This is a genomic window from Arthrobacter sp. zg-Y1110, assembly GCF_025244865.1.
Taxonomy (GTDB): domain Bacteria; phylum Actinomycetota; class Actinomycetes; order Actinomycetales; family Micrococcaceae; genus Arthrobacter_B.
This window is the reverse complement of the sequence record NZ_CP104272.1, coordinates 339,549-394,844: the sequence shown is the minus strand read 5'-3', so window position 1 is coordinate 394,844 and position 55,296 is coordinate 339,549. Positions and strand designations below refer to the sequence as shown.

52 protein-coding genes and 3 tRNA genes (2 of these 55 running past the window's edge) are annotated in these 55,296 nt (G+C 66.2%); 34 read left to right on the top strand and 21 right to left on the bottom strand.

The features are described from left to right. Positions 1-1,749 carry the 5' portion of a RecQ family ATP-dependent DNA helicase gene (locus N2K99_RS01945; protein ID WP_374200070.1) on the bottom strand. The gene continues 420 nt to the left of window position 1, outside the view, so the window shows 1,749 of its 2,169 coding nt (coding positions 1-1,749); its start codon is at positions 1,747-1,749; the stop codon falls past the left edge of the window. A gap of 97 nt (positions 1,750-1,846) precedes the next feature. Between N2K99_RS01945 and N2K99_RS01940 the strand changes: the two genes are divergently transcribed. Continuing rightward, the gene (locus N2K99_RS01940) at positions 1,847-3,253 is read left to right on the top strand and encodes a phosphomannomutase/phosphoglucomutase (RefSeq protein ID WP_227923956.1); all 1,407 of its coding nucleotides are present in this window, start codon (positions 1,847-1,849) and stop codon (positions 3,251-3,253) included. Positions 3,254-3,255: 2 nt separating this feature from the next. Beyond that, complete coding sequence (locus N2K99_RS01935) at positions 3,256-3,708, top strand: hypothetical protein (RefSeq protein ID WP_227934192.1); 453 nt, start codon at positions 3,256-3,258, stop codon at positions 3,706-3,708. A gap of 66 nt (positions 3,709-3,774) precedes the next feature. Here N2K99_RS01935 and N2K99_RS01930 read toward each other — a convergent pair whose 3' ends face one another. After that, positions 3,775-5,661 carry a phosphoenolpyruvate carboxykinase (GTP) gene (locus N2K99_RS01930; RefSeq protein ID WP_227934191.1) on the bottom strand — a complete coding sequence of 629 codons (1,887 nt, stop codon included), beginning with the start codon at positions 5,659-5,661 and terminating at the stop codon, positions 3,775-3,777. 303 nt (positions 5,662-5,964) lie between these two features. Here N2K99_RS01930 and N2K99_RS01925 point away from each other — a divergent pair. The 9 genes from N2K99_RS01925 (at position 5,965) to N2K99_RS01885 (ending at position 13,809) form a co-directional block, all read left to right on the top strand. After that, positions 5,965-6,040: transfer RNA gene (locus tag N2K99_RS01925), tRNA-Arg, on the top strand. A 1,006-nt stretch (positions 6,041-7,046) separates the two neighbouring features. Further along, complete coding sequence (locus tag N2K99_RS01920; protein ID WP_227934190.1) at positions 7,047-7,448, top strand: hypothetical protein; 402 nt, start codon at positions 7,047-7,049, stop codon at positions 7,446-7,448. Between the two features lie 26 nt (positions 7,449-7,474). After that, positions 7,475-7,939, top strand: a complete 465-nt coding sequence (locus N2K99_RS01915) for a helix-turn-helix domain-containing protein (protein WP_227934189.1) — start codon at positions 7,475-7,477, stop codon at positions 7,937-7,939. Further along, positions 7,936-8,391 (top strand): hypothetical protein, encoded by a 456-nt coding sequence (locus N2K99_RS01910; RefSeq protein ID WP_260554707.1) that lies wholly within the window; start codon positions 7,936-7,938, stop codon positions 8,389-8,391. The genes N2K99_RS01915 and N2K99_RS01910 overlap by 4 nt, the downstream gene beginning before the upstream one ends. Positions 8,392-8,480: 89 nt before the next feature. Then, a tRNA-Arg gene (locus tag N2K99_RS01905) sits at positions 8,481-8,571 on the top strand. A 158-nt stretch (positions 8,572-8,729) separates the two neighbouring features. After that, a complete protein-coding gene (locus tag N2K99_RS01900; RefSeq protein ID WP_227923963.1) occupies positions 8,730-9,461 on the top strand; it encodes a GAF and ANTAR domain-containing protein in 732 nt (243 codons plus the stop codon). 43 nt (positions 9,462-9,504) lie between these two features. Next, positions 9,505-10,938: an NAD(P)/FAD-dependent oxidoreductase gene (locus N2K99_RS01895; RefSeq protein ID WP_374200069.1), complete on the top strand. Its 1,434-nt coding sequence runs from the start codon at positions 9,505-9,507 to the stop codon at positions 10,936-10,938. A gap of 136 nt (positions 10,939-11,074) precedes the next feature. Then, positions 11,075-11,746, top strand: a complete 672-nt coding sequence (locus N2K99_RS01890; RefSeq protein ID WP_227934186.1) for an ABC transporter ATP-binding protein — start codon at positions 11,075-11,077, stop codon at positions 11,744-11,746. Continuing rightward, positions 11,743-13,809 (top strand): YhgE/Pip domain-containing protein, encoded by a 2,067-nt coding sequence (locus tag N2K99_RS01885; protein ID WP_227934185.1) that lies wholly within the window; start codon positions 11,743-11,745, stop codon positions 13,807-13,809. Before N2K99_RS01890 ends, N2K99_RS01885 begins: the two co-directional genes overlap by 4 nt. Here N2K99_RS01885 and N2K99_RS01880 read toward each other — a convergent pair. From N2K99_RS01880 to upp, 3 genes are all read right to left on the bottom strand, one after another. Beyond that, positions 13,806-14,330 (bottom strand): histidine phosphatase family protein, encoded by a 525-nt coding sequence (locus N2K99_RS01880; RefSeq protein ID WP_227923974.1) that lies wholly within the window; start codon positions 14,328-14,330, stop codon positions 13,806-13,808. The genes N2K99_RS01885 and N2K99_RS01880 overlap by 4 nt on opposite strands. 71 nt (positions 14,331-14,401) lie before the next feature. Further along, positions 14,402-15,271, bottom strand: a complete 870-nt coding sequence (locus N2K99_RS01875) for a winged helix-turn-helix domain-containing protein (protein WP_227923977.1) — start codon at positions 15,269-15,271, stop codon at positions 14,402-14,404. Positions 15,272-15,823: 552 nt separating this feature from the next. Then, positions 15,824-16,456: a uracil phosphoribosyltransferase gene (upp, locus tag N2K99_RS01870; protein WP_227923979.1), complete on the bottom strand. Its 633-nt coding sequence runs from the start codon at positions 16,454-16,456 to the stop codon at positions 15,824-15,826. Between the two features lie 75 nt (positions 16,457-16,531). Between upp and tadA the strand changes: the two genes are divergently transcribed. From tadA to N2K99_RS01855, 3 genes are all read left to right on the top strand, one after another. Further along, a complete protein-coding gene (gene tadA / locus N2K99_RS01865) occupies positions 16,532-17,002 on the top strand; it encodes a tRNA adenosine(34) deaminase TadA (protein WP_227934184.1) in 471 nt (156 codons plus the stop codon). Between the two features lie 70 nt (positions 17,003-17,072). Continuing rightward, positions 17,073-17,558: a pyridoxamine 5'-phosphate oxidase family protein gene (locus tag N2K99_RS01860; protein WP_227923985.1), complete on the top strand. Its 486-nt coding sequence runs from the start codon at positions 17,073-17,075 to the stop codon at positions 17,556-17,558. A 75-nt stretch (positions 17,559-17,633) separates the two neighbouring features. After that, positions 17,634-17,723: transfer RNA gene (locus tag N2K99_RS01855), tRNA-Ser, on the top strand. Positions 17,724-17,783: 60 nt separating this feature from the next. On the opposite strand, the gene N2K99_RS01850 is transcribed toward N2K99_RS01855, so the two are convergent. From N2K99_RS01850 to N2K99_RS01840, 3 genes are read right to left on the bottom strand one after another with little or no spacing between them, the layout of a single operon-like run. Further along, positions 17,784-18,776 (bottom strand): phosphatidate cytidylyltransferase, encoded by a 993-nt coding sequence (locus N2K99_RS01850; RefSeq protein ID WP_227923987.1) that lies wholly within the window; start codon positions 18,774-18,776, stop codon positions 17,784-17,786. Beyond that, the gene (locus N2K99_RS01845; RefSeq protein ID WP_227934183.1) at positions 18,773-19,507 is read right to left on the bottom strand and encodes a 1-acyl-sn-glycerol-3-phosphate acyltransferase; all 735 of its coding nucleotides are present in this window, start codon (positions 19,505-19,507) and stop codon (positions 18,773-18,775) included. Before N2K99_RS01845 ends, N2K99_RS01850 begins: the two co-directional genes overlap by 4 nt. After that, a complete protein-coding gene (locus N2K99_RS01840; protein ID WP_227924002.1) occupies positions 19,504-20,199 on the bottom strand; it encodes a CDP-alcohol phosphatidyltransferase family protein in 696 nt (231 codons plus the stop codon). Before N2K99_RS01840 ends, N2K99_RS01845 begins: the two co-directional genes overlap by 4 nt. 124 nt (positions 20,200-20,323) lie before the next feature. Between N2K99_RS01840 and N2K99_RS01835 the strand changes: the two genes are divergently transcribed. The 3 genes from N2K99_RS01835 to N2K99_RS01825 all read left to right on the top strand — a co-directional run bounded on the left by N2K99_RS01835 (position 20,324) and on the right by N2K99_RS01825 (position 22,178). Further along, positions 20,324-20,941, top strand: coding sequence for a hypothetical protein (locus N2K99_RS01835; protein ID WP_227934182.1), 618 nt, complete (start codon positions 20,324-20,326; stop codon positions 20,939-20,941). Positions 20,942-21,468: 527 nt separating this feature from the next. After that, complete coding sequence (locus N2K99_RS01830; protein WP_227934181.1) at positions 21,469-21,744, top strand: hypothetical protein; 276 nt, start codon at positions 21,469-21,471, stop codon at positions 21,742-21,744. Between the two features lie 119 nt (positions 21,745-21,863). Next, the gene (locus N2K99_RS01825) at positions 21,864-22,178 is read left to right on the top strand and encodes a hypothetical protein (protein ID WP_227934180.1); all 315 of its coding nucleotides are present in this window, start codon (positions 21,864-21,866) and stop codon (positions 22,176-22,178) included. An 18-nt stretch (positions 22,179-22,196) separates the two neighbouring features. On the opposite strand, the gene N2K99_RS01820 is transcribed toward N2K99_RS01825, so the two are convergent. Beyond that, the gene (locus N2K99_RS01820) at positions 22,197-23,063 is read right to left on the bottom strand and encodes a patatin-like phospholipase family protein (RefSeq protein ID WP_227934179.1); all 867 of its coding nucleotides are present in this window, start codon (positions 23,061-23,063) and stop codon (positions 22,197-22,199) included. Between the two features lie 110 nt (positions 23,064-23,173). On the opposite strand from N2K99_RS01820, the gene N2K99_RS01815 reads away from it, so the two are divergent. From N2K99_RS01815 to N2K99_RS01790, 6 genes are all read left to right on the top strand, one after another. Next, entirely contained in the window at positions 23,174-23,629 is a 456-nt protein-coding gene (locus tag N2K99_RS01815; RefSeq protein WP_227934178.1) for a 23S rRNA (pseudouridine(1915)-N(3))-methyltransferase RlmH, read from the top strand. Between the two features lie 129 nt (positions 23,630-23,758). Further along, positions 23,759-24,379, top strand: coding sequence for a hypothetical protein (locus tag N2K99_RS01810; RefSeq protein WP_227934177.1), 621 nt, complete (start codon positions 23,759-23,761; stop codon positions 24,377-24,379). A 68-nt stretch (positions 24,380-24,447) separates the two neighbouring features. Next, positions 24,448-25,170 (top strand): YcnI family protein, encoded by a 723-nt coding sequence (locus N2K99_RS01805; protein ID WP_227934176.1) that lies wholly within the window; start codon positions 24,448-24,450, stop codon positions 25,168-25,170. A 120-nt stretch (positions 25,171-25,290) separates the two neighbouring features. Continuing rightward, positions 25,291-25,962, top strand: coding sequence for a DUF4232 domain-containing protein (locus N2K99_RS01800; RefSeq protein ID WP_227934175.1), 672 nt, complete (start codon positions 25,291-25,293; stop codon positions 25,960-25,962). 69 nt (positions 25,963-26,031) lie between these two features. Then, on the top strand, positions 26,032-30,921 hold the full coding sequence (locus N2K99_RS01795; protein ID WP_227934174.1) for an ATP-dependent helicase: 4,890 nt from the start codon (positions 26,032-26,034) through the stop codon (positions 30,919-30,921). 38 nt (positions 30,922-30,959) lie between these two features. Continuing rightward, positions 30,960-31,754 (top strand): Fpg/Nei family DNA glycosylase, encoded by a 795-nt coding sequence (locus N2K99_RS01790; protein WP_227934173.1) that lies wholly within the window; start codon positions 30,960-30,962, stop codon positions 31,752-31,754. Positions 31,755-31,828: 74 nt separating this feature from the next. Here the strand turns inward: N2K99_RS01790 and N2K99_RS01785 are convergent, their stop codons facing one another. After that, a complete protein-coding gene (locus N2K99_RS01785; RefSeq protein WP_227934172.1) occupies positions 31,829-32,695 on the bottom strand; it encodes a LysR family transcriptional regulator ArgP in 867 nt (288 codons plus the stop codon). A gap of 93 nt (positions 32,696-32,788) precedes the next feature. Between N2K99_RS01785 and N2K99_RS01780 the strand changes: the two genes are divergently transcribed. Then, entirely contained in the window at positions 32,789-33,361 is a 573-nt protein-coding gene (locus tag N2K99_RS01780; RefSeq protein WP_374200072.1) for a LysE/ArgO family amino acid transporter, read from the top strand. Between the two features lie 75 nt (positions 33,362-33,436). Further along, positions 33,437-33,862, top strand: coding sequence for a GNAT family N-acetyltransferase (locus N2K99_RS01775; RefSeq protein ID WP_227934170.1), 426 nt, complete (start codon positions 33,437-33,439; stop codon positions 33,860-33,862). A 195-nt stretch (positions 33,863-34,057) separates the two neighbouring features. Here the strand turns inward: N2K99_RS01775 and N2K99_RS01770 are convergent, their stop codons facing one another. Genes N2K99_RS01770 through N2K99_RS01755 form a run of 4 tightly spaced genes read right to left on the bottom strand, consistent with a single transcriptional unit; the run spans position 34,058 to position 38,598 of the window. Then, positions 34,058-35,416 carry a hypothetical protein gene (locus tag N2K99_RS01770; protein ID WP_227934169.1) on the bottom strand — a complete coding sequence of 453 codons (1,359 nt, stop codon included), beginning with the start codon at positions 35,414-35,416 and terminating at the stop codon, positions 34,058-34,060. After that, entirely contained in the window at positions 35,413-36,324 is a 912-nt protein-coding gene (locus N2K99_RS01765; RefSeq protein WP_227934168.1) for an ABC transporter ATP-binding protein, read from the bottom strand. Before N2K99_RS01765 ends, N2K99_RS01770 begins: the two co-directional genes overlap by 4 nt. Beyond that, on the bottom strand, positions 36,321-37,475 hold the full coding sequence (locus N2K99_RS01760; RefSeq protein ID WP_227934167.1) for an iron ABC transporter permease: 1,155 nt from the start codon (positions 37,473-37,475) through the stop codon (positions 36,321-36,323). Before N2K99_RS01760 ends, N2K99_RS01765 begins: the two co-directional genes overlap by 4 nt. Continuing rightward, entirely contained in the window at positions 37,450-38,598 is a 1,149-nt protein-coding gene (locus tag N2K99_RS01755) for an ABC transporter substrate-binding protein (RefSeq protein ID WP_227934166.1), read from the bottom strand. The genes N2K99_RS01760 and N2K99_RS01755 overlap by 26 nt, the downstream gene beginning before the upstream one ends. A 165-nt stretch (positions 38,599-38,763) precedes the next feature. On the opposite strand from N2K99_RS01755, the gene N2K99_RS01750 reads away from it, so the two are divergent. After that, a complete protein-coding gene (locus tag N2K99_RS01750; RefSeq protein ID WP_227924037.1) occupies positions 38,764-39,288 on the top strand; it encodes a MarR family winged helix-turn-helix transcriptional regulator in 525 nt (174 codons plus the stop codon). Positions 39,289-39,481: 193 nt separating this feature from the next. Then, complete coding sequence (locus tag N2K99_RS01745) at positions 39,482-40,300, top strand: serine/threonine-protein kinase (RefSeq protein ID WP_227934165.1); 819 nt, start codon at positions 39,482-39,484, stop codon at positions 40,298-40,300. Positions 40,301-40,334: 34 nt separating this feature from the next. Here the strand turns inward: N2K99_RS01745 and N2K99_RS01740 are convergent, their stop codons facing one another. Beyond that, complete coding sequence (locus tag N2K99_RS01740) at positions 40,335-41,789, bottom strand: SulP family inorganic anion transporter (protein WP_227934206.1); 1,455 nt, start codon at positions 41,787-41,789, stop codon at positions 40,335-40,337. A gap of 233 nt (positions 41,790-42,022) precedes the next feature. Here N2K99_RS01740 and N2K99_RS01735 point away from each other — a divergent pair, with 233 nt between their 5' ends. Next, the gene (locus N2K99_RS01735; protein WP_227934205.1) at positions 42,023-42,928 is read left to right on the top strand and encodes an RluA family pseudouridine synthase; all 906 of its coding nucleotides are present in this window, start codon (positions 42,023-42,025) and stop codon (positions 42,926-42,928) included. A 20-nt stretch (positions 42,929-42,948) separates the two neighbouring features. Here the strand turns inward: N2K99_RS01735 and N2K99_RS01730 are convergent, their stop codons facing one another. Beyond that, a complete protein-coding gene (locus N2K99_RS01730; RefSeq protein ID WP_227924039.1) occupies positions 42,949-43,254 on the bottom strand; it encodes a hypothetical protein in 306 nt (101 codons plus the stop codon). A 128-nt stretch (positions 43,255-43,382) separates the two neighbouring features. Continuing rightward, on the bottom strand, positions 43,383-43,832 hold the full coding sequence (locus tag N2K99_RS01725) for a hypothetical protein (RefSeq protein ID WP_227924040.1): 450 nt from the start codon (positions 43,830-43,832) through the stop codon (positions 43,383-43,385). A 332-nt stretch (positions 43,833-44,164) separates the two neighbouring features. Here N2K99_RS01725 and N2K99_RS01720 point away from each other — a divergent pair, with 332 nt between their 5' ends. From N2K99_RS01720 to N2K99_RS01705, 4 genes are read left to right on the top strand one after another with little or no spacing between them, the layout of a single operon-like run. Next, positions 44,165-45,694, top strand: a complete 1,530-nt coding sequence (locus tag N2K99_RS01720; protein WP_374200071.1) for an aspartate aminotransferase family protein — start codon at positions 44,165-44,167, stop codon at positions 45,692-45,694. Continuing rightward, positions 45,691-47,037 carry a lysine N(6)-hydroxylase/L-ornithine N(5)-oxygenase family protein gene (locus N2K99_RS01715; protein WP_227934164.1) on the top strand — a complete coding sequence of 449 codons (1,347 nt, stop codon included), beginning with the start codon at positions 45,691-45,693 and terminating at the stop codon, positions 47,035-47,037. The genes N2K99_RS01720 and N2K99_RS01715 overlap by 4 nt, the downstream gene beginning before the upstream one ends. Next, positions 47,034-47,573 (top strand): GNAT family N-acetyltransferase, encoded by a 540-nt coding sequence (locus N2K99_RS01710; protein ID WP_227924045.1) that lies wholly within the window; start codon positions 47,034-47,036, stop codon positions 47,571-47,573. Before N2K99_RS01715 ends, N2K99_RS01710 begins: the two co-directional genes overlap by 4 nt. After that, positions 47,570-49,441, top strand: a complete 1,872-nt coding sequence (locus N2K99_RS01705; RefSeq protein WP_374200068.1) for an IucA/IucC family siderophore biosynthesis protein — start codon at positions 47,570-47,572, stop codon at positions 49,439-49,441. The genes N2K99_RS01710 and N2K99_RS01705 overlap by 4 nt, the downstream gene beginning before the upstream one ends. A gap of 625 nt (positions 49,442-50,066) precedes the next feature. On the opposite strand, the gene N2K99_RS01700 is transcribed toward N2K99_RS01705, so the two are convergent. After that, complete coding sequence (locus N2K99_RS01700) at positions 50,067-51,287, bottom strand: acyl-CoA dehydrogenase family protein (protein WP_227924046.1); 1,221 nt, start codon at positions 51,285-51,287, stop codon at positions 50,067-50,069. A 5-nt stretch (positions 51,288-51,292) separates the two neighbouring features. Further along, a complete protein-coding gene (locus N2K99_RS01695; protein ID WP_227924047.1) occupies positions 51,293-52,066 on the bottom strand; it encodes an SDR family NAD(P)-dependent oxidoreductase in 774 nt (257 codons plus the stop codon). A 117-nt stretch (positions 52,067-52,183) separates the two neighbouring features. Between N2K99_RS01695 and N2K99_RS01690 the strand changes: the two genes are divergently transcribed. Beyond that, positions 52,184-53,302, top strand: coding sequence for a glycoside hydrolase family 76 protein (locus N2K99_RS01690; RefSeq protein WP_227934163.1), 1,119 nt, complete (start codon positions 52,184-52,186; stop codon positions 53,300-53,302). Between the two features lie 9 nt (positions 53,303-53,311). Here N2K99_RS01690 and N2K99_RS01685 read toward each other — a convergent pair whose 3' ends face one another. Continuing rightward, positions 53,312-54,184: a class II glutamine amidotransferase gene (locus N2K99_RS01685; RefSeq protein ID WP_227924049.1), complete on the bottom strand. Its 873-nt coding sequence runs from the start codon at positions 54,182-54,184 to the stop codon at positions 53,312-53,314. 73 nt (positions 54,185-54,257) lie between these two features. Next, the gene (locus tag N2K99_RS01680) at positions 54,258-54,884 is read right to left on the bottom strand and encodes a YdeI family protein (RefSeq protein ID WP_227934162.1); all 627 of its coding nucleotides are present in this window, start codon (positions 54,882-54,884) and stop codon (positions 54,258-54,260) included. 115 nt (positions 54,885-54,999) lie between these two features. On the opposite strand from N2K99_RS01680, the gene N2K99_RS01675 reads away from it, so the two are divergent. Beyond that, positions 55,000-55,296, top strand: partial view of an NUDIX hydrolase family protein gene (locus N2K99_RS01675; RefSeq protein ID WP_227924051.1) — the 5' portion only. Its footprint extends 243 nt past the window's final position; only the first 297 of its 540 coding nucleotides appear in the window; it begins with the start codon at positions 55,000-55,002; its stop codon lies beyond the right edge, outside the window.

The window sequence follows — 55,296 nt, the reverse complement described above, 5'->3', positions numbered from 1 at the left end:
TTCGGCGCCCGGGGCGAAGATTTCCCGCAGCCGTCCGCCCCACCCCAGGTCGGTCAGCCGGGCCAGGGCACGCCCGCTGGAAACGGTCCGGTCCGGCTTGATCTTGCCCTTGACCGGCACACCCAGCCGGTCCATGCCCGAGGGGTACATTCCACGCGGATCCACCTCCACGCCAACCTTGTCCAGCGCCTGGGCCGCGTTGTCGGTGGCCTCCGCCGCGACGTCGTCGCCGAACCAGCGGCCGGCGCAGTTGTCGCAGCGTCCGCAGGGTGCGGCGGCCGGATCGTCGAGCTGCTGGGAGAGGAACTGCATGCGGCAGCCGGTGGTGCTCTCGTAATCGAGCATCGCCTGCTGTTCCTTCACCCGGGCCGCGGCAATGCGTTCATAGCGTTCCCGGTCGTAATGCCACGGCTGCCCGGTGCCCCGCCAGCCGCCGGCCACCTTTTCGACGGCGCCGTCCACGGACAGGACCTTCAGCAGCAGTTCCAGCGGCGAGCGCTTCAGGTTGACCCGGGTCTCCAGGACACCGACGGACAGCACTTCGCCGGACGCCAGCTCGGAGAGCACCGCGGTGGCAGGCCCTTCCTCCGGCATGGAGGACGTGGCGAAGTACTGCCAGATGTCACGGTCCTCCGCGCCCGGCAACAGCAGCACATCGGCGTTCGGCGTGCCGCGGCCGGCACGTCCCACCTGCTGGTAGTACGCCACCGGGGAGGACGGCGCACCCAGGTGGATCACGAAGCCCAGATCGGGTTTGTCGAAGCCCATGCCCAGCGCGCTGGTGGCCACCAGCGCCTTGACCCGGTTCTCCTTCAGGGCGGCTTCGGCCTCTTCCCGGTCCGCGGGATCGGTGCGCCCGGTGTAGGCAAGGACCGGATGTCCGGCCTTCTGCAGCAGCCGGGCGGTGTCTTCGGCGCCGGAGACGGTCAGGGCGTAGATGATGCCGCTGCCGGGCAGCTCGTCCAGGTGCGTCAGCAGCCAGGCCAGGCGCGCCTTGGGGTTGGGCAGCCGCAGGACACCGAGCCGCAGGGATTTGCGGGCCAGCGGGCCGCGGATGGTGAAGACGTCTTCGCCGCCGGCGGCGAGCTGTTCCTCAATGTCCTTCACCACGCGGATGTTGGCCGTGGCAGTGGTCGCCAGCACCGGAACCGTGGAGGGCAGCCGCTCGATCAGGTGGCGGATGCGGCGGTAGTCCGGGCGGAAGTCGTGGCCCCAGTCGGAGATGCAGTGCGCTTCGTCGATCACCAGCAGCCCGGAGCGCCGGATCAGCTCGGGCAGGTGCTGTTCGCGGAACCCGGGATTGTTCAGCCGTTCCGGGGAAACCAGCAGGACATCCACCTGGTCGGCCTCGAGCTTCGCGGAAATGTCCTGCCACTCCAGCTGGTTGGCGGAGTTAATGGCCACGGCGCGGACCCCGGCCCGCGCGGCGGCAGCCACCTGGTCCCGCATCAGCGCCAGCAGCGGGGAAACAATCAATGTGGGACCTGCCCCCCGTGCCCGCAGCAGCAGGCTGGCGACGAAGTACACCGCGGATTTGCCCCAGCCGGTGCGCTGGACCACCAGGGCACGCCGTCCGCCGGCCACGAGGGCCTCAATGGCTTCGAACTGGTCCTGGTGGAACTCTGCGGAGTCATTGCCCACCAGGGCCCGCAGCAGCTCCACCGCCTCGCTGTGCAGCAAACGCGTGCTCTCGGAAACAGAGTCAGAAGCGGTCCCAGAAACAGTGCCTTGCGTATCAGTGCTTTCCATACCATCCACTATCCCAGCCCCTTGGAACTGTTCCCTGCACCGGATTTGAACTGTGGACAAGACCGCCGCGGCGGGCGCCCCCTATAGACTGGCCAACGTGAACAATGCATTCGACCTCTCCGCGTCCTTCAAGGCCTACGACGTCCGCGGCGTCGTGGGCGAGACCATCACCCCGCAGATCGTCGAGGCCGTAGGGGCCGCGTTTGTAGACGTTCAGGGCCTGTCCGGGCAGACAGTACTGGTTGGCGGTGACATGCGTCCGTCCTCGCCTGAGTTCATCCGCGACTTCGCGCGCGGCGCCACCGCCCGCGGCGCCGATGTGCTCCTGCTGGACCTGATTTCCACCGACGAGCTCTACTACGCCTGCGGAGTGATGAATGCGGCCGGTGTGACCTTCACCGCAAGCCACAACCCGGCGCAGTACAACGGGATCAAGATGGCCAAGGCCGGCGCCGTGCCCATCTCCTCGGAGACCGGCCTCAAGGAGATCCAGGCCCTCGCCGAGCAGTACCTGAACGAGGGCGTCATTCCGGCGGCGGCAGCCAAGGGTTCCATCTCCGTCCGGGATGTCCTGTCCGACTACGCCAAGTACCTGCGCAACCTGGTGGACCTGTCCGGGATCCGGCCGCTGAAGGTAGTGGTGGATGCGGGCAACGGCATGGCCGGCATGACCACCCCCGCAGTGCTCGGCGACAGCATCCTGCCCGGGCTGCCCCTGGACATTGTTCCCCTCTACTTTGAACTGGACGGGTCCTTCCCGAACCACCCGGCCAACCCGCTGGAGCCGGAGAACCTGCGGGACCTGCAGGCCGCCGTCGTCGAACACGGCGCCGACATCGGTCTCGCCTTCGACGGCGACGCCGACCGCTGCTTCGTGATCGACGAAAAGGGCGAGCCGGTCAGCCCCTCCGCCGTCACCGCCCTGGTCGCCCGCCGCGAGATCGCCCGGGCCAAGGCCGCCGGCGAAGAGACGCCCGTGATCATCCACAACCTGATCACCTCCCGCGCGGTGCCCGAACTGGTGGCGCACGACGGCGGCCGTGCCGTCCGCACGCGGGTGGGCCACTCCTTCATCAAGGCAGTGATGGCCAGCGAAGGTGCCGTCTTCGGCGGCGAGCACTCCGCGCACTACTACTTCCGCGACTTCTACAACGCCGACACCGGCATGCTTGCGGCGATGCACGTACTCGCGGCCCTGGGCGAGCAGTCCCGCAGCCTCTCGGATCTGGCCCGCGAATATGAGCCGTACATCTCCTCCGGCGAAGTGAATTCCCGGGTCGAGGACGTCCCGGCCGCCGTTGCCCGCGTCCGCGCCGAATTCGAGCGCGACGGCGTCACGGTGGACACCCTCGACGGCGTGACGTTCACCGCCGACGACGGCGCGTGGTGGTTCAACCTCCGCGCGTCCAACACCGAACCCTTCCTGCGTCTGAACGCTGAAGCAGAGGACCTGCCCACCATGGAGCGGGTCCGCGACCACGTATTGAAACTAGTAAGGAAATAACAATGGCAGATGTAGAACTGAACGGATCAGAGCCCTCCGCCGAGGTCCAGGAGGACCTGAACTCCCTGCTGGGTACCGCCCTCGGTGTGACGCAGGAGCAGCTTGAGGCGCAGGGCGCTTTCCTGCCGGCCGCGCTCGTGGTGCAGAAGGACGGCGAACTGCGGATGATCGCCGTCGCCCCCGAGGACAGCGACGAGGACCTGGATGCGGACTCGATGATCGAGGACCTTTACACGGTGCTGACCGAGCAGAAGGGCGAAAACCGCGCCGTTGCCGTGTTCTCCGACATCCACCTGCCGGAGGAAAACACCGACGCCATCCACATCGTCACCGAACACTCCGAAGGCGTCTGCATCTCCGCCATCCAGACCTACTCGGAGCAGGACGGCGAGTGGACGTTCAACGAACCCATCTGGGAGGGCGGCGATCCCATCGTCTGGGCCGACGCTGAGTAACCAGCCCTAGTACTGCAAAAGGGAAGCCCCGCCGGAGTTCGGCGGGGCTTCCCTTTTGTCTGCCGGTTAGGCTGTGGCGAAGCGGTCCTTCAGCTCGGCCAGCCGGTCCTTCAGTTCCTGCGGCAGGGTGGGACCGAAGCGGTGGTACCACTCGTCGATGCCCTCCAGCTCGGTGGCCCATTCCTGCGGATCCACGCGGACGGCCTGCTCCACGTCCTCGGGGGTCATGTCCAGGCCGGTGAGGTCAATGGAATCGCCCGTGGGCACAAACCCGATGGGCGTTTCCACCGCGTCCGCCTTGCCCTCGAGGCGTTCGATGACCCACTTGAGCACCCGGGCGTTGTCGCCGAAGCCCGGCCAGGCGAATCCGCCGTCGGCCGTGCGGCGGAACCAGTTGACCAGGAAGATCTTCGGCAGCTTCTCCTGGTTGGCCTTGCCGCTGAGTTCGATCCAGTGCCGCAGGTAGTCGCCGGCGTCGTAACCCATGAACGGAAGCATGGCCATCGGATCGCGTCGAACCACGCCCACCTGCCCGGCAGCGGCGGCGGTGGTTTCGGAGGACAGCGTGGAGCCCATGAAGATGCCGCTGGCCCAGTCACGGGCCTCCGTCACCAGGGGAACGGTGGTCTTGCGGCGCCCGCCGAACAGGATGGCCGAGACCGGGACCCCGTTCGGAGAGTGGTATTCGTCTGCCAGCATGTCGATCTGGTCGATCGGCGTGCAGAAGCGCGAGTTCGGATGCGCGGCCGGGCGGCCGGCGTCGGGCGTCCATTCCTGCCCGAGCCAGTCGGTGAGGTGCGCGGGCGCCTCATCCGTCATGCCCTCCCACCAGACACCGCCGTCGTCGGTCAGCGCCACGTTGGTGAAGATGGAGTTGCCCTTGGCGATGGCACGCATGGCATTGGGGTTGGTGCTCCATCCGGTGCCGGGAGCGACGCCGAAGAGGCCCGCCTCCGGGTTCACCGCACGCAGTTCGCCTTCCTTGCCGAACCGCATCCAGGTGATGTCATCGCCCAGGGTTTCGACCTTCCAGCCCTCGATGGTCGGATCCAGGAGCGCCAGGTTGGTCTTGCCGCAGGCCGAGGGGAAGGCGGCGGAGACGTAGTAGTCCTTCTGTTCCGGGCTGGTGAGCTTGAGGATGAGCATGTGCTCGGCCAGCCAGCCTTCGTCCCGGGCCATGATGGAGGCAATGCGCAGGGCGTAGCATTTCTTGCCCAGCAGGGCGTTGCCGCCGTAGCCCGAACCGTAGGACCAGATGGAGCGGTCCTCGGGGAAATGCACGATCCACTTCTCGTCGCTGCAGGGCCAGGTTACGTCCTCTTCGCCCTCGGCCAGCGGGAAGCCTACGGAGTGGAGTGCCGGCACGAAGAAGGCGTCCAGCTCTTCCATCTTGCGCAGCACTTCGGTGCCGATGTTGGCCATGATGCGCATGGAGGCGACCACGTAGGCGCTGTCGGTGATTTCAACGCCGAACTTCGGGTCCTCCGCGGCCAGGTGGCCCATAACGAAGGGCACTACGTACATGGTGCGCCCGCGCATGGAACCGGCGAAGAGGCCGTTGAGCTTGGCGCGCATCTCGCCCGGGTCCATCCAGTTATTGGTGAAGCCGGCGTCTTCGCGCTTTTCGGAGCAGATGAAGGTCTGCTCTTCGACCCGGGCCACGTCCTTGGGGTCGGAGAAGGCAGCAAAGGAATTCGGGAAGGTCTCGGGGTTCAGCCGCACCAGGGTGCCGGCATCCACAAGTTCGTTCGTGAGGGACCGGTTTTCCTCTTCGGAACCGTCGACCCAGTACACGCGGTCAGGCTGCGTCAGCTCGGCTACTTCTTTTACCCACGCAAGGAGGGCCTGGTGGGTGGTGGGTGCAGCGGCCTCTCCCGTGGTGCTGTCCAGCGGCTGGCTTGCAGCATTCTCGCCGTTCTCATCAAGAACTAGCTGACGCGCGTCATGGCCCATGACTCTTCCCTTCGTTGGGTCAGTGGTGTGTTTTGATGCTAGTTGTGCCTTTCGGGACGCTGTGCCGGTAAAGATCGCACCTTTACTGCTGCATTCGTGATCGGTCCCACAAATCCAAGAGAATCAGGGCCTCCAACCTGCTCTAATGTGACTAAGGTCACGTAGACCGGTCTAGTGACACAGCCGACATACATCTCGATTGGTGTTGCCCCCAAAAGCCCGCTATAGTTATCTACGGCCAAACAGCCACGGAAGAACTTGAAAGAAACCGATGAGAATCGGTTTTGATACAATAGTTCTTATGCGTGCGTAGCTCAACGGATAGAGCATCTGACTACGGATCAGAAGGTTGGGGGTTCGAATCCCTTCGCGCGCACCACTTGGACCCGGTCCGATCAGGAGAACTGATCGGGCCGGGTTTTTTCTTCGCCCGGGATGAGCCTAGTCGTAGTTTATTCAATGATTACGGGTTCGTTCCGGGGATCAGAAGAACCCTGGGCGGTCCACACAGGCCCTGGAGAAGGTTGTGGCCGGAGCATTCCCGAATGCGTGGGAGTACGAGGTCAAACGCCAGTCCAAGGGCCGCGAGTGGCAGCAGCGCATGCCCCAGGTCATCTGATTGAGGGACCACACAAGCACCTGCGCGCCGCTATCAAGGGCGCCACCGAGGGCCACGGCAAACTGCTCTCGTGGAACTGATCATGCACCGTGTCCCGTACGTCAGCCTGCACGCCGGCGCCCGCGCTACTGAACTCCCGTTTCAGCCCGGAGAGGGCGACGAGGAGGACGGCCGTCAATGCGCTGGACCTGTACCTCGACATCGAGCGAACAACACACACCTTCTACTGGCTGCACTGCTCCCCCGGAGGTGACAGGCGATCCCTAGAGGCCATGATCCAGTTCTGGGCCGCGACGGCGCCAGCGAAGGAAGCACTGAAGCTGATCAGCGGTTGGGGCCCCCGCATAACTGGCCCTGTTTGATCCGCACAAAAAGCATCGCGATCCAGGGGACATGCCCGGAGAAACACTGCGGCGCGAAATACTTCTACGAGGATCTGGATGGTGAAAGGATTCCTAACCGAGCACTGACGGCTCACCCCTCAGCGGATACTCTATTTGTAGAGTGCAACGCATGCGGGCAGCGCTGGGTCGGAGAGGAAGCTGTCCGGCTCCTGTCTCGGTCTATGACCGGCGCAGGTAGGTTCTTGTTGTGTGTATTATTCCCATAAGCTGCGTCAAGTCTGCTGATTGGGGGAACAGGTGGAACCAAAGTGACGGGTGGCCCGTCTCACGACTACTACCGTGGCTGCAGAGCAACGCGAGACGGTGGCAGGTGGGAACCATATAGAGACGAGCTTCACAGGCCCGTCTGCTATGACGAGCTTATGGTTCTGACGGAGCATTCCAAAGATGAGCGGATCATGCTGAGGCAAGAACTCGGTAACATGATGAATGCCGCCGCCGCTGGAAATCTCCGTTTTGGAGCGGGCGAGGACGTTGATTACATGCGTCGGGACCCCGACATGCTAGAACTACGATTGACAGCTCATACTTTTGATCCGGTGGAGGATCACGTTCCACCTGATACCGAGGGGTATAAGTTCCGTTTGTATTTCGCGGAACCACCCATCGAACAGACGATGCTTTTAGCGCTGAAGTTCGGAAGAGCCAGAAGGAACGGCACCATTGGCCTAGACGAACAAGACGTGCACGTAGATGAAGCCAGCACGCGATATGTCAGCTGGACCCGGGCCCGTGCCATGAAGGCACAGTCTCTGCCTAAGTAGGGGTAGGCCAACGTAGGAGGAAAATAATGGACGTTAATGAGTTATTAGGGATCGACCCTAATGATCCGGTTGAAAAGCTGGCTCAGGAACTCGTTGAACAGGACCAGGAAATGCTCTCTGGGTTAGTCAGTCTCCGTCAGAAGACTATGACTCAGGACGAATTGGCTGAAAGGCTCGGTGTAGACAAGTCCGCTGTCGTTGCTTTTGAACGCTACGACGCTGATCCCCGGCTATCAACGGTCCGGCGGTATGCCTTTGCTCTCCGGGCGCGTATCCGCCATACGGTTACGAAGCCTATGTCTGCTGATGAGTCACGGGTTGCTCAGTTCGTCCAGGCTTCCATGTGGGAGGCTTCCCAGGAGCATTTTTCGGCGGGCGCTGCTTCGGCGATTCACGTGCACCTCATTAGGGCGACGGCCTCCGAAGAGTCGCAGAATGCCTTGCACGTAGACCTACTTAGGAACCGGAAGCGGGAGTGGAGCAAATTATGACCAAAGGCTTGGGCTTTAGCTTTGTTGATCCGCGCGTGTTCGACGCCCATGTGTCCAAGCACACCACAACCGATGAGTACCATGATTTTTGGCGCGTCACTGTGGGTCCCAAGGAAGAAGACGGAGAGCGTATCGTCATAGCCACGTTCCATGCGGGCAATGAGGAAGTCGAAGTCACGCTAACGGTAGGTGCAGCTTTCTTTTCCTTGAATGACGAAGGCCTTGAAGGTGATGAGCTTTCGGCCACTATCGGAGATTCAATGGCCTTAGAAACACTCTATGATGTGGTTCGATTTCAGGCCCGGACGTTGCTTGGAATGGTCGATGAAGTACTTGAGATCCCGGCAGCCGCCCCAGACCCTGTGGTCAAAGTTATGTCCTTGGAAGACGCCTCTGACGATGAGTCGCTGGTAACCGGGGTGGCAGATACACCCGTACAAGAATTATCCTAATCCGGCTTAGGACAAGTGCATCCAAATACTTTCCAGAAGCCCCGCGAACTCCGGTTCCGGGGCTTCTGTTGAACCCGAGGTGATCATGTGCACGCGAACTAGCGTATGAAATATCAAACCGTCATTCTGCTCTGACTACGGATCAGAAGGTTGGGGGTTCGAATCCCTTCGCGCGCACCACTTGGACCCGGTCCGATCAGGAGAACTGATCGGGCCGGGTTTTTTGCTGTCTCTGGCTACCCGCTCCTGCCCTACGTAGGGTGGTCGGTAAGCAACCGGGCCGGCAGTCTGCGCCGGAAGGCCTTTCCCGCAGCGGCCGGACCCCTAAGGACGCCGGCATGCCCAGTCCGAATAGCACGCAGTTACCCTCGGTACTCATAGATCTGGTGCTGGAGAGCCCGGACGTACAGGATTTCCTCAACCGGTCAGCAGTCCTGGCCTCCCGCGAATTCTCCGGCCCGGACGGCCCCGTCTCCTGCGCCGTGACGCTTCTGCATAAATCCCGGCCCCGTGTCGTGGCCAGCAGCAGCGAGGAGGCCAGGCACCTGGATGAGATCCAGTATTCCTACGGCGACGGCCCCTGCCTCACCGCAGCACGCAGCGGCACAACCGTCCTGGTGAAGGATCTGGCCGCCGAGCAGCGCTGGCCGGACTACACCAGCGAGGTAACACGTCACGGCCTGCGCTCCGTCCTCGCCGTGCCCATTGCCCTGTCCGGCGACTACCTCAGCGCCCTGAACCTGTACGCAGACCGCGAAAACGCCTTCCCCGACGCCACGGTGCAGGCGGCTGAGAGTTTTGCCCGGCATGCTGCGGCAGCCGTACGGCTGGCTATCCGCATTACCGACACAGCCGCAAGGGCAGAGGACCTTGTGGCCGCCATGCGTTCCCGCACCAGCATCGATATTGCCATCGGCATCATCATGGGACAGAGCCGCTGCTCCCAGCAGCAGGCCTTCGATGTACTGCGTGCGGCCTCCAGCCACCGCAACATGAAACTGCGCGAGGTCGCCGAATCCGTGGTGGCCTCGGTGAACGGTCGGCCCGCGGAAACGTATTTCGACGGGTAGGACAAGCTACCCGTTGCCCCGCTCCCGCCGCGGTGCAAGGCTCATGTCCATGACTGAGACTCTGCAGACCGACGTAGTGGTGATTGGCGCAGGTGCCGTGGGAGAGAATGCAGCAGACCGCATTGTCCGCGGCGGGTTGGCCGCCGTCCTGGTGGAAGCGGCCCTGGTGGGCGGCGAATGCTCCTACTGGGCCTGCATGCCCTCCAAGGCGCTCCTGCGGCCCGGCACGGCGTTGAAGGAGGCACAGTCGCTGGCGGGTTCCCGTGAGGCGGTCACCGGCACGCTGGACGCCGCCGCCGTCCTGGAGCGCCGGAACTCGTTCACCTCCAACTGGGATGATGCCGGGCAGGCCGAGTGGGTCGCCGGCGCCGGCATCGAACTGGTCCGCGGCCGGGCACGGCTTACGGGAGAACGCGACGTGGAAGTGGCCGCCAACGACGGCCGGACCCTGCGCATTTCCGCGCGGCACGCCGTCGTCCTCGCCACCGGCTCCACCCCGTCCGTTCCGCCGATCGAGGGCCTGGACACCACTGAGTACTGGGGCACCCGGGATGCCACCTCCGCCACCGGGATTCCCGGCCGCCTCGTCGTCATCGGCGGCGGGGTGTCCGGCGTCGAACTGGCGCAGGCCTACGCGCGCCTGGGCTCGAAGGTAACCCTGCTGGCCCGGCACGACATCCTGGGTTCCTTCCCCGAACCGGTACGTGCGCTGGTGCGGGAAGGACTCGAGGCCGACGGCGTCGACGTACGCACCTCCGCCTCCCCCACGTCCGTGCGGAAGTCCGACGACGGCGGCGTGGAAGTATCGCTCGAGGGCGGCGACACCGTGAGCGGAGATCGGCTGCTGGTTTCCACCGGGCGCCGTCCTGCCTTGGACGGGCTGGGCCTTGAGGAAATCGGCCTGGCCCCGAAGGCACTGGACACCGATGACTCCGGCCGGGTGGCGGGCGTCGACGGCGGGTGGCTGTACGCCGTGGGGGACGCCGCGGGGAAAGTGCTGCTCACCCATCAGGGCAAATACGAGGCTCGGGCAACCGGCGACGTGATTGCCGCGCGGGCAAAGCAGGAACCAGGCAGCGCGGAACCTGCTGCCTGGAGCCGGTACACGGCAACTGCGGACCATTACGCCGTGCCGCAGGTGGTGTTTACCGACCCGGAAGCAGCGATGGTCGGGCGGACGCTCGAGCAGGCCCGGGCGGACGGCGTGAACGCCTCGGAAACATCGCTGGAAATCGCCGTCGCCGGCTCCTCGCTGTATGCGGACAACTACCGCGGCTGGGCTCAGATGGTGGTGGACGAGGACCGGCGAGTGCTGGTCGGGGTGACCTTCGTCGGACCGGGCGTCTCGGAACTGCTGCAGGCGGCAACGATTGCCATCACCGGCGAGGTGCCGCTGGACCGGCTCTGGCATGCCGTGCCCGCCTACCCCACCATCAGCGAGGTATGGCTCAGGCTGTTGGAAAAGTACGGGCTCTGACTTCATGCCGGTTCTGCTGTGGCAGACCTCTCCGCGCTCTCATTTGAACTGACTAGTCAGTTTCCCGTAGGTTTGCAGATGCGCCTCTGTAGCGTGCCAAGGCGCACAGCGACCCTAAGGACCCAAGGCGAAGACCATGCTCAGTGCGGAATCCCTCTTTATGAAGGGGCGCCACAGTGCCCTCCTCCCTCCAACAACCCTCGAGGCGGATACCGGCGGGCTGCTCCTGGTCTCCGGCGATGACCAGTCCACCCGTACTGCCCTCGCCCTGGTGCTTGCGGGCAGGATGCGCCCCACCGCCGGCAACCTCGCATGGGGGCACAATGCGCGGTTGGAGCATCTGCGCCGACACGCGGCACTGATCGATTCGCCGGAGGTCAACGAACCCGAACGGCATTTCCGCGTGCGGGACCTGGTCGCCGAAGACCTGGCGCTGATCCCCCGCCGGAACCGGCCGCGGGAAAAAGCCGCCGACTGGCTGTCCGACGAAGGCCTCTCGGATCTGTCTCCCCGGTGGGTCGAGGAGCTGGCGCCGGACATCCGGCTGGATCTGCTGACCCGGCTGGCGCTGGCGGATGTCGACGTGGAACTGCTGGTCTTTGACTCTCCTGACCGCCACGGCGCCGATCCGGAGGCCTGGCTGCCCGTGCTCACCGGCAGCGTGTCCTCACCCACACGCCTGGTGACCGCCGTTGCGGTGGTGGCGCAGATCCCGCCGGACTGGACCGGTCCCACTGCTGCTGCGGGGGCCTCCGCGGACACCAACGCAGCCTCGAGCACCGCCACCGCCGAGGAGGTCTCCGCATGACCGCCTTCCGCCTGGCACTCAGCGAGCTTCGCCGCATGACCAGCGGCACCCTGCCGAAGCTGGCCATCCTTGCCCTCTCGCTGGTCCCCCTGCTCTACGGCGCCGTCTACCTGTATGCCAACTGGGATCCCTACGGAAACCTCGACGGCGTCAAGGCCGCCCTAGTGGTCGACGACGACGGGGCCGACACCGCTGACGGCCGGCTCGACGTCGGCGCCACGGTCCGCGAAAACCTGGTGGAGGACGGGACCTTCGACTGGAAGATGGTGGACAGTGCCGCTGCCGCGGAGCGCGGGGTGAAGGACGGCACCTATGAATTTGCCCTGACCATTCCCGGGGACTTTTCCGCGAACCTGGCCTCGGCGTCTGATCCGGCGACCGCCCGGAAGGCGACCCTGCATGTCACCACCAATGAAGCGAACAACTACCTGCTCAGCAGCATCGTGGACAAGCTGACCTCTTCCGTCCATGACACCGTGGCGGCGGAAGTCGGCGAGGAAACCGCCAACCAGCTGCTGACCGGCTTCAGCACAGTGCACGGCGAGCTGGAACGGGCCGCCGACGGCGCCGGGCAGCTCGCCGATGGTGCAGCGTCCGCGGATTCCGGGGCCGCCGAGCTCGCCACCGGGCTGGGGACCCTGTCCGACGGAGCGCAGGCATTGGTCTCCGGGCAGGAACAGCTGGCTGCCGGAGCCAACCAGCTGTCGACGGGCGCCGGGGAGCTGTCCGCGGGAGCGAACCAGTTGTCCTCAGGTGCGGCCGAGCTTTCCTCGGGCCTGGGACAGCTCTCCTCCGCCACGGCACAGCTGCCGCAGCAGACACAGCAGCTGGCAGACGGCGCCCGGCAGGTGGCCGCCGGAACGGCCGGAGTGGAATCGGCTGTAACAGCTTCGGCCGATGCAGCCCGGCAGGGTGTCACCGATGCCGTGACGCGGCTGGTGCAGCGGGGTGTGCTGACGCAGGAGCAGGCCGCAGCCCTGCAGCAGGAGCTTGCCGGAACCCCCGCCGGAACCGGCGGGCTCGAGCAATTGAAGGCGCTCTCCGACGGGGCTGCAGCGGTCTCGGCAGGTGCGGACCAACTGGCAGGCAGCGCCCCGCAGCTCACCTCGGGCATCAGCGCTGCGAACGACGGCGCTTCCCGGCTTTCCGCCGGCGCAGCGGACCTGTCCACCGGTGCCGCCGAGCTCTCCTCGGGGGCCGGCGGGCTGGCGGGCGGTGAGCAACAGGCCCTGGACGGCACCCGGGAGCTGGCGGCAGGAGTCGACGCCGCCGCCGCCGGTGCGGGCAGCCTCCAGGACGGGGTGGGGCAGCTTCGCGACGGGTCTGCCGAACTGGCCCTGCAGCTGAATGACGGTGCGGGTGAAATCCCCAACCCGAACGACGAGGAACGGGCCAACGGCTCCGCGGTAATTGCCGATCCGCTGACCGTCAGCACGGTGGACCAGGCCGAGGCAGGCAGCTACGGTGCGGGACTGGCTCCCTATTTCCTGACGCTGGCCATGTGGGTGGGTATCTTCATGCTGGCGCAGGCTATGCGCCCCATCAGCCGTCGGGCGCTGGCCTCCAATGCCCCGGGCTGGAAGATTGCCCTGGGCGGCTGGCTGCCGTTCCTCGGTGTCTCGCTGGTCCAGGCGACCCTGCTGTATGCAGTGGTGCGGTTCGGGCTTGGTCTGGACCCCGTCCACCCGGTGCTGGCCTGGGGGTTGCTGCTGATGGCTTCCATGGCGTTCTCGGCGTTGATCCAGGGCATCGTGGCGCTGCTGGGTTCGGTCGGCAAGTTCGTGGTGCTGGTGCTGCTGGTGCTGCAGCTGGTCTCCTCGGGCGGCACTTTCCCGTGGCAGACCATCCCGGCGCCCCTGCATCTGGCCCACGACGTGCTGCCGATGGGCTACACGGTGACCGGGCTGCGGCAGCTGCTGTACGGAGGGGACCTAACGCAGGTCACTGCCGTCGCCGTCGGGCTGCTGGCCTACACCGCCGTCGGACTGCTGCTCTCCCTGCTGGCTGCCCGGCGGCACCGGCTGTGGACCCTGAAGACGCTGCAGCCGGAAATCAGCATTTAGGCCCGGCGCACCACGAAGTCGGTGATGCGGGCGTCGCGTCCGTCCAGCTCGGCCCACGGCAGCGCGTGTTCCATGACGGTGAGGCCCGACGTCGGATAGCGGGTGGCCATTTCCATGACGGCTTCTTCATCCGAGTCCGCCGAGGCCAGGCGCATGGCCAGGTCCTGGACGCCGGGGAGGTGGGCGATTACCAGCAGGCTGGTGACCGTTTCCGGCACGTGGTTGATGAGGCTGAGGATCCGCTCCGGCGTCGCCATGTAGAGACCGTCTTCGAGCTTGGCAGTGGGCGCCTTATCCCCTAGTTCCTTGCAGACCCAGGTGCATGTCTGCCGCGCGCGCAGGGCTGACGAGCAGAGGATGAAGTCGGGAATGCTGCCGTGCTCGCGCATCCACTGCCCGGCCAGGGGTGCGTCCCGGTGTCCGCGCCCGGAGAGCGGGCGCTCGTGGTCTGCAACGTCGCGGGGCCAGTCCGCCTTGGCGTGGCGAAGGAGCTGGAGTTTCTTGAGGTGGTGGCCGGTCATTTGCCAAGTTTAGCCGCGGACGGAGCCCCCGCTCCGTCCGCGGCTGCGGTCCTAAGGACCGCGGCTGGCAGCTAGATGCTGTATTCCGGTGCGGCCCAGACAACAACCTCGGGGTGCTCGTAGAAGCGGTACCCCTGCCCGCGGACCGTGCGGACGGTGTTGGCCAGCCGGCCCAGCTTGGACCGCAGACGCCGGATATGGACGTCGATGGTGCGTTCGTTCGGCACCTCTTCGGCATTGCGCCACAGGCCAGCCAACAGCTCTTCACGCCCAACGGTCCTGCTGGCGTTCTCCACCAGGTAGTTCAGGAGCTCGAATTCCTTGAAGGTCAGGTTCAGCGTGTCCCCGTCGAGGTGCACCTCGCGTCGGGACAGGTCAATCAGGACTCCGGAGGGCCGGATAGCTGCCGGAACCGGGGGTGCCGGAACCTGCTGCGGGGCCGGCTGCCGCCGGACCGTGGGGTCCCCGAGCGCCTGCCGGACGACGTCGATATCCGAACCGGTGGCTCCGGCAGGGGCAAGCGCCACGGCTGCGTGGCTTTGGGCGCCGGGCACCAGGGTCTGCACGTAGGCCCGGATTTCCTGCGCCAGCTTGCTCAGCGACGTGCCGTTGGCCGCGGCGGCTTCTTCATCGAGGCCGACATAAATAACGAATCCACGGGCAGCCGTGTCATTGCTGACCGGCTGCGGCCCGGGAATACCGTTCGGAGTGACCACCGACATGGGGGCGGTCATGGGGCTGGCATCCTGGCCCGGAACTGCGCGGAGCGGACGGACTCCGGCGCCGCCGGGGGCCGGGACGCCATAGGACTGGTTCCCAAACGGCTGCGCGCCGTATGAGCCGGGGAAACCGCCGACGGCGGCCTGGCGCTGGGAACCTGATCCGGCGCGGTTCTGCGCATTGCGCAGGGAGATGTGGACGTAACCGGATGCTACTGACATGTGGGACCTCATCGTGACTTGACGTCATCACGGCTCGATTGCTGGGGGTGTGCCCGGTCGAGACGGCGCCTATTATGCCCATAGTTGGGCCTGAGTCTTACCTCGGGATGGGGGTGGTTCCAGAGGTATGCATTCGACAACAACCAGTTTCCTTCGCGGCCCGGAGGCCGCTCGGGAAGCCTGTGACTGCTGCTGCCGTGTTGGTGTTCACACTCCGGATTATTGCATGTCACAAAGGGATTCACGCAAGTAACAAAGGGTTGGTTGTCTCACATAGTGGACGTTATGGGTCGTTTTGTGACGTAGTTCACAAAAAGACACAATGAATAGCTATGCATAAATATGTATAAGACCTAAATCTATTCCGCACCACTTCGCGGCGCTGTTCAGCCATATCGAACGGAGCTTAGAAAAAAGGCACCCACTCCGCAAGCAAGCTTACGAAGCAGGTGCCGTCAAGCATCGAAGCTATTGTCCACATAGTGGACAGGGCTTCGGAGCTTTTTCACTGGCGGAAGAGCCCCGTCGCAGGCGGCCCTTCGGATGAGGTGGTTAGACGACGCCGTAAAGCCGGTCGCCGGCGTCGCCCAGGCCGGGAACAATGTAGGCGTTCTCATCGAGGCGCTCGTCGATCGAGGCGAGGACCACGGTGACGTTCGCGTCCTGGAGTTCCTCCTGGAGCACCGCGAGGCCTTCCGGGGCAGCCAGCAGGCAGATGCAGATGACTTCCGCGGCACCGCGCTGGAACATGAACTTGATGGCTTCGCGCAGGGTTCCGCCGGTGGCCAGCATCGGGTCCAGGACGAAGACCTGGCGGCCGGTGAGGTCATCCGGAAGACGCTCAGCGTAGGTGATGGCTTCCAGGGTTTCTTCATTCCGGGCCATACCCAGGAATCCGACCTCGGCCGTGGGGACCAGGCGGGTCATGCCTTCGAGCATGCCGAGGCCGGCGCGCAGGATGGGAACCACCAGCGGGGTCGGCTTGACCAGGCCCGTGCCGACGGCGGAGGTGACGGGAGTCTCGATCGGAACCGGCTCCACACGGACGGTTCGGGTGGCTTCATAGGCCAGCAGGGTGACCAGCTCTTCCGTCAGCTGACGGAAGATCGGTGACGGGGTGTCCTTGTCGCGGAGAACGGTGAGTTTGTGGGCAACGAGGGGGTGATCCACTACAAGTACGCGCATGCTTCAAAACTACCATTGCGCCCTGCCTCTCTCCGCGTTCGCCCGTGCGCGCGCGAATGGGAGACGATGGCAGGCATGGAGTCCCTTTCCCGAACACACGAAACCTGGATGGACCTTGCCCTGGTCGAAGCCCGCAAGGCGCTGGAGACAGGCGACGTGCCGATCGGCGCCGTCGTACTGGGTCCCGACGGCGAGGTGCTGGGTACCGGGCGCAACGAGCGTGAGGCGACCGGGGACCCGACCGGCCACGCCGAGGTGCTGGCCATCCGGAAGGCGGCTGCCGTCGTCGGGGAATGGCGGCTGGAAGGCTGCACCTTGGTGGTGACGCTCGAACCGTGCGCCATGTGTGCCGGGGCGATTGTCCTGGCGCGGGTGCCGAAGGTGGTGTTCGGGGCCTGGGATGAGAAGGCCGGGGCCTCCGGTTCTGTGTTCGACATCCTGCGGGAGCGTCGCCTGAATCACTGGGTCGAGGTGTTTCCCGGCGTGCGCGAGGAGGAATCGGCGCGCCTGCTGAGGGACTTCTTCGGCTCAAAGCGCAACTCCTAGCGTTCCGCCCGCTTCGGTTTCTACGTAGGCTTACTAATTCCGGAACGCGACAACTAAAGGAGTTTCCGTTATGGGATCAGAGCAGGATGGACGGGACACCGTCGTCAAGATTCTTGAAAAGGCCCGAATCGCCACGCTGACCACGGTGGACCTGCAGGGAAACCTGGTCAGCCGGCCGCTGCAGCTGCAGGAGGCGGATTCAGACGGCAACCTGTGGTTCTTTACTCCGGACCCCTCCCCCAAGGCCGACGAGGTCCGTGCGAACCCGCACGTGAACGTGGCCATCAATGATTCCGAAGGCTTCCTCTCCATCAGCGGCACTGCGACGCTGACAAAGGATCCGGGCAAGATTTCCTCCCTGTGGAAGACCTCGGTGGAGGCCTGGTTCGAGCAGGGCCGTGAAGACCCGTCGGTGGCGCTGCTCAAGGTGGACTCGCATACCGCCGAATACTGGGCATCAGACGAGCCGAAGATCGCCAGCCTGTTCAAGATCGGCAAGGCTGCGGCCACCGGCGGCACTCCCGATATCGGCAAGAACGACGTCGTCGACCTCTAGTCCCAACTGCTCCCCCAGGCCCTGACGGGACTGCTTTTGGGTGTTGGGCCTTCAACCCGGTAAGGTTGACGCGTTGGTGACGTGTCCGAGCGGCCGAAGGTGCAACACTCGAAATGTTGTTTGGTGTAAAAGCCAACGTGGGTTCAAATCCCACCGTCACCGCCAATGAAAACCCCCGGGAAACCGGGGGTTTTCTGCATTCTCGGGGTCTTCGTGGTGCATCTATCAGGTGTAGAAGAACCGCACGGCGTGAAAGAAGACCGGTGCCGCAAAGCAGAGCGAGTCCAGGCGGTCCATGATGCCGCCGTGACCGGGGATGGTGGAGCCGAAGTCCTTGATGCCGCGGTCGCGCTTGATGGCGGACATCACCAGCCCGCCGGCGAAACCCATCACGCAGGAGATGAATGCCAGGAGCGCGGCCATCAACGGGGTGAACGGTGTGACCCACCATAGGGCAGCCCCCAGGGCGGTGGCCGAAAGCACTCCCCCGATGAATCCTTCCCAGGTCTTATTGGGACTCACGCTCGGCGCGATCGGGTGCTTCCCGAGCGTCTTGCCCCACACGTACTGCAGCACATCGGAGCCCTGCACCACGATCAGCAGGAACAGCAGCAGATGCGCGCCGGTAGCCCCACCAGTCCCAGGCGCCGAGCCTTCGGCCGCATCTCGGCCTGCCTCCATGGCGAACGGAAGCTGCAGGAGCGCCGGGGCGTAACTGATGGCGTAGACGCAGACCATCAGCGCCCACTGAATGGCCGCGGTTCGCTGCAGGAACCCGGTGGTCTGCCCGGCGAGTGCATTGCGCGCCGGCAGGAAGAGGAAGGCGTACACCGGGATGAACACGCTGAACATGCCATACCAGTGCTCCCAAAGGAACCAGTAGTGCGCCGCGGGGATGATGAACACCAGCCACACGAGCACTTTGTGATCTCCGCGGCCGGTCGGTGAGATGGTGATGAACTCGCGCAGTGCCAGGAGTGACAGCAGCAGGAACAGCACAATCGTCACAGTCTCGCCGGCTGCCAGGACCGCGCCTATCAGTGCGACCATCAACCACCAGGCGTTGATGCGCTGCTTCAGGTTTCTGATGGTGCTCGTGATGCCCAACCGGCGGCCCAGGAGCCACGCGATCACGGTGGCTAAAACCAGAACAAGGACGACGCCGCCGAGGAGTTTCAGCGACGTCGAGTCCAGCAAACCCAGTTCCCAGTCGCTCACAGGTTGTCCTTCCGGGCCTGGCTACGAGGGTCCGAGACGTCGTCGTCCTGTCCAGGGGTATCTGTGGATTGCGGGCCTTGGTGCTTAGCCAGGCCTTCCACGAGAACCTGCCGGGCGCGAGCCAGGAACGCCTGCCTGTCCTCATCGGGATCTAGCTGCAGCGGCTCGCAGAAGATGACAGTCGAGAGGTGAGGCACCGGGATCACCGCACCTTTGGGGAGGATCCGTCCGAGGTTGGCGAGCGTCACGGGGACCACAGGTACCTCCGGGTGGAGACGAGCGAGTTTGTACAGTCCGCCGTGGAACTGGGCGATCGTATCGCCGTCGCCGCGGGTGCCCTCAGGGAAGATAATCAGCGAATCACCGGCGGCCAGCACCTCAGCCATGCCCTCCACCTGGCCCTTGGGGCTGACCCCCGAGTCCGATGTGCGCTGCCGGCGGCTGCTGGCGCCGTGGCGTTCGACCAAATAGGCGTTGAAGATCTGTTCGGCAAAAGCCTTACGCACCCCGGAGCCCCAGTAGTCCTTGGCGGCCACCGGGCGGGCGCGTTGCTGAAGCTCTGCCGGCAGTGCGGCCCAAATGGTGAGGAAGTCCAGATGGCTGGAATGGTTCGCGTAATAGATGGCCTGCTCGGGTAGATCCAGTTCTCCGGCTGCAGCCACTACGCGCGCACCGGCGAAGGCGCTGATAAGTTTCGCGAGGCTGCGCCGGGAGGCCCTGCCGACGTTCATGATGGCAAGTCCGTGCTGCGGGCACGCAGCGCAGCGCTGACACGGCGCAATCGGCGAGCACAGGTGAGCAGGGAGCCTAACGCGATGAGCGCCAGCGTGCCGAACAGCACCCACCCTTCCGACCAGGGAAGCCATGGTTCGGCGATGCCCACCAGGACGCCGATCATCAGCAACCACATGCGGTGCGGTTTGGCCAAGGGCCCGTCGAAGAAGTTTCCCGTGCCGAGGGATGCTCCGAGGCAGCGGATGTAGGCGGTGAGTACGGCGAGTATCGCCGCAAGGAATCCCAGCGTCACCCCGAAATCGACTCGGCCGGCGGTCACCAGCCCGGCGGTGGCGATGCCTGCTGCCCCCAGAAACAGCACGTCGGAGATTCGGTCAGGCAGTTCATTGTAGATATCGCCCACCGGTGAGCTCATACCCTTTTCCACGGCCAGCATTCCGTCGAGCATGTTCAACAACAAACGCAGCGGTATACAGGCAGCAGCCGCTGCCAGAAGGACAGCACGAATTATGGCGTCGTCGGTATATGCCGACCAGATCAGCACAGCGGCGCCCACTGCGGCGAACACCACTGAACCGACCGAGATCTGATTGGGGGTGAGTTTCGCCGCCGCAAGAATATCTGCAGATTTAGCCGCCCACCGGCTGCTGCGCTGCGGAATTTCCCGTCTGTCCGTTCCGTGGCTCATTTAGAGTGTCCGTTCATTTGGCCCTTTGTATTAGCTCATACGCTAGTGCGAGCCGAGCGGCGGAAATGGCAGCAACCCGCGATCAATCCCGTGGTTCCACTTCACCATTCATTAGAGTGTAAGCATGAGGCGCAAATCACCCTCCAGGAATGCCCTGCGGGACCACGGAATCGCCGGCGTCTGGGGCTTCGCAGAAGCGACGTTCTTCTTTGTGGTCCCCGATGTGTGGACATCCTGGGTGGGGCTGCGCCGACCGAAACGCGCGCTCGGCACGACGGTCTCAGCCCTCGGCGGCGCAATGGCCGGAGGGGCAGCGACTTACTGGTGGGGCCGCAAGGTAGCCGCAAACACGTCGCGTAAGGCGTTGGTGAAGATCCCGGCGGTCACGGATGCCATGATCAGCGAGGTGGAGCAGGAGATCGCCGAGTCCGGGGCCGCTTCTTTGCTGCGGGGTCCCACCCGCGGAGTCCCGTACAAGCTCTACGCGCGGGCAGCCGGGCTGCAGCGGACCTCGCTCGTGGGGTTTCTTGCCTGGACTGTGCCCGGACGCATGATCCGGTTCATCGTGGTGACATCGGCAGTATCGGGGATTGCCGCTGTGGGGCGCCGCAGGTTCCCCGGACTCTCTGAACGGAGCATCTCGACCGTGTTCTGGATCTGTTGGAGTGCGTTCTACGCGGTCTTCATTCCGCTGAAATCCCATCGAGGGCGAACCTCGGCCCAGCAATTTACCGTTACTTGATATTGGGCGGATCCCTTGAGCTTCACATCGGTAGCGACACCATCCGCGGGACTACCATAATCGCCAAAAGCAACAGCAGGATGGCGGGGATATATTAACCGAGCGGAACACCGCTTTTTCTGCGGTTATTGTCCATCCCTTTCGGCAGGGCCACCGTCGGTTTGCTCGGGCGGGTGATTCATTTCTTTGTCCTCAGTCTATTTCTTCAAAAGAGAAGACTTCAGACGTCATGTGCAGGCGAAGCCAGAGGGAGTTTTTGGAAGAAACCAGACCTGCCCCCGTCGCAGCTCCGGAGACTTCCCCGTTCCCACGAGCCCGTCCCCACGAAGCCCTGCCTGCCCGACTTGCCTTCATCCGGATCCGCCGTTTACCCTAAATTCCGAGGCCCAGCAGTGCGCCCCGGAACTCCTATTTTTTTGGAATCCTGTGGACCACAAACTGCGCCTACTCGTTCGGCTCGATGCCGACCCCTCCTCCGCTGTCCTTGAAGTAACGGGCAGCCTCCCGTCCGCCCGAGCGGCGAAGCCATGACTCTCTTCCGCTCCCGGCACGCTTCTGCCGTCTCCCTGTTGGACCTGCCGGCAGATCCCTTGGATACCCAGGCGCTGGCCGCTCTGCCCCAGGGGACTTTGCAAGGCCTGACAGACCGGGTCTACCGGCAACTCGATTCCGAGCATCCTTCCGCCTATGCGCTGGAGTGGTACAGCGCGCTGGCCCGCGAATGGGCGAGGCGGACGAGGTCCGGCGTCCGCCCGGAGGCTGTGACCCACCACGGCGGAACGGGGGATCGCGGTGAACCGTGAGGCCCCTTGCCGGGCGTGCCCTGCGCAGCGTCACTGAACAAGTCGCGAGGACCAGCACCGCCTCGGCGGGGGTACTTGGCCGGCAAATTGTGTCCCGGAGAGCCTTTGTAGGATGAAGCATGGACACCAACGAATCCCAGCCCACAATTGCCCAGCTGCGTGCACGGCAGACCGACCTCGTGCTCGCCCTGGCGACTGAGTCCCGCTCCGACCGCCTGCAGCAGTACAGCGATGAACTGGAGTTCCTCGTGAAGTACATCAAGGAACGCGAAGAAGCCGAGGCCGCCGCGTCGGACGCGCCCGCCTCTGGCACTACCCCCTCCCCCGCCGGAGACCCCGCTCCCCGGGCCGACGGCGTCGAGCAGCGTGAAGACGGCGTGGTGATTGAGCCGGGCTCCGATCTGGAGGCCGACGTCGACCGCGACAACCGCTAAGCCGGCACCAATCCGGACTCAGTCCTCCCAGAAGCGCCGGACGACGTCGGCGATCTCCTTGGCCTGCCGCCGGCCAGCCGCCACGGAGGGGCGACGGGTGGAATCCAGCAGCATGTTGGTGCCGAAGGCCTGCAAAGCCTGCGCGTCGGCTTCGATCAACAGCGGTTTTCCGTCCTTCCGGATCGTTTTCAGTGCCTGCGGCAGGGCGGGCCCGAAGGGGCTCTGCGGTGCCTCGAGGCCGCAGGAAACCACGAGTACCTTTCCAAAGCCGGCGGCGACGTCGGCATTGGTACCCGAACGCATACCCCCGTCCATGTAGACCCGCCCGTTGATGTGCACGGGCGGCCACACCGTCGGGACAGTGCAGCTGGCGGTAACCGCCAGGCCAAGGTCCACGCCGGAATCGCCGTCGAACACCTTGAAGCTGCCGTCTTCAGCGTCCACCACTGTGACGCCCATTGCCTTCTCCGGCCAGGCCGGGAAGGGAACCAGTGAACGGATGCTGTTCACCCACGCTTCCTCGGTCAGCTGCGTGTCCGCTTTCAGTGCCAGCTGGCCCAGCCGTGCGCGGGCGGCCTTCTCCCCGCCGCCGCCGAAACCGGCCGCGCTCATGAGGTTCATGAACCGCTCACCGTCGAATGCGTCCGGCTCCTGGTAATCCGGAGCACTGGCACCTTCCTCCGCCGTCTCCTGGGCGAGCGCCGCGGCCGGCACCTGCCCGAAGCGAAGCGCCGTTCCCACCACGGATCCGGCCGATGTACCGACAACGAGGTCCGCCTCATTCAGGTCGATGCCCTGGTCCAGCAGTTCCGCCAAGAGCCCGATCTCCCAGGCGATCCCGGCAACTCCGCCGCCGCCCAACACCACCGCACGCGATTCCAACACGTTGTAACCTCCTGGCCTGCGCCGTCGAAGTGCCCTTCCATGTCCCCGCAGTGTAAGCCCGGCGCCCGCCCGGTTACCGGACCTCGGCGGTTCCGGGCTTGAATGGTTGCATGGCATTAAAAGTTCTGATGGTGGGCCGCAAGCACGAGGACTGGGTGGTTGACGGGATCCGCCGGTACGAAAAGCGGTTGAAGAAACCCTTCGACCTGACCTGGGTCCCCATTCCGCATTCGGCCCGCGAAGGCGACGCCGCCCGGAAGGAAGAGTCCGAGCGGCTGCTGGCGAAGGTCGGATCCGACTACGTGATCCTGCTGGACGAGCGGGGCAAGGCCATCACCTCGCCGGCGCTGGCCCAGACGTTGCAGAGGCCGCTGGATTCCTCGCGCAACGTCACCCTGATCATCGGCGGGGCCTACGGCGTGGACCAGAGCGTCCACGACCGCGCCGACTTTGTCTGGTCCCTCTCACCCCTGGTTTTCCCCCACCAACTGGTCCGGCTGATCCTCGCGGAGCAGGTGTACCGGGCCCAGGAGATTGCCGGCGGACGCCCCTACCACCACGAATAGGACAGGGGACGACGGCGCCTGCCGCCGGAATTCCGCGTGCGCCCGGTTCTTCGGCTGCACGGTAAAGTAGGAGCAGTTTTTCAGCAGTCCGGCAGGCTCCGAGCCGGCCGGCGGGACCGGAAGGGAAGCATGCCCCAGCGCACCGATCCCTTCCGGCTGCTCCGCGCCGGAGTCGCCACCGCGGTCATTTTCGCGCTGGCCACAGGTGCGCACCTGGCCGGCGGCGGGATGCTCCCCGAACCGGTCCTCCTCATTGCCCTGGCGGCCTTCACCCTCGCCGGAGTCAGTATTACCGCCGGGCGACGGTTCCGGCCCGGCAGTCTCTTCCTGGTCCTCGGCGCCGCGCAGCTCGGGCTCCATGAAGCCTTTGGCCTCCTGACCTCCGGCGTCCAATGCCTGCCCGGTGCTTCCACCCACCACGGCGTTGCCGTGGTCTGTCCGGAGGCGGCGCCGCTGCCCGGGACCCAGGCCTCCCTCTCCGGTCTCCACGCGCTCCAGCACGACGCCGGCCCCGCGCTGTTCCTCGCGCACCTCGCCGCTGTGGCGCTGTCCGCGCTGGTGCTCGCCCGGGGCGAGGGCGCCCTGCACGCCACGGCGGCCTGGCTGCGGCCGCTGTTCACGCCGCCGGCCCCGGTGACGTTCCGGCCCGTCCGGCCGCCGGCGATTTCCGGTCCCGCCGCCGGAACCCCGCGCACCCGGTACTGCTCCGCGCGCCCGTTGCGCGGGCCGCCGTCGTACGCATTGGCCTAATTCCTTTTCTCTTACTTCCCGCCTCCAGCGCGGTTTTTTTGGCAATGCGCCACCGAAAGGCTCTTCCCATGCGTACCTCCTCCTCTGTCCTCCTTGCCGCCGGCGGCACCGCCGCCCTGATGGCGCTCGGCCTGGCCCCCGCGGCCGCCCACGTACATGTCACCCCCGACACCACCGGCGCGGGCGAGTCCGCCCTGCTGACCTTCGACCTCTCGCACGGCTGCGAGGGCTCCCCGACCACGGCCCTGACCTTCACCTTGCCGGACGAACTGGCGGAGGCCACCCCCACGGCCCACCCCGGCTGGGACATCAAGAAGGTCACCGAGGAGCTCGCGGAGCCGCGGACCCTGCCCAACGGCTCACAGGTCAGCTCGCGCACCAGCGAAATTATCTACACGGCCAAGGAACCGTTGGCCGACGGCGTCCGGGACACCATCACCCTCGGCGTCGACCTGCCCGACGCCGAAGGCACCACTCTGGCCTTCCCCGTGCTGCAGAGCTGCGAAAAGGGGGAAACGGATTGGTCCCAGGTTCCGGCCGACGGCCAGTCCGGCCACGACCTCGACTCCCCGGCGCCTACGGTCACCATCACCGAAGCGGACGACGACGATGATCACGCCGGCGACGAGCACGGCAGCGCCCACGGCGCCACGCCGGAAAGCGCCGATGACCGGGATGACGACGTCGAGGCCGCCGAAGTTGCCGGCTACGTTGGCCTGGGTGCCGGGCTGCTGGGCCTTGCGGCAGGTGTCACCGCCCTGATCCGCACGCGTGGCCGCAGCCGGGCCTAGCCCGCGGACCTGAGCGGGCGCCGGGCAGCCTGCTTCCGGCGCCCGTAACGGTTTTGCGTCATTCCGTCCCGCCGGGCGGGGCGGATTGACGCACCCCCGCCCGACGGGAAAGGTGAGAGCATGATCACCTTGGCACCTGCCTCCCCCGTCAAAAAGTCCTCCCCGTCCCGCAAGGCACTAGCCCTGGTGGCTTTGCTGACTCTCTCCGGTTCCGCGCTGGCCGGCTGCGGCGGCTCAGGGGACGACGGCGACGCGTCGGTGTCCCCTTCGGCGTCAGCCAGTGAGACCACGCCAGCTCCGTCCCCATCAACCGAATCTGCTTCTGCTCCGGCTTCCTCTCCGGCAACCGGAGGCGGGGCAGCTGCCGGCCCCGTTCCCTGCACCGCCGACATGCTTGCCGGCGCCGTGGAGAATGTTCCCGGCGGCGCCGGAGCGGACGGTATCTCCCGCGTCCTGGTGCTGACCAATGTCTCCGCCGACGGTACCTGCACCGTGGCCGGCTATCCGGGTGTCTCTTACCTCGACGCCGCCGGACAGCAGGTGGGCGCACCGGCCGCCCGGACCGAGGGCGCGGCCGCCGGCCCCGTCACGCTGGCACCCGGCCAGGCTGCGGCCGCCGAGCTGCGGGAAACCGTGGCGCAGAAGTACGGAAACTGCCAGGTACAGGAGACTGCGTCCCTGCTGGTCTATCCGCCGGAGGACACCGCGTCCCTGACTGTCCCCTACCCGTCCACGGGTTGCACCAACGCGGATATCGAGCTGATGCAAGTGGGTATCCTGCAGGCTCGCTGATTTTCGGCCTGCAGCCGAACCCCCGGTGGCAGCGGCCAAACTGTCACCGGGGTGGGGAAGAATAGTGCCATGACATCGGCATCTTCGGTGCTAGCCAAGTTCACCCCCGCCACCCGGGAATGGTTCGAGGGTGCCTTCACTGCGCCCACCCCGGCGCAGGTAGGAGCTTGGGATGCGATCTCCGAGCGGGCCAATGCGCTGGTGGTCGCTCCCACCGGGTCAGGCAAAACCCTGGCCGCGTTCCTCTGGGCGCTGGACAGCTTTATTGCCGGGGCCGCCGCTGCCGGCCCCGAAGGCCTGCCGCCCGCCGAACTGCCGCTTCCGGAACTGCCGGCATCCGCTCCCAAACCGGCGGGGCGGAAGCGCACCCGGGAACCCAAACGTAAAACCAAGGTCCTGTACATCTCCCCGTTGAAGGCCCTCGGCGTCGACGTGGAACGTAACCTCCGCTCGCCGTTGATCGGCATTACCCAGACGGCCAAACGGCTGGGCCTGCCGGCACCGTCCATCACCGTGGGCGTCCGGTCCGGGGACACCCCGCAGAATGAGCGGCGCGCCCTGCTCACGCGGCCGCCGGACATCCTCATCACCACGCCCGAATCCCTGTTCCTGATGCTCACATCCTCCGCCAGGGAGACCCTGGCCGAAGTGGAAACCGTGATCGTGGACGAGGTGCACGCCGTGGCTGGCACCAAACGCGGCGCCCACCTGGCCGTGACGCTGGCGCGGCTGGACGCCATGTTGGAAAAGCCCGTGCAGCGGATCGGGCTCTCCGCCACGGTGGAGCCGCACGAAACCGTGGCGCGTTTCCTGGGCGGCAACGCTCCGGTGCGGATCGTCGCGCCGCAGTCCCGGAAGAACTGGAACCTCACCGTCACCGTTCCGGTGGAGGACATGACGGATCTGGGCAACGCGCCTACCACTGAGGACACCGTGGAGGGTGGTTACGCTCCGCAGGCGAGCATCTGGCCGCATGTGGAGGAGAAGATTGTCGACCTTATCGAGGCCAACCGCTCCACCATCGTGTTCGCCAACTCCCGGCGCCTGGCCGAGCGCATCACGGCCCGCCTGAACGAGATCCATGCCTTCCGGCTGGAGGCTGCACAGGCGGCCACCGGAACGGACGGGATCCCGGCCCCGGCAGCACCTGCACGTCCACCGGCCCAGATCATGGCGCAGGCCGGGGTGTCCGTTCTGCGGCGTGAGGACCTCGCCGTCGAAGACGACACCCCCGTGCTCGCGCGGGCACACCACGGCTCGGTCTCCCGGGACCAGCGGGCCCTGATCGAAGACGACCTGAAATCCGGCCGGCTGCGCTGCGTGGTGGCCACCAGCTCGCTGGAGCTCGGCATCGACATGGGGGCCGTGGATCTGGTGGTGCAGGTCGAATCGCCGCCGTCGGTGGCCAGCGGCCTGCAGCGGGTGGGCCGGGCCGGGCACCAGGTGGGCGAAATCTCCCAGGGCGTGATGTTCCCCAAGCACCGCGGCGACCTGCTGAACTCGGCCGTCACCGCCGAACGGATGCTCGCCGGGCAGATCGAGCCCCTGGCCATACCGGCCAACCCGCTGGACATCCTCGCCCAGCAGACCGTGGCCGCCGCCGCACTGGGATCCATCGACGTGGAGGAATGGTTCGACGTCGTCCGCCAGTCCGCGCCCTTTGCCGGCCTGCCGCGCTCCGCGTTCGACGCCACCCTGGACCTGCTTTCCGGCCGCTACCCTTCGGACGAGTTCGCCGAGCTGCGGCCGCGGATTGTCTGGGACCGCACCGAAGGCACCATTACCGGCAGGCCCGGAGCGCAGCGCCTCGCCGTCACCTCGGGCGGCACCATCCCGGACCGCGGCCTCTTCGGCGTCTATCTGGTCGGCGATTCCGAAGGAAAGAACAGCCGCCGGGTCGGTGAACTTGACGAGGAAATGGTCTATGAATCCCGGGTCGGGGACATTTTCGCCCTGGGTGCCACGAGCTGGCGGATCGAAGACATCACCCATGACCGGGTGCTGGTCTCCCCCGCCTTCGGCCAGCCCGGCAAACTGCCGTTCTGGCGCGGGGACACCCTCGGCCGGCCGGTGGAACTGGGCCGTGCCCTGGGCGCCTTCGTCCGCGAGATGGCCGCCGCGGATGACACAGCGGCCAGGGAACGCCTGACCGCCGTCGGGCTGGATGACTGGGCCGCCGGCAACCTGATCAATTACCTGCGCGAGCAGCAGCAGGCCACCGATGTGGTGCCCAACGACCGGTCGCTGGTGGTGGAACGCTTCCACGACGAACTCGGGGACTGGCGGGTAGTCCTGCACAGCCCGTACGGTATGCCGGTCCATGCGCCCTGGGCACTCGCTGTCGGGGCGCGGCTGCACGCCCGGTACGGGCTGGACGGATCGGCCATGGCCTCCGACGACGGCATTGTGCTGCGCGTGCCGCTGATGGAGGACGAACCGCCCGGCGCCGAGCTGTTCCTGTTCGACCCCGAGGAACTCGATTCCATTGTCACCGCCGAGGTGGGCGGCTCCGCGTTGTTCGCCTCACGGTTCCGGGAGTGCGCGGCACGCGCGCTGCTGCTGCCGCGGCAGAACCCCTCCAAACGCACCCCGCTCTGGCAGCAGCGGCAGCGGTCGGCGCAGCTGCTGGATGTCGCCAAGAAGTACCCGACCTTCCCGATCCTGCTGGAAACGGTCCGCGAATGCCTGCAGGATGTCTATGACCTGCCGGCCCTGAAAGACATTGCCTCCGGCATTGAGCGGCGCGAGATCCGCTTGGTGGAAACCACCACTCCCTCGCCGTCGCCGTTCGCCCGCTCCATGCTCTTCGGCTACGTGGGCGCTTTCCTGTACGAGGGCGATTCGCCGCTGGCCGAACGCAAGGCCGCCGCCCTGTCCCTGGATCCCACGCTGCTCAATGAGCTGCTGGGCCGGGCCGAACTGCGCGAACTGCTGGATGCGCGGATCATCGCCCGGATCGAAAGCGAACTCCAGCGCCTGGCTCCGGACCGCCATGCCCGCGGACTGGAAGGCGTGGCGGACCTGCTGCGGCTGCTCGGTCCGCTCTCCGTTCCGGAGGTCGCCGCCCGCCTGCAGCCGGTGGAGCTTGCCGTTGACGAGACCGGGACCGCGGTGGAACCGGCTCCGGCCACCGCCACCTCGGAGGATGCCGAAGAGCTGCTGGAGCAGCTGGTCCGCGCCAACCGGGCCCTGAAAATCGGCATGGCCGGCAGCACCCGGTATGCGGCCATCGAAGACGCCGCCCGGCTGCGGGACGCCCTCGGTGTTCCGTTGCCGATGGGCGTGCCGCTGGCGTTTATCGAACCCGTTGCGGATCCGCTCGGTGACCTGGTGGGCCGGTATGCCCGGACCCACGGGCCCTTCACCGCCGCCGAAGCCGCCGCCCGGCTGGGCCTCGGCGTCGCCGTCGTCACCGGCACCCTGCAGCGCCTGGCCGGCGAGGGACGCGTCGCGGAGGGCGAATTCCGCCCCGCCGAAACCCTGCTGCTGGACGCGGCCGACGGCGTCGACTCCACTCCCCCGGCCACCGTCACCGTTCCCGGCTCTCCCGCCGGAACCGAATGGTGCGATGTCGAGGTGCTGCGGCGGCTGCGCCGCAGTTCGCTGGCGGCCCTGCGTTCCGAGGTGGAGCCGGTGGACCCGGCCACCTACGGGCGGTTCCTGCCGGTCTGGCAGAACGTGGGTTCGTCACTGCGCGGGCTCGACGGCGTGGCCACCGTGATCGACCAGCTTTCCGGCGTGCCGATTCCGGCTTCGGCCTGGGAACCGCTGATCCTGGGCTCCCGGGTGCGCGACTACGCCCCGGCCATGCTGGACGAGCTGACCGCCACGGGCGAAGTGGTGTGGTCCGGCAGCGGCTCCCTGCCGGGCAACGACGGCTGGATAGCCCTGCACCTGGCCGAAAACGCGCCGCTGACGCTCAACCCCTCCCCTGATTTCGAGCCGGGCGGCCTGCACCAGCGGCTGCTGGAACTGCTGGGCAACGGCGGCGCGTACTTCTTCCGCCAGCTCGGCGACGGTCTAGCGGCAGACGGCATGGCTGAAACGGATGCGAACATCATCTCCGCCCTCTGGGAACTCGTCTGGGCCGGGCGGATCAGCAATGACACTTTCACCCCGGTGCGGTCCCTGCTCTCCGGCGGGAAAACCGCCCATAAGCAACGGGCCGCCACCCCGCGTGCCCGCACCGCCCGGATGGGACGGCTGGGCCGGGCACCCGGGGCCTCTCTGACGGGCAGCTCCATGCGGCTGGCGGCCGGCGGCGCGTCCGCGCCCGCGCTCCGCAACGCTCCGCCGCTGGTCGCCGGGCGGTGGAGCATGCTCCCCGCGGTGGAAACCGACACCACGCTGCATGCCCACGCCACGGCCGAGCTGATGCTGGACCGCTACGGCGTGGTCACCCGCGGTTCCGTGGCCAGCGAAGGCACCCCGGGCGGCTTCGCCCTGCTCTATCGGGTGCTGGCCCGGCTGGAGGAGATGGGCAGGTGCCGGCGCGGTTACTTTATTGAGCAGCTCGGCGCCGCCCAGTTCGCGGTGCCGGCCACGGTGGACCGGCTGCGTTCCTTCTCCGAAGACGCGCAGTTGAAGCAGCCCGAACCGTCCGCCGTCGCACTGGCCGCCACCGATCCGGCGAACCCCTACGGTGCCGCCCTGCCCTGGCCGACCCTGGAGGGTGGACACCGGCCCGGCCGCAAAGCCGGTGCACTGGTGGTCCTGGTCGACGGCGAGCTGGCGTTATACGCCGAACGCGGCGGCAAGACACTCCTGACCTTCACCGAGGAGCCGGCTGTCTTGGAGCTTTCCGCTGCCGCGCTGGTGCGGATTATCCAACGAGGCGCGGCGGAGAAAATGGCCATCGAGAAGGTCAACGGGACGGATATCCTCGATACGGACGCTGCGCGGGCACTGACCGCTGCCGGTTTCTACACCACGCCGAAAGGGCTGCGCTACCGTGTCTGATGTGTTGGCCCCGTGCGTAGTCGAACCGGGGAGGAACCGTGCCTGAGGGCGATACCATCTGGCGGGCGGCGAGGGACCTCAATGCCGTCCTGGCCGGCAAAGAGCTCACCCGGTGCGATATCCGCGTCCCGAAATTCGCCGCCACCGATTTCACCGGCTCCGCCGTGCAGGACGTTGCGTCCCGCGGCAAGCATCTGCTGATCCGCGGCGGCGATCCCGTGGACGGCTGGATCCTCCACTCCCACCTGAAAATGGAGGGGCTTTGGCACGTTTACGCGCGCGGCGAGAAGTGGCGCCGGCCCGCGTTCAAGGCCCGCTGCATCCTCGAAACGGACACCCACCAGGTGGTCGGATTCGACCTCGGGTTCCTTCGGGTCCTGCCCCGGTCGGACGAGGACGACGCCGTCGGCTACCTCGGCCCGGACCTGCTGGGACCCGACTGGGACGCCGAAGAAGCGCTGCGCCGCCTCTCCGCCCAGCCGGACCGGCCCATCGGCCTGGCCCTGCTGGACCAGCGGAACCTCGCCGGGATCGGCAACATCTACCGGTGCGAGCTGTGCTTCCTGGCCGGCATCCACCCGCTGACCCCGGTCTCCGACGTCCCCGATCTGCCCCGCCTGGTGGACCTGTCCAAGCGGCTCCTGGAGGTCAACAAGGCCCGCTCCCGCCGGATCACCACCGGCGCCATGGGCCGGGACCAGCTCTGGGTCTATCGCCGGGAACGGCGGGGCTGCCTGCGCTGCGGCACCAAGGTGGCGCATGAGCTGCTCGGCGACAACGAGTTGGAAATGCGGGACCTGTACTACTGCCCGCACTGCCAGCCGTTTCCCTAAACACCTTCCCGCTCCCCGCCCCTCGGATGGCAGAATGCTGGGCAGCTCCGGCCGGCAACTCCGGGGGGGGCTCCTTACCTGAGCTGCCGGGCGGCCCGCCGGATTGAGTCACCGATGCGGTGCAGCCTTTCCGAGTCCAGCTTCCAGGCCTGCCAGTACAGCAGGACGTCCCGGTGCGCACGCTCATCTAGCAGCACCAACGTCCCGTCCTTGAGTCCGTTGCCCAACTGCAGTTCCGGCAGCATGCCCCAGCCGAGTCCTGCACGGACCGCTGCCACAAATGCCTCAGAGGACGGGATAGTGTGCCGGGGCGGTCGTCCGTCAACGCCGCGGGCCTGCAGGAACCGGCGCTGCAGATCGTCCTTGGCATTGAACTGAACCACCGGCAGGGCTGCCCAGTCGACACCGTCCTCACGCGTGAAGCGCTGCTGCAGGTCCGGCGTCGACACCGGGAGGTAGCGCATGGCGCCCAAGGCCTCGACCCTGCAGCCGTTGACCGGTGTCGGATCGGCGGTGACCGCGCCGATTACGTCCCCTTGGCGCAACAGCTGCGCGCTGTGGTCCTGGTCTTCGACGTGCAGGTCCAGGGTGCTGTCCGTCAACTCGGCTGCTTCGGAGAGGACGGGGACGAACCATGTGGCGAGGGAGTCCGCATTGACGGCCACCGGCGTCGGCGTCCGCGGTGATGTGCCACCCGAGAGCGCGGAACGGGTTTCCCCCTCCAGCAGCTGCACCTGCCGTGCCATGCGCAGCAGAACCACGCCCGCGTCCGTCGGCGTGCAGGGTGTCCCGCGGCGAACAACGACCTGGCCCACGGAGCTTTCCAGTGCCTTGATGCGCTGGCTTACCGCTGACGGACTGATGTGCAACCGATCCGCCGCCGCTTCGAACGTGCCCTCGTCGACGACGGCGGACAGTGCGCGGAGATGCTCGAAGTTCATGAAGCAAACCTAATGCATCCTTCAAATCATTCGTTTGTCTGAACCGCTGCCGCTGGTTACCGTCGAGGAATGCTAAGTATTTGGGCCACTGGAATGGTCACCGGCCTCGGACTGATTGTGGCCATTGGAGCGCAGAATGCCTTCGTCCTGCGGCAGGGGCTGCGGCGGGAACACATCGGCGCGGTAGTGGCCCTGTGCATCATCAGCGATGCCCTGCTGATCTTCGGCGGCACCGCCGGAATCGGCGCATTGGTATCCCGCTTCCCGGCGGTCCTGGAAATCCTGCGCTGGGCCGGCGCCGCCTACCTCACCTGGTGGGGTATCCGCTCGCTGATCTCCGCCGCCAGGCCCTCGGTGCTGGAAGCACAGGCACCGAGGGCCAAGGGCAACGTCATCCTGACGACCCTTGCCCTGACCTTCCTGAACCCGCACGTGTATCTGGACACCGTGGTGCTGCTGGGCAGCCTGGCGAACCAGTACGGTTCTGACACGCGCTGGATTTTCGCAGCCGGCGCCGTGGTGGGCAGCCTCATCTGGTTCACCGCGCTGGGCTACGGTGCCCGCAGCTTATCCACGGTGCTGAACCGGCCGCGTACCTGGCAGATCGTCGATCTGCTGATCGGCGTCGTGATGCTGGTCCTCGCCGTCCGGCTGGTCTTGGGCTGATCCGGACGACGCACTCCGACCGGCCGGCCCGTAATAAAAGCTGCAGTCCGTCTGCGGCGTGAAAGCATTCGTTCCGTGACTACCCCGGACGAACGCTACCTCCTGATTCGCACTCCCCCTCCCTTGGAGGCTTACCTGCGGCTGCGCGCCGAGTCCGGGCTGACGCGCAAACGGGCAGACCAGGCACAAGCGGCCCTGACCGGCAGCTGGGCGGCGGCCCACATCCAGGAGACGGCCACCGGATGTCCCGTGGCGATGGGCCGGGTGATCGGCGACGGCGGCTGGTATTTCCACATCGCGGACATGGCCGTCCTGCCCGACCATCAGCGGCAGGGTCTGGGCGACCGGATACTTACCGACCTGCTGGAGAGCATCCGGTCTCATGCTCCGGCAGGCGCCTGGGTCACCCTGATGGCTGACCCGCCGGGCCGCCGTCTCTATAACCGGCATGGGTTCCGGGAAACGGCTCCGGATTCACTTGGCATGGCCCTGACGCTGTAAAACCCGCAGCCCCAGCGAAGGTTCGGACACAGCATCCCACCATATGGTGCTGCTGTTACCTCCTGTTGTCACAGCAGCACCATCAGTAACAGTGTTTGGGAAGGCGTGCGGGCAAACGGAAGCGAGAGGAACGCAGCGCCGGGACCGGTACGCCCGCTCCCCTATGTCCGCCCGGCCGGCTCCCCTCAGACCCGGCTAGGCCCGCGGGGCGTGCGTGGCCGTGACCCAGCGCAGCAGCGAGTAGAGCAGCTGGGATGCGCCGGGCATAAAGCCGGATCCGTGGTGATAGACCGGGTCCATGGTGGTCACCAGCAGGCGGGCAGGCTGGTTCACCTCATCCACGTACAGCAGCGTGCCGGATTCGGCGCCGTCCTCTTCCATCACCACCAGCGAGCGGGCACCGGGGCGCGGATGCAGCAGACCGTGATGGTGCCAGGACACGGACCGGGGGGTGAGGAGTTCCCACATCGGATCCTCGGGCAGCCGCAGCCGAGTCCCGTTGTCCTCGCCGGTGCGCCACATCCAGAACACCGTGGGGCGGAAGCTGTAGCCGACGCCGGGCAGCCACTGTTCAACCTTGTTCTCACCAAGCACGATCACGGTTTTTCCCGGGTCGGACAAGGCCTCAAGGATGGCCGGAACAAAGCGCGCAAGCTGGCCCTGATGCAGCCGGTCGCTCACAATCACCACATCCAGGTCCGCGAGCACGGCCGGATCGGCGTCCGGCAGATACACGGATTCCAGGCGGTACGGTGCCAGGGCCGGGTCGGCCAGGGTACGCAGGGGCTGGAAGGTGCCGCAGTGCAGCAGCCCGATCCGCGGGGCAGCCGATCCCTCCTTGCGTGAAACGGCGGAGGATCGGGGTCCGACGGCGGCAGGAGCGGGGGCGAACGCCGGCTCCGCCGCTGTGCGTTCCCCGTTTTCCAGCCACTGCACCAGGTTCGGGCCCAGCACGCGGGTGGAATACTGATCGTCGCTGAAGCTCTCCAGGTCATTGCCGCCGTGCACCAGCACTTCGCCGGAGCCGATCCGGTAGCTGTAGTCCAGCGGGAGCCGGTACTGGCCGATGCCGGTCACCACGGTCGCACCCTCGGGCAGGTCCAGGTGATAGCCGCGGCCGTAGAAACCGGCGACGCCGATCTCCTCCAACCGCTCGTAGCTGTGGGTTCCGGGCACCCCCGTGCGGTAGTGCAGGTCCCGGTAGTCAATGCCTGCCCAGACCGGGTGCGGAGAGACCGGATGCGGCCGGACGTCCTGCGCGCCGCGGAATTCCAGCTTGCGCCAGACCGCCAGCCCGTCGATGAAGGGCTTAACCACCTGGCCGTTGACCAGCACCCGGCCGCCGGCGCGCACGAAGCCGGTGAGTGCTTCGCGGTGCTTGCCCAGCAGGAGATGGTCCACGCCGCCGCCGATCACCAGCCCGTCGGCCGAGAGGATCCGGGCGCGGGCGGCGTCGTCGTCGAGGTCGTAGGCGTCGACATCCTCGAAGGCGCCGCGCCAGGTGGTGTCGGTCTGGCCAAGCATCGGCTTGCCGCCGATCAAACGGATAATCACGGATGTTCCTTTACAAGGGGGGTTCGAATTTCCACGGGAGTCGGTGCCGGTGCCCCGACGGCGCCGGGCACCGGGCAGGCACGGCATGACGGGCCGAAATCCGGAACGGCGATCACGCGTTCGCCGGATACCGTGCCCACGGTGGGGGTGCAGATGGGCAGGCCGTAGACCTCGGAGAGGGCCGGACCGGTGAGCAGCTCTTCGGTGGGACCCCAGCGGACGTCATGGCTGCCGACAAACAGCAGCGCGTTGCGGGACACGTGGAGCGCGTGGTCAGGATGATGAGTGGTCATGATGACTCCCATGCCCTCAGCAGCCAGCCCGGTGAGCACGCTCAGCACGCGGGACTGGTTGTTCAGGTCCAGCGCAGAAGCCGGTTCGTCCAGGACGAGCAGTTCGCAGCCGGAGGCCACGGCCCGGGCAATCAGCACCAGCTGCCGCTGCCCGCCTGAGAGGGTGGAATAGTCGCGTCCGGCCCAGGCGGCCACGCCTACCCGTTCCATGGCTGCGTCGGCGGCGGCGTAGTCCTCGGCGCGCGGCGTCTGATACGCACGCAGGTGCCGGGTGCAGCCCATCAGCACCATGTCGGCGACGGTGAAGGACGGACCTGCACCGTGGTCCTGGGGCACGTATCCGATGCCCGGCGCGCCGTGAACCGTTCCCTCACGCGGGGCAAGCAGCCCGGAGAGGCACTTGAGCAGCGTGGTTTTGCCGCGGGCGTTGGGCCCCAGGATGGACAGGACCTCCCCGCGCTCCAAGGAAAATTCCAGGTTCCGGAAGAGCCACGGGCGCAGCCGGGAATAACGGAAACCGAGGTCGGTAGCCTGCAGCAGCGGCGCGGAGTCAGCCGCCCGGCTGCCCGTCATCGGATCCCCGGGAACCGGGCGGGGCAGGGAAACGACGGTCATGAGAGCTCGGCTTTCTTCTGCGAACGGGCCAGCAGCACCACGAAGACCGGGGCGCCGATGATGGCGGTGAGGATGCCGAGCGGAAGTTCGCTGCTGCTGATGGAACGGCTGAGGGTGTCGATGAGCATCAGGTAGGTACCGCCCAGCAACAACGACGCCGGCAGCAGGATCCGGTGATCCGGTCCCACCCAGAGCCGGGCGAGGTGCGGAACCACGAGGCCCACCCAGCCGACGGCCCCGGCCACGGCGACGGTGCCGGCCGTCATCAGGGCAACGGCACACAAAAGCACCACCCGGGAGCGCTGCGGGTTCACGCCCAGCGCGGCGGCGTCGTCGTCCCCCAGGGACAGGACATTCAGGCGCCAGCGCAGGGCCAGGACTATCGCGGCGCCGATTGCCACTGGGACGAGTGCGGTGAGCACCTTGTCATAGCTGGCCGCGGCGATGGAACCGAGCAGCCAGTGCACAATCGAGGGCAGTTCGGAATACGGGTCGGCCAGGTAGGTCATGAAGGAGACCAGCGCGTTGAAGAACGCCGCCACCACAATCCCGCCCAGGACGATCATCAGCATGGCGTTGTCCCGTCCGCCCAGCCGGCCCAGCAGCAGGACGCCGGCGAGTGCGGCCAGCCCGAACCCGAAGGCACCGCCGACCATCCAGCCGCCGGACAGGCCGAGGGTCAGCACCAGTACCCCGCCGAAGGACGCCCCGGCGGTGACGCCGATGATGTCCGGGCTGACCAGCGGATTGCGGAACAGCGCCTGCAGGCAGGCGCCGCCAAGCGAGAGCGCTCCGCCCACCAGGAAGGCCAGCAGCACGCGCGGCAGCCGGACATCCAGGACCACGGTGGCTTCCTGGTCGGTCCAGGTCCGGCGGAGCATCCCTTCGCCGCCGAAGAGGGCGGTGACTTCGTTGAACAGGATGCGCAGGATTTCGTTCGGCGGCACCCAGTACCGGCCGGCGGCCATGGAAACCAGGGCCACCGTGCACAGGATCAGGACACAGAGCGGCAGGATCAGCCGGCGGCGGGCCGACGACGGCGGGGCACCGGCCGACGATGACGCCGACGACGTCGAGCCGGCGCGGGCAGGTGCAGGTGCGCCGGAGCTATGCGGAGCCGCCACCTCAGCCGCGGAAGACGTCGTAGCCAACGCTGGCGCCGTTCAGGTCCAGCCGCAGGGCGGCATCAATTTGGGCTTCGCTCACTTCGTACCCGTAGAGGTACGCAATCTTTTCCTTCATGGCGGCGCGCAGGGTGTTGCTGGTGCGGCCGGGATGGAACACCTCGGCCGCCCACCGCCACATCAGCGGGGATTCGGCGCAGGGAACTTCCCAGCGGTATCCGCCCAGCGGGGCCTTGTAGACCCGGCGGTTTTTGACGGCGGACACGGAGGCGAGGGACGGGTCCGCGTAGACCTCGGCCGGGGTGCGGGTATCGAAGCCACCCAGCGTGATGACTTCGGGATCCCACTCGATCAGCTGCTCGGCGCTGACCACGTTCTCCGCGGAAAGGTTCTCCGCCGCCATGTTCTGCCCGCCGGCCAGCTCCATCCAGTAGTGCATGTAGGAGGACTTGTTGGAGGCCGAATAGCCGTCGCCGGACTGGCCCAGGTGGACCACCCGCACGGGCTTGGAAACTGCGGCGAGCTCATCTTCCAGCCGGGCGATTTCGGCATGCATCCAGTCCACGATTTCGGTGCCGCGCTCGGGCTTGCCGAGGATGGTGGAGAACAGGGACACCCAGGTTTCCAGGTATTCCTGCGTTCCGTAGAGCAGGCAGACCGTTTTGAAGCCGGCGTTTTCCAGCGGCTCCACAAGTCCGTCGCCCTGGTCCGCCCACTGGAACACAACGTCGGGCTCCAGTTTGGTGATGGTCTCGATGTTGGGGGTGAAGCTCGACGGCGCGATGGTGGTGGTGGTTTTCGATTCCGGGAACATCTCCCCGAAGAGGCCCTGCCGGTTGGCCTGCAGGGTGGATTCATTGATGCCCACGATCTTGCCGTACCCGCCGTCCACGGCAGCCAGCATGGATGGCGAGGGGATGACGGTGGTGGCGATTTTCTGCACCGGGGCATCGAAGGAAACCTCGACGCCGCGCATGTCGGTGACGGTGAAACCGCCGGATCCTGCTGCATTCCCGGCCGCAGCCACAGTGTCACGACTGGAGCAGGCCCCCAGCGCCAATGCCAGGAAGCCGAGCCCGGCTCCGCCCAGGATATTGCGGCGCGAGGGTCCGGATTTGGGACCGGACGGGGAGATTTCGGGTGCAGTCAAGGACGTTCCTATCACAGGCGAGAGGTAAGGATTACCTAAGCGGACACCTAACATCTGACCACAACCGAAGATATTAGAGCACGTTTTTATGCCCTAATTGACGTGTGAAATGCATCGCATTAATTCCTAGGCTTCCTACCTTCCAGCAAGGCTAGGATTGGTCGAATGGACATCCCAAAGCAGCTCCCGGAGCAGGACGGCTACTGGTACGGCCCCGATCCGGAGCACCCAAAAGCCCGCGCCGTGCTGGATGCAGTGCGCAGTTACCGTGCCGCTGAAACCCTGGTCCGCCGACGCACCCAGGATGCCATGGGAATGAACGAAAACGACCTTTTGGCCATGCGCTGCCTTATGCAGGCCCGGCAGGCCGGTGGAAGCCTCGGCCCCAAGGACCTGAGCCGGCTCCTTGGGATCTCCACCGCCTCCACCACTGCACTTATCGACCGGCTGGAACGCGGCGGATACGTCCGACGGCGAGCCCGGCCCAATGACCGCCGTGCCTGGGAGATCGTCCCCACCGACGCATCGGACGCCGACGTTCGCCAGACCGTGGGCGATATGCACCAGCGCATGATGCGTGCCGCGGCAGAGCTGTCGCCGGAGGAAGCCGAGATTGTCATTTCCTTTATGGACCGACTGCGTTCCGCACTGGAGGAACCGAAGCCGGATCCGGGCAATCCACAGCACTGATCCCGCCCGGATTTGTCGGCACACCGGAAATCCACACACCCGAAAGCTGGACTCAGCTGCACGCCCATCCTATTGTTAGCCAGACTAGTAAATAGACACGCTAGCGAATAACCCAGGGGGCGGCATGGGCAGGCATCCAGCACCAAGAACCGCAGTATCCCCTGCCTCCGATGCCTCGGGTTTTAGTGCCCACGTGCTCATCGGCGGTCGATTCTGCCTGGATGAACCTATCGGGCAGGGCACCGCTGGCTACGTCTGGCGGGCTACGGATCTGGCATCCCTGGAGAAGGTGGCCGTCAAGATCTTTTCCGCCCCGCTTGGGCACAGGCCGGAGGGGCATGAAGCCGTACGGGAAGCGGCCGCGCTGCGGGCTGTCGAGAATCCGCACGTGGTTCGGATGATTTCCACGGGCACCATCAGCCACCCCGGCACCGGCGTGCAGACGCCATACCTGGTTCTGGAACTGGTGCGGGGCACCGACCTTCGGCAGAACCTCCCCGGCATACTGCAGCCCAGCGACGCTGCGCGGCTCGGCGTCGAGCTCGCCGCCGGACTTGGGGGCGTGCATGCTGCGGGGTACATCCACCGGGACGTGAAACCCTCGAACATCCTGGTGGATCCGGCAACCGGCCACGCCAAGATCACCGATCTGGGCATCGCGGTCAGCACCCAGGGGTTCGGGGATAAGGAACCGTCCTACGGGAGCCTGCCCTACATGAGTCCCGAGCAGGTGCGGCGCGCGCCCCTGACCTCCGCCACGGACATTTACTCGCTGGGACTTGTCCTGCTCGAATGCCTCACGGGTGTCCGCACCTTCGACCTGCCGCAGGTCGAATCCACGGTGGCCCGGACGGTCCGCGGACCGGAAATCCCGCCCACGCTCCCCGCCCGCTGGCGGTCGCTGCTGTCCGCCATGACTTCACTCTCTCCGCGCGAACGCCCGAACGCCGAGCAGTGCCGGGTGGAGCTGGCCTCCCTGCAGCACCAGTACGCGCACGCCGCTGCTGCCTGAACACGTCCGTACGGACGCCGGGCAGCTAGGGCAGCTATGGCAGCTTGCCCGCCATCCGTTCGCGCATCAGACCGCTGGCCTCATTCAGTCCGGTGATCCGCACCTCGGTTCCGCGCCGCCGGTACTTCTCCGTCACGGCGTCGAGTGCAGCCACGGTTGATGCGTCCCAGACGTGGGAGCCGCTCAGGTCAATGACCACATTCGCCGGATCCAGGACGTATTCGAACTGGGAATACAGATCATTCGAGGAGGCGAAGAACAGCTCGCCGTTCACCGTGTAGACGGCGGTGGCACCGGCGTCGTTCCCCGTGACCGTGCGGTCCACGGTGACGAAGTGCGCCACCCTGCGCGCAAACAGCACCATCACCACCAGCACGCCGACGCCGACTCCGCTGGCCAGGTTGTGGGTCCAGACGGTCACGGCCACGGTGGCCAGCATGACGGCGGTTTCACTCTTGGGCATCATCTTCAGCGTGGACGGGCGGATGCTATGCCAGTCGAAGCTGGTGACCGCCACGAAGATCATCACGGCCACCAGGGCTGCCATCGGAATCAGGGCCACAACGTCTCCGAGGACAACCACCAGAAGGAGCAGGAAAGCCCCGGCCAGGAACGTGGAAATCCGGGTTCGGGCACCGGAGCCCTTCACGTTGATCATGGTCTGGCCGATCATCGCGCAGCCGCCCATGCCGCCGAAGAATCCGGTGATGAGGTTGGCTGCACCCTGGCCCCAGGCTTCGCGGGTCTTGTTGGAACGGGTGTCGGTGACGTCATCCACCAGCTTGGCCGTCATCAGCGATTCCAGCAGCCCCACAAACGCGACCGCCAGGGCGTAGGGGAAGACCACCTGCAGGGTGTCAAGACTGACGGGCACATCGGGCAGCAGCAGCGACGGCAGGCTGTCCGGCAGTTCGCCTTTGTCCCCGACCGTCGGGACGGAAAGGGAGGCGAACACCGTGATGGCCGTGAGGACAACGATGGCCACCAACGACGCCGGCACCGCAACCGTGAGCCGGGGCAGGCCGAAGACGATCAACAGCCCAAGCGCCACGAGCGGATAGACAAGCCAGGGCACCCCCAGCAGTTCGGGCACCTGGGCAATGAAGATCAAGATGGCCAGCGCGTTGACGAAGCCGACCATGACCTGGCGCGGAATGAAGCGCAGGAGTTTCGCCACGCCAAGCAGTGCCAGCAGCACCTGGAAGACCCCGGCCAGCAGCACGGCGGCAATCATGTACTCCACGCCGTGGGACGCCACCAGCGGTGCAATCACCAGGGCCACGGCGCCGGTGGCGGCGGAAATCATGGCCGGACGGCCGCCGAGGAAGGCGATGGAGACTGCCATGGTGAAGGCTGAAAACAGGCCGATCCTCGGGTCCACCCCGGCAATGACCGAGAAGGCCAGGGCCTCGGGGATGAGCGCAAGGGCCACCACCAGTCCGGCCAAGACCTCCGTCTTGAGCAGCTTCGGTGAACGCAGGGTACGCATAACCGACTGGCGCTCTTCCGGCGTCAGGGCCGGCGTCGTCGTTTTAGGCGGCACTGTGCGCGTCGGCTCCGTCTGGTCAGCAGGAGAAAGAACTGGTTCGGTGGCCACCGGGCTCCGTTTCGGATGGGGTTTCTGCGGCAGGATCTGCCTGGATTTCAAGGAGGGCGGGCCTGTTTCTACCCAGAACAGCCAAGCCCAATTTAAGCCCGCACGCGCGATATCCTGAAACCGTGATGCAGTCCCCGCTTCCCGTGCGCAACGGAGTCAACGCCACCCGCCTGCGCCTTCCCGGTGAAGGTCCCTGGGACACCGCCATGGACTACGTGCTTGAGCGGTTCGGCCATGTGGATCCGGACGGAATCATCGAGCGGTTCGAACGCGGTGAAGTAGTGGGCCTGGGCGGCATTCCGCTGACCGCGGCCACTCCCCTGACCGAGCACACCTTCATCTGGTACTACCGCGAGCTTCCGCCCGAAGAGCGGATCCCGGTGGAGATCGGCATCCTGCACCAGGATGAGGACCTGCTGGTGGTGGACAAGCCGCATTTCCTGCCGACGACGCCGGGCGGCATGTACGTGGCCGAGTCGGCCCTGGTTCGGCTGCGGGTCCAATTGGGGATTCCGGACCTGATTCCCATGCACCGCCTGGACCGCATGACCGCCGGAGTGCTGCTGTTCTCCACCAACCCCGAAACCCGGGGCAAGTACCAGATCCTCTTCGAGAAGCGCCGGATCAGCAAGGAGTACGAAGCCGTCGCTCCGGTCCGGGAGGACCTCGAGCTGCCGCGGATTGTCCGCAGCCGAATGATCAAATCCCGCACCTACCTGCTGGCCCAGGAAGTCGAGGGCGAACCCAATGCGGAGACCCGGATCGAGCTGATGGAGAGCAGCGGCGGGCTGGGCCGGTACCGGCTGCTGCCGCATACGGGGAAGACCCATCAGCTGCGGGTGCACATGGCATCGCAGGGCATCGGCATCCTGAATGATTCGTTCTACCCGGAGCTGCTGCCCCAGGCGCCGGACGACTATTCCCGTCCGCTGCAGCTGCTGGCGCGGTCCGTGCAGTTTACCGATCCGCTGACCCGCCGGCCGGTGGAGTACCGCAGCCGGCTTTCCCTGGATGCTTTTCCCGGCGCCTAGGAGTTCACAAGCCTAGGAATTTACAGCACGGTCCAGCGTCCGCGCATCCGCCGGAGCACACGCAGGTCCTGCCCGTTCGCTACTTCTTCCACTGCGGCCCGCATGTTGATGGCGGCGCGGCGGGCCCGTGAGTTTTCCACGGACCATTCATCGTCCGGGACGGTGAAACGCAGCGTGATCCGCGGAACGCCGGAGACGATATCCAGCTGGTTTGCCTCCACGTGGTGGGCGGCCCCCAGGGCGGCGACGGCCGTTTCCATGACCGCCTCCGGCGGGTTGCCCGGCTTCAGTCCGAGAATATTCAACTGGACGCGGAAAGAAGGCATGAATCAACCCTAGTGCCGATCGGTGCGTTGCCCGTGCCGGCACTCAGGGTCCCGGCGGGCACGCCAAAGGGCCCGGCAGCCGTCCGTAGACCGTACTGCCGGACCCCGTGGCGAAATGTGCTGCCGGACTAGACGTCGTCCGGGTTGAAATTGGCGAGCGGGTCTCCGCCGCGGTGTGCGGGATCGTCGCTGGCGTCTTCTTCTTCGCCTGCCAGCGGGTCGCCGAAGTCGACGTCGTTGGCTGCCTCGCCGATTGTTGGCGCTTCCGGCGGAATCTGCGTGTCGCCGTTCAGGAAGCGCTCTTCGGCGGTGTCGTCGCGGAGGGTCTGATCGGAGAGTTCACCGGGTTCGTTCAACGGTGCTTCTTCGCGGATCAGCGGGTCTTCCTGCCAGTTGTCCGGGTTGTCTTCTGCTGCTCCGGGGTACGTGAGGTCTTCAGCGTCCACCAGCTCGTCCTGCTCCAGCAGCTCGTCTTCGGACACCACCGTAAGTTCGTCCGGTGTGGCCACAGCGGCTACATCGTCGGCGAGAACCGGATCGTCGCCCAGCTCGGGATCGGGAATGCTCTGCTCGGTCATAAACCATGCCTTTCACGTCCGGTAAACCGGGCCGCCGTTGCTACGGCCCATTTAGTAAGCCTACTGATCCTGAGGATGGCATGCCACCCGGCCGGTTCCGCCGAGCAGCCATGGCGGCTGGCCGGCCGCGCCAAACGCGCACCCGAAATGCCCCTCTCGCGCGTCATTATGCCCGCCGAAAAGCCTATCCAGATAACTGTGACAGCTCTGGACCCTTGAATTCCCGGCACTTTTGGAATTAGGTCACGAAATGTTGACGTAATTGACCGGGGTGGTCCACTGTTTCTTCGTTACCTTTCCGAAAACGCAATTCAAGGGAGTCAGCAGTGTCCTTGCTGCACCACGCCGAACCTTCCGGCGATGTCCGTTTCCGTGTCGATGAGGCGTTCGCCGGCGGGCATCTGCTCAATGCCGCAAACATCGCCCGCTATGCCGCTGAGATGCGGCTCGGCGTCGACGCTGCCGCCGCCGCGGTCAGCGGAGCCGGCGGACCGTTCACCGGCATCGCTCCGGCGGAGCTCAAACCAGTGGTCGACGCCGTTGACCTGGAGACGCCGCTGCCGGATACCGCCGCAGCGCTGGCTGAATTGGAATCGGTGTACCTTCGCGACGCGGTGTACTTCCATCACCCGAAATATGCCGCGCACCTCAACTGCCCCGTGGTCATCCCGGCCTTGGTGGGAGAAGCAGTGCTTTCCACAGTGAATTCCTCGCTGGACACCTGGGACCAGAGCGCCGGCGCCACCCTGATCGAACAACGGCTCATCCGCTGGACCGCCAACCGACTCGGTTTGGGCGAGAACGCGGATGGTGTCTTCACCAGCGGCGGCAGCGCGTCCAACCAGCAGGCACTGCTGATGGCACGCAACCGGACCGTGGCGGCCCTGCGCCAGGACCCGGAGCGGAAATCACAGCGGCTCCCCGAACTGCTCGCAGGCCTGCGGATTTTCGCTTCCGAGGCGAGCCACTTCAGCATCCGGAAGTCCGCGTCCATCCTTGGCCTGGGGTACGACGCCGTCGTCCCGGTTCCGTGCGACGACCATCAGCGGATGGACCCGGACGCACTGGCGGATGCACTGGCGGCGAGCGCGGCACGGGGCGAGCAGGCGATGGCAGTGGTCGCTACGGCCGGAACCACGGATTTCGGCAGCATCGACCCGCTGCTTCCGACGGCCCGGCTGGCGGAGGAACACGGTGCCTGGCTGCATGTGGACGCAGCCTATGGCGGCGGGTTGATCACGTCGCAGCGCTATCGGCACCTCCTTGACGGCATCGGCGCGGCGGACTCGGTCACCGTTGACTTCCATAAGACGTTCTTCCAGCCGGTGAGCTCCAGTGCCGTCCTTGTCCGCGAGCGCGCGATGCTCAACCACGTCACCTACTACGCCGACTACCTGAACCCGGAGAGCGCTGCCCGGGCTGCCATCCCCAACCAGGTCGACAAAAGCATCCAGACCACCCGGCGCTTCGATGCGCTGAAGCTCTGGCTCACGCTGCGTGTGCTGGGGGCCGACGGCGTTGGGTCGCTGTTGGACGCAGCAATCGATCTGGCCTCCGCAACCGGGCTCGTTGTCGGGGCGGATCCGGAATTCGAAATGGCGGCACCTGTGCAACTGAGCACCCTGGTCTTCCGCTATCACCCCGGCGGCACGGACGAGGACAGCCTCGACGCGGTGAACCTGCACATCCGGCGGGCCCTTTCCGCCTCCGGCGAAGCACTCGTGGCGGGCACCAAGGTGGCCGGCCGGCATTACCTGAAGTTCACCCTGCTCAATGCAGACACCACGCTGACGGACATGCGGGCCATTCTCGAGCAGATCCGCCGCACCGGTTCCGACTACCTGGCCGGAGCGGCAGCATGAGCGCCGGCATCCCGGAATCGGGACAGATCCATGACCTGCTGGGGATCGGCGTCGGACCCTTCAACCTGGGGCTGGCCGCCCTGACCGATCCGTTGCCGGAACTGGATGCCCTCTTCCTGGACAGCAGCAGCGGTTTTGATTGGCACCCGGGAATGATGCTCGAGTCCGCCCATCTGCAGGTGCCCTTCATGGCGGATCTGGTCACTCTCGCTGACCCCTGCTCGCGGTACTCGTTCCTGAACTTCCTGAAACAGACCAACCGGCTGTACCGGTTCTATATCCGCGAAAACTTCTATCCGCTCCGGGCCGAGTTCAACGCCTACTGCCGTTGGGTAGCCGACCAGCTGCCTCACGTCCGGTTCGGCGAACATGTCACCGGCATCCGGCACGACAGCTCCAGCGGACTCTACGAGGTCACCGCCCGGACTTCCGCGGGTCCACGGTCCTACCGCGCCAGGCGGCTGGTGCTTGGCACCGGAACCCAGCCGTATCTGCCGCCCGCGGCCGCAGCGCTTCAGGGCAGCGGGGCAACCGTCCTGCACAACGCCGACTACCTTTCCCGCCGGCAGGAACTGCAGCAAAAGCGGTCCATCACCGTAGTGGGTTCGGGCCAGAGCGCCGCGGAAATCTACCTTGACCTCCTGGAGGGCATGGACGCCCACGGCTACGAGCTGAACTGGGTCACCCGCTCCGGGCGGTTCTTCCCGCTGGAATACACCAAGCTCACCCTGGAAATGACGTCTCCGGATTATGTGGACTACTTCCATGCGTTGCCCGGCGCTACGCGGGACCGGCTCGTGGCGGAGCAGAAGAACCTCTACAAGGGCATCGACTCGGACCTGATCAACACCATTTATGACACCCTCTACGCGAAGAGCCTGACCGGGGATCCGCGCACCCGGCTACTGACCCACACCGAGCTCTGCGGCGGCACCTTCGATGCCGCCAGCGGACGCTCCACGCTGCAGCTGCACCATGCGGAACAGCAGCGCACGTCCGCCCTCGAGACCGATGCCGTGGTCCTGGCGACCGGCTACGCCTACCGGGAACCGGAGTTCCTCGCCGGCATCACCGACCGGATCCGGCGCGACGACGCCGGCCGGTTCGACGTCGACCGCTGGTACGGGGTGGGCGCCGAACCGGGTGAGATCTTCGTCCAAAACGCCGAGCTCCACACCCACGGTTTCGTCACTCCGGACCTCGGCATGGCGGCATACCGCAATTCGGCCATTATTCGGGAAATCCTCGGCCGGGAGGTCTATCCCGTCGAAACCGGCATCGCATTCCAGGACTTCGGAGTGCCCGGGCCAAGCACACCTGATGCCGGGGAGGTCCCCGCGTGAACTTCACGTTTACCCCCGTGGACCCGGCTCGGCACACCCCGGTGCTGCATAGCTGGATGACCCGGGATTACGCCCGCTTCTGGGGCATGCTCAACGCCTCGCCGGCCGACGTCGAACGCGAATATGCCGGCATTGCAGCGAACCCGCACCATTGGGCCTGGCTCGGATTCGAGACCGGGTCGGAGGTCCCGGCTTTCCTGATGGAAAGCTACGATCCGGCCCATTCGCCCCTCGCCGGCGCCTATCCGGTGGCAGCAGGTGACGTAGGAATGCATCTGCTCGTGGGGCCGCCGGACCAGCCCCGCCCCGGCTTCACCTCGGCGGTGTTCCGCGCGGTTCTGGAGTTCCTGTTCAGCGATCCCGCCGCCATCCGGATAGTCGTGGAACCGGACATCCGCAACACCAAGATTGCCGCCCTCAACGCCAGGTTCGGATTCGTACCGGACCGCACCGTATCCCTGCCCGACAAGGATGCCCGCCTCAGTTTCTGCACCCGTGCCGGGTTTGCAGCCGCACTTGAAGGAGTTACCCCGTGACCACCGCTGCTGAACCGATCGCTGTTGCTGATCCGGCCGGAGCCCCGCCCGAGCCGACGCCGTCAACCACCGCCCACCTCACGCCCAGCCGCTGGGAACGCGCGAACCGGCATCTGATCCGCAAGGCGATCTCGGAGTTTTCCCATGAACGCATCCTCCGTCCCGTGCCGGAACCAGGACGGGAAGGACTGTTCCGCCTTGCCTCGGACGACGGCCGGGCCGTCTATCGGTTCCGTGCCACGCAGTTGGTGCTGGAGCACTGGAGCATCCCGGCCGACAGCATCCGCCGTGAACTGGAAGGCACCGAAACCAGCCTCGATGCCTTGGACTTCATTACCGAGTTCGCCGCAACCCTCGGCATCAACGAGCAGATGCTTCCCGTCTATCTGGAGGAGATCTCCTCCACGCTCGCTTCCGCTGCCTTCAAGGACGTCGCGGACGCGGCGGGTTCGGAACTCCTGGCTGCCGGGATCACCGCCGGGCACGATCCGGCCGAGGATTTCCAGGCCGTGGAACGTTCCATGACCGAAGGCCATCCCTGCTTCGTGGCGAACAACGGCCGGCTCGGGTTCGGTTCCGGCGACTATCTGGCCTACGCCCCTGAAGCGGGCGCGCCGATCCGGTTGGAGTGGATCGCCGTCCGTGCAGACCGTACCCGGTTCACTGCGGCGGCGGGACTGGACTACCGCAGCCATCTGGAACAGGAGCTGGGACCGGCGGCGCTGGCAGGGTTCGAATCCACGCTTCGTTCAGCCGGGCTCGAAGCCGGCGACTACCTGTTTATGCCGGTGCATCCCTGGCAATGGCAGAACAAACTCAGCGTGACCTTTGCGGCCGATATTGCCCAGCAGCACATCGTGCATCTGGGTACCGGGCAGGACACCTATCAGGCCCAGCAGTCCATCCGCACCTTCTTCAACCGCGATGCGCCGTCCCGCTGCTACGTAAAGACGGCCCTCTCCGTGGTCAATATGGGCTTTATGCGCGGTCTCTCCCCCGAATACATGGTCGCCACCCCGTCCATCAACGACTGGCTGGACGGGCTGGTCCGCGCCGATGCAACGCTGCAGGCCGCCGGTTTCCGTCTCCTGCGCGAGGTGGCCGCCGTCGGGTACACCAACAGGTATTACGACGCCGCGGCCCCCAAGGGTTCCGCCTACCGGAAGATGCTGGCGGCCTTGTGGCGGGAAAGCCCGGTGGACCAGCTTGATGACGGAGAGCAGCTGGCCACCATGGCGTCCCTGCTGCATACGGATGCCTCCGGAACGCCGTTCACGTCCGCACTGGTCCGGCGCTCAGGGCTGCCCGCCCGGGAATGGCTTCGCCGTTACCTGGACGCCTATCTGGTCCCCCTGCTGCACTGCTTCTACGCATACGACCTCGCGTACATGCCGCACGGAGAAAACCTGATCCTGGTACTCCGGGACGGTGTGCCGCACCGGGTCTTCATGAAGGACATTGCCGAGGAAATCGTGGTGATGGGAGACAAGGTGGATCTGCCGGAAGCAGCCGCCCGGGTGCGGGTGCAGATTCCTGCCGATGAAAAGGTCCTGTCCCTCTTCACCGACGTCTTCGACTGCTTCTTCCGCTTCCTCTCGGCCATCCTGCACGAGGACGGCGTACTGCCCCAGGACGAATTCTGGGCGGAAGTGGCGGACACCGTGCGGCGGTACCAGGCCGGCCATCCGGAGTTCGCGGTCGAGTTCGCCGCGTCGGACCTCTTCGCCGAGGATTTCGCGCTGTCATGCTTGAACCGGCTGCAGCTGCGCAACAACCAGCAGATGCTGGACCTCAGCGACCCGTCCGGCGGCCTGCAGTTCTCGGGACGGATCGCCAACCCTCTGGCCCGGTTCCGTCCGGCCAGCTAGCTGGCTGCACCGGGCCGGGCCGGCGGGGTGTGGGAAAACCCTGCAGTTTGTGGCAACCCCTTCACCGCGCAACGCGGGAATCCCGACAAACCGAAGGGATCTGCACAAACCGCAGGGGCCCGGAGGCAGGCGGCACGCGGGCCTCCGGAACGCTCGCGCCGGTCGGCGGCACGCCGGGGCTACGCAGGAGCGCACCCCGCAGGCGGAAACCCTGCGGTTTGTGGCAATCCCTGCACCGCGCAACGCGGGGATCCCGACAAACCGAAGGGATCTGCACAAACCGGAGGGGCCCGGAGGCAGGCGGCACGCGGGCCTCCGGAACGCTCGCGCCGGACGGCGGCACGCCGGGGCTACGCAGGAGCGCACCCCGCAGGCGGAAACCCTGCGGTTTGTGGCAATCCCTGCACCGCGCAACGCGGGGATCCCGACAAACCGAAGGGATCTGCACAAACCGGAGGGGCCTGAATAAGGCGGCATCAATATTTCCCGCGAGCTCTGCGAGCGCGGAAATTTCGTTGCCGCCGTTCCAGGCCCCGCAGGGGCCCGCCCCGCAGGGGCCCGCCCCGCAGGGGCCCGCCCCGCCGTTCCAGGCCCCGCAGGCCCCACCCCGCAGGGGCCAGCAGCCCTAGCGCAGAGCCGACACCCCGGTGATGTCCCGCCCGACAATCAGCGTGTTGATCTCATAGGTGCCTTCATACGTGTAGATGGCCTCGGCGTCGGCGAAGATCTTGGCCATCCGGTAGTCGGTGACAATCCCGTTGCCGCCGAGGATGCTGCGGCCCAGCGCCACGCTTTCGCGCATCCTGGCGCTGGCGTAGGACTTCGCCAGGGCGGCCCGCGCCATGTCTCCGGGAGCTGCGCCGGCAACGGGCGCTTCGTTACCGGGTACGGGGTAGCCCCCGTGTTCGAGTTCGGTGACCCGGGCCAGCATTCCGGTGCTGGCCACCGCATTGCCGAGGATCTGCACCAGCTGCTGCTGGATCAGCTGGAAGGCTGCCAGCGGGCGGCCGAACTGCTGGCGTTCGACGGCGTAGGCGCGGGCAACGTCGAACGTGGCCAGCTGGGCTCCCACCGCCTGCCAGCCGACCATGATCCGGGAGCCCTGCAGCAGCTGCTTGGTGTCGTCGAAGCTCTCCACTCCGGCGAGCAGGTCCGCGGCGGGCACCCGGACGTCAGTCAGCACAATGTCCGCGTTCTGCACGGTGCGCAGCGCGGTCTTGTTCTCGATCCGGGTCCGGGTTACCCCTGGCAGGTTCGCGTCGAGCAGGAAACCGCGGGTGTATCCGGTTTCCGGCTCCCGCGCCCACAGGACCATGTAGTCGCAGAACGTGCCGTTGCCGATCCAGCGTTTGGCACCGTTCAGCACCCAGGTGTCGCCGTCGCGCACTGCGGTGGTGGACATGCCGCCGGCAACATCGGAGCCGTGTTCCGGCTCGGTCAGTGCGAAGGCACCGGTGATCCGCAGCGCACGGGCGTCGTCGAGCAGCCGGGCTTTCTGCTCCTCGGAGCCAAAGACATGCAGGGCTTCGACAAACAGGTCATGGTGGACCATGAAGAACGTGGCGAGCGAGGTGTCGGCGCGCGTCATTTCCGCGATCACCAGACCGGCGAACAGCGGCGAGTAGCCCTGCTGGACAGGCGTGGAAAGTTCCAGCTGTGCCAGCTTCGGCAGGAGGTCGGAGGGGAAACGCGCCTCGTTCCACCAGTCCACGGCGTGCGGCAGCACTTCCTCGGCGAGGAAACGCCGCAGTTCGGCAAGCTTGGCTTTCTCGGTGTCGCTGAGCAGGTCTTCGAAACCGTAGAAATCGGCGTCGGGCAGTTGGTGCAGTGGTGCGGAGGAGCTCATCAAGGTCAGCGCGGTCCCATCCGGATGGCGCCGTCCAAGCGGATTGTCTCGCCGTTGAGCATCTGGTTTTCAATGATGTGAGCCGCCAGCGAGGCGTATTCCGTGGCCCGGCCCAGGCGCGAAGGGTGCGGCACCTGTGCGGCCAGGGAATCCTGGGCGGCCTGCGGCAGTCCCGCCATCATGGGTGTTTCGAAGATCCCCGGCGCGATGGTGACCACCCGGATCAGGTGGCGGGCCAGCTCACGTGCCAGCGGGAGCGTCATCGCTGCAACGCCGCCCTTGGACGCGGAGTAGGCGGGCTGGCCGATCTGGCCGTCAAAGGCGGCAACGGAGGCCGTGTTGATGATGACGCCGCGTTCCTCGGTGCCGTTGGCGGTGACCGGATCGGTTTCGGCCATGGCGGCGGCGGCGAGCCGGGTGACGTTGAAGGTGCCGATCAGGTTCACGCTGACCACGCGGGCAAAGTCCTCCAGCGGTAGGACGCCGTCGCGGCCCAGCACCTTGCCCGGTGTTGCGATGCCCGCGCAGTTCACGGCCACCCGGAGCGGTCCTGCAGCCATGGCTGCTTCGACGGCGGCCTGCATCTGTTCCGGGTTAGTGACGTCGCCGGGCACGAACCGGGCGTTGTCCCCCAGTTCCGCTGCATAGGCAAGGCCCTCGGACTGCGGCAGGTCCACCAACACCACGGAGGCGCCGGCGTCGTACAGCCTCCGCGCCGTCGCCCGCCCGAGTCCGGACGCTCCCCCTGTGACTATGGCCGATGCGCCTGCGATGTCCATGCGTTCCTCCTGGCAGATTTGCTCACCGGCAGTGTCGTCTATGTCACACCGGCAGTATCCGAGCCTACTGTGCGGTGGCCGGTGCCGCATCTTCGGCGGCTGGCATAGGGTTGGCGCATGCTCTTTGAGGATTCCGACGACCGCGCCGAGACCGCCGCCCGCACCGTGAGCGCCGCGTTTGGCCGTTCGCTTGCCGGGTTGCCCGGGACGCATCTGGCTGCCACCAGCCGTCCGGTTTCGCGGCTGCAGCAGCTGCGCCAGCCCTGGCATTACTGGTGGCAGGCACACTATCTCGATGCCCTGATCGACGCCGGCCTGCGCGAACGCCGCACCGGCACGCCGTTCCGCGGACCGGAGCATCCCTCGGCTGCGGACCTGGCACCGGCGCTGGTGCGGACCATCGGACTGCGGAACCGGATGCACTACACCAACCGGTTCTACGACGACATGGCGTGGCTGGCCCTTGCCGTAGGCCGCCTGAACTCTTTGTCGGGAGCGCGGGACCGGCAGGGCCCGTACCGGAAAATCCTCTCCACCCTGAATACGGCACTGGAGTCCGCCCACACCCCGGAACTGGGCGGCGGCATCTACTGGAACAAGGACCGTAACTTCAAGAACACCCCTGCCACCGCTCCGGCTGCCCTGCATTTTGTCCGCACCGGATCACGGGACCGGGCACAGGAGCTGGTGGATTGGCTTAACGCCACCGTGCTGGATCCGGAAACCGGACTGTATCTGGACGGGGTCAAGGTGGTCCGGGGCCGTCCGCAGCTGGAGAGCACCGTCTTCACTTACAACCAGGGACCTGTCCTGGGTGCCCTGCTCGAGCTCGGCGGCAGCGCCAACCTCACCCGCGCTGCGGAACTGGTGCGCGCCGTCGACGCCCACCTGACCGACGACGACGGCACCTCGCGCGTGCTGCGCACCCACGGCACCGGCGACGGCGGTCTTTTCACCGGCATCCTGGCGCGGTACCTGGCTCAGGCCGCAGTGTCCCCCGCCCTGCCGGAACCGTCCCGCCGGACGGCGGCCGCACTGGTGGAAGCCACCGCCACGGCACTCTGGGAGGGCCGGAGCAAACGGGCGGACTGGATCCTCTTCTCCGCCAAGCCGCTGGTACCGGCCGCCGTGTCCTACCCGGGCGGCTCCGCCGTCGGGCTTTCCACCCAGCTTCAGGCCTGGATGGTCTTGGAAGCGTCGGCACGGGTGCAGCGGGCCGGGGCGGGCCTCACCTAAGGAACATCGTCAGCCGGTCTTGAGCGGGTGCTGCGACGCCGCCGCTGCCGGGTCCAAATCCGCCAGCGTGATCAGGTGCTGCGGGTGCTGCGGGAGCGGGAACGTGCGCAGGACATTGAGGTCGCTGTCCACATGCAGCATTTCGCCGGAGTCCAGCAGGCGCCAATTCGGGTTGGCATCCATCTTTTCGGTAGCCACCAGTACTTCCGGCCGGTTCTCCTCGCGTATCTGGTCACTGTGGACGCTGATCCGACTGCTCCGCTTCTCCCCCACCGGACCCCGCGCTCCCTGCTGCAGGACGTACAGCGGATGGGTGTCCGGGTACCGCACGGCCCACAGCTCGGTGGCGGTGGTGAGGATGATGTTCACCGCGTACAGCCGCAGGTTCTGCGCAATCCAGGTCAGCGTTGACGCAATGGCAGCGGAAACGTCTCCGCCGTTCACCCTGGCTGCGCCGGTGATAAGCGCGAAGACCCGCTCACTGTCCGTCTGGCCCTGGACCAGGTGGTACATCTCCAACTGGCGCAGCCGGTCATCGAGCTTGTCCAGGTCCTCCACCACCCCGTTGTGGGCCAGGAGGCGGTTGTCCTGCTCAAAGGGGTGCGTGTTGACGTCCGTGTCCCCGCCGGTGCTGGCGTAACGCACGTGCGCCAGGAACGTGGTGCTCTCCAGCTCCCGGGCCTCCTGGGCGTACTGGACATCCTCATACGCAGCGATGGGCGCTTTGTCGACCACCGGCCTGCCGTCGGGGGTGAAGGTGCCGATCCCGAAGCCGTCCGCTTCCTTACGGCTCTGCTGGGCCAGGCTGTCCGGGGCCGTGAGCAGCCAGAACGTTGCCCGGACCGGATCCTTCCCGGCATGCATACCAAAGAGTCGGCACATGTGGACCTCCTGGGGGCCGTTCTGGTGGACGGGCGGGGTTTCCGGGTGAACCGAGGCAGCCAAGCCGCGGCGGCTAGGGGTTAGGCGCCTGCTCCACCGCTGGCGGAGGGGACGGCTTCCGTTTCTGCGGATAGGGGGCGCGGTGTTCGCTGAGCATCTGCACATAGTCCGTGATCCAGCGCTCGCGGGCCGCCTGCGTCTTGAGGCCTTTGAGCCGGATGTACATGGCGAAGCGGTTCTGCGACGTCAGCACGTCGAACATTTCCTGGGCTGCGGGAACCGCGGCGATGGCCGCCCGAAGGTCCTCCGGGATTTCCGCTGTTGCCGATCCGGCGTAGGCGGCATCCCAGCGGCCGTCCACCTTGGCGCTGAGAACGGCGTCCCGGCCGGCCGGATGCATTCTGCCTGCCGCTTCCAGCCGGTTGATGTAGCCGACGTTCCGCAGCGACCAGTTACTGCGCGGACCGCGCGGCTGGAACCGCTGCAGGTAGCTTTGCTCGTCGCGCCGATCGGCCTGCGCATCGATCCAGCCGAAGCAGAGCGCCTCGTCAAGGGCCTCGCGATACGTCAACCGGGTGACGCTTCCGCCCTTCTTCCCCAGCACCAGGCGGACGCCGGCGGATAACCCGTAATTGTGCTCCAGCCACTCCCGCCAAGCCCCGGCATCCGGCAGGAGAAGCTCCGGGAGGTCCCGTGTCATAGCCCAAGTCTAGGGATGCATCTGGCGGGCTGAAAGGGTCCGGGCCGGTTCAGCCGATGGCCGAAGCGTAGCGTGCCGTGTGACTGGCACGGCACCTTTGATGTAGAACACTGCTATGAACGTTCGTACTCCTGACCCGTATCCAGGCTGGCTCTCCGAGGAAGATCTCTACGAGGCCCGGCAGCGCCTGCCCATGGTTTACGTCGAGGCCGTGCCCGTGCGGTGTGACCCGCTGGGCTATGTCACCGAGGTTGGACTGCTGCTGCAGGCGACGCCGGAAGGACAGATGGTGCGTTCCTTCGTTTCGGGCCGGGTGCTGTACCGCGAAACCATCCGCGGCGCCCTGCTGCGCAACCTGGAGAAGGATCTTGGGCCGATGGCGCTGCCGCAGCTGCCGCCAACCCTGGTGCCG

What these genes read in the sequence shown, in the direction of transcription:
- N2K99_RS01935 (WP_227934192.1), top strand. Translation starts at nt 3,256, where the DNA reads ATGGCAGATGTAGAACTGAACGGATCAGAGCCCTCCGCCGAGGTCCAG.
- N2K99_RS01930 (WP_227934191.1), bottom strand. Translation starts at nt 5,661, where the DNA reads ATGGGCCATGACGCGCGTCAGCTAGTTCTTGATGAGAACGGCGAGAAT.
- N2K99_RS01920 (WP_227934190.1), top strand. Translation starts at nt 7,047, where the DNA reads ATGGTTCTGACGGAGCATTCCAAAGATGAGCGGATCATGCTGAGGCAA.
- N2K99_RS01915 (WP_227934189.1), top strand. Translation starts at nt 7,475, where the DNA reads ATGGACGTTAATGAGTTATTAGGGATCGACCCTAATGATCCGGTTGAA.
- N2K99_RS01910 (WP_260554707.1), top strand. Translation starts at nt 7,936, where the DNA reads ATGACCAAAGGCTTGGGCTTTAGCTTTGTTGATCCGCGCGTGTTCGAC.
- N2K99_RS01900 (WP_227923963.1), top strand. Translation starts at nt 8,730, where the DNA reads ATGCCCAGTCCGAATAGCACGCAGTTACCCTCGGTACTCATAGATCTG.
- N2K99_RS01895 (WP_374200069.1), top strand. Translation starts at nt 9,505, where the DNA reads ATGTCCATGACTGAGACTCTGCAGACCGACGTAGTGGTGATTGGCGCA.
- N2K99_RS01890 (WP_227934186.1), top strand. Translation starts at nt 11,075, where the DNA reads ATGCTCAGTGCGGAATCCCTCTTTATGAAGGGGCGCCACAGTGCCCTC.
- N2K99_RS01885 (WP_227934185.1), top strand. Translation starts at nt 11,743, where the DNA reads ATGACCGCCTTCCGCCTGGCACTCAGCGAGCTTCGCCGCATGACCAGC.
- N2K99_RS01880 (WP_227923974.1), bottom strand. Translation starts at nt 14,330, where the DNA reads ATGACCGGCCACCACCTCAAGAAACTCCAGCTCCTTCGCCACGCCAAG.
- N2K99_RS01875 (WP_227923977.1), bottom strand. Translation starts at nt 15,271, where the DNA reads ATGTCAGTAGCATCCGGTTACGTCCACATCTCCCTGCGCAATGCGCAG.
- upp (WP_227923979.1), bottom strand. Translation starts at nt 16,456, where the DNA reads ATGCGCGTACTTGTAGTGGATCACCCCCTCGTTGCCCACAAACTCACC.
- tadA (WP_227934184.1), top strand. Translation starts at nt 16,532, where the DNA reads ATGGAGTCCCTTTCCCGAACACACGAAACCTGGATGGACCTTGCCCTG.
- N2K99_RS01860 (WP_227923985.1), top strand. Translation starts at nt 17,073, where the DNA reads ATGGGATCAGAGCAGGATGGACGGGACACCGTCGTCAAGATTCTTGAA.
- N2K99_RS01845 (WP_227934183.1), bottom strand. Translation starts at nt 19,507, where the DNA reads ATGAACGTCGGCAGGGCCTCCCGGCGCAGCCTCGCGAAACTTATCAGC.
- N2K99_RS01840 (WP_227924002.1), bottom strand. Translation starts at nt 20,199, where the DNA reads ATGAGCCACGGAACGGACAGACGGGAAATTCCGCAGCGCAGCAGCCGG.
- N2K99_RS01835 (WP_227934182.1), top strand. Translation starts at nt 20,324, where the DNA reads ATGAGGCGCAAATCACCCTCCAGGAATGCCCTGCGGGACCACGGAATC.
- N2K99_RS01830 (WP_227934181.1), top strand. Translation starts at nt 21,469, where the DNA reads ATGACTCTCTTCCGCTCCCGGCACGCTTCTGCCGTCTCCCTGTTGGAC.
- N2K99_RS01825 (WP_227934180.1), top strand. Translation starts at nt 21,864, where the DNA reads ATGGACACCAACGAATCCCAGCCCACAATTGCCCAGCTGCGTGCACGG.
- N2K99_RS01815 (WP_227934178.1), top strand. Translation starts at nt 23,174, where the DNA reads ATGGCATTAAAAGTTCTGATGGTGGGCCGCAAGCACGAGGACTGGGTG.
- N2K99_RS01810 (WP_227934177.1), top strand. Translation starts at nt 23,759, where the DNA reads ATGCCCCAGCGCACCGATCCCTTCCGGCTGCTCCGCGCCGGAGTCGCC.
- N2K99_RS01805 (WP_227934176.1), top strand. Translation starts at nt 24,448, where the DNA reads ATGCGTACCTCCTCCTCTGTCCTCCTTGCCGCCGGCGGCACCGCCGCC.
- N2K99_RS01800 (WP_227934175.1), top strand. Translation starts at nt 25,291, where the DNA reads ATGATCACCTTGGCACCTGCCTCCCCCGTCAAAAAGTCCTCCCCGTCC.
- N2K99_RS01795 (WP_227934174.1), top strand. Translation starts at nt 26,032, where the DNA reads ATGACATCGGCATCTTCGGTGCTAGCCAAGTTCACCCCCGCCACCCGG.
- N2K99_RS01785 (WP_227934172.1), bottom strand. Translation starts at nt 32,695, where the DNA reads ATGAACTTCGAGCATCTCCGCGCACTGTCCGCCGTCGTCGACGAGGGC.
- N2K99_RS01780 (WP_374200072.1), top strand. Translation starts at nt 32,789, where the DNA reads ATGGTCACCGGCCTCGGACTGATTGTGGCCATTGGAGCGCAGAATGCC.
- N2K99_RS01765 (WP_227934168.1), bottom strand. Translation starts at nt 36,324, where the DNA reads ATGACCGTCGTTTCCCTGCCCCGCCCGGTTCCCGGGGATCCGATGACG.
- N2K99_RS01750 (WP_227924037.1), top strand. Translation starts at nt 38,764, where the DNA reads ATGGACATCCCAAAGCAGCTCCCGGAGCAGGACGGCTACTGGTACGGC.
- N2K99_RS01740 (WP_227934206.1), bottom strand. Translation starts at nt 41,789, where the DNA reads ATGCGTACCCTGCGTTCACCGAAGCTGCTCAAGACGGAGGTCTTGGCC.
- N2K99_RS01735 (WP_227934205.1), top strand. Translation starts at nt 42,023, where the DNA reads ATGCAGTCCCCGCTTCCCGTGCGCAACGGAGTCAACGCCACCCGCCTG.
- N2K99_RS01730 (WP_227924039.1), bottom strand. Translation starts at nt 43,254, where the DNA reads ATGCCTTCTTTCCGCGTCCAGTTGAATATTCTCGGACTGAAGCCGGGC.
- N2K99_RS01725 (WP_227924040.1), bottom strand. Translation starts at nt 43,832, where the DNA reads ATGACCGAGCAGAGCATTCCCGATCCCGAGCTGGGCGACGATCCGGTT.
- N2K99_RS01715 (WP_227934164.1), top strand. Translation starts at nt 45,691, where the DNA reads ATGAGCGCCGGCATCCCGGAATCGGGACAGATCCATGACCTGCTGGGG.
- N2K99_RS01700 (WP_227924046.1), bottom strand. Translation starts at nt 51,287, where the DNA reads ATGAGCTCCTCCGCACCACTGCACCAACTGCCCGACGCCGATTTCTAC.
- N2K99_RS01695 (WP_227924047.1), bottom strand. Translation starts at nt 52,066, where the DNA reads ATGGACATCGCAGGCGCATCGGCCATAGTCACAGGGGGAGCGTCCGGA.
- N2K99_RS01690 (WP_227934163.1), top strand. Translation starts at nt 52,184, where the DNA reads ATGCTCTTTGAGGATTCCGACGACCGCGCCGAGACCGCCGCCCGCACC.
- N2K99_RS01685 (WP_227924049.1), bottom strand. Translation starts at nt 54,184, where the DNA reads ATGTGCCGACTCTTTGGTATGCATGCCGGGAAGGATCCGGTCCGGGCA.
- N2K99_RS01680 (WP_227934162.1), bottom strand. Translation starts at nt 54,884, where the DNA reads ATGACACGGGACCTCCCGGAGCTTCTCCTGCCGGATGCCGGGGCTTGG.